We start from the raw sequence: 56,435 nt of genomic DNA, 5'->3' as shown, positions 1-56,435 counted from the left end.
GCACTGCTGCGCCGCCTGCTCATGGACGACAGCTACTTCCGCGGCGAGGTCATCTACACCTTCGACGGTGACGACGCCGGCCGCGCGGCGGCGATGAAGGCGTTCGAGGGGGACCAGAAGACCGCGGCGAAGACGTACGTCGCCATCGCACCCAAGGGCATGGACCCGTGCGAGTTGCGGCAGGAGTCAGGGGACGGCGCGGTGCGCGACCTCGTGGCCCGTCGCACACCGATGTTCGAGTTCGTCGTGAAATCGATTCTTTCCGAACACGATCTGGACACGGTCGAAGGTCGCGTCGAGGCGTTGCGACGATGTGTTCCGGTCGTCGCGCGGATCAAGGACCGGACGATCCGTGACAACTACGCGGTGCAACTCGCGCACTGGACGGGGTGGGACGACATTCCCACCGTCCGCCGGCGCGTGCAGGAAGAAGCGCGCAGGGGAGTCCGGGCGCCGGAAGCGAAGACGCGTGCCACCCCCGCGGAGCCCGTCTCCGCCCTGCGGCGGCCCCGCCCCAACGATCCCGCGCTGTGGCCGCAACGCGACGCGCTCAAGGCCGCACTCCAGTACCCGGGGATCGCCGGGACAGTCTTCGACTCCCTGCCGCCGGAGACCTTCACCGACCCTGCCTACGCGGCGGTGCGGAAGGCGGTCACCGCCGCCGGCGGAACGGCGGCCGGTCTCGGTGGCGCCGAGTGGGTCGACGCCGTGGGGCGAGCAACAACGGATCCTGTCGCCCGGTCTCTCGTGATGGAACTCGCCGTCGAACCGGTCCCGGCAGAGGAGGAACGCCTGCCGCGGTACATCGGTGGTGTTCTGGCCAGACTGCAGGAGGTCTGGGTCGGCGAGCAGGTGGCCGAGCTGAAGTCCAAACTGCAGCGGATCTCACCGGCAACCGAGTCCGAGGAGTTCCACGCGCTGCTCGGCGACCTGATGGCGCTCGAACAGTACCGGCGCAGTCTGCTCGACCAGGCCATCGGCGACGGCCTGGCCGGCTGACGGCTACTTCTTCAACTGATCCCGCGGGATCATGATCGTCGTCGTCTCGTCGATGGGCTTCATCGGTTCGAGCTTCGGTTGAGGACTGAGCGAGTCGGCGAGCTTCTGCCTGCCCACCTCGATCGCCTTCTTCGTGACGGGGCTCGCAGCCACCGCCTTGGCCGTCTTGCTGATCTGTTCGTACCTCGCGCGCCCCGCTCGGGTGCCGAGCACGTACCCCGCAGCGACCCCGACCAACAAACCCATCAATGTGATGTCCTTCCACCCGTGCCTGCGTCGCCACCATCCTGCCCGATCGCCCCGCAGCATGCCCACAAGCAGGCGATTTGGCGCTGCGGCAGGTAGGACGCTATGGTTTTTCACGCACCGGGGGAAACCGCGGAGCACCGCAGGACAATCCCCTGTAGCTCAATTGGCAGAGCATTCGACTGTTAATCGAACGGTTGCTGGTTCGAGTCCAGCCGGGGGAGCGTGAGGGAGTGCCCCCACCGTCATATGACGGTGGGGGCACTTCTTTGTGTCGGGCCCGGCCGAAGAGGTGAGCAGCCCGTCCGCGTTGGTCCCGCTCGGTCGATCTCCATCCGATACCGCGTCCAGCCCGGGGTTGGCGAGTTGCCGCGCGAAAGTGATTTCGATCATCCGAGGGGCCCTGCTGTCCGGGGGGCGTCCGTCCCGGTCGCATGCGCAGGAAGACGAAAGTGGCCCCGGCAATGTCGCTCGGGACCACTTTCTGTAGGGGTATTTCAGCCGATGTTGACAGTCACACCGTTCGAGAATGCCGAATCGTGCAGTTCGAGGGACTTCGGCTGCGCGTCGGCCGGTACGTCGAACACCAAGATCACCGACACCGCGTTGCCCGGATTGATCTCACCGATCGTGTAATTGCCTTCGTTCGCATAGATCTCGGCTTCGGTATCGTCTGCGAACTCGCGGCCCTGCGCGTCGATCAGCTTCTGGTTTCCGCCGAAATAGCTTTGTGGCCGGTCGCCGATGTTCTTCACGTCCACATGTACGAACACGAACTGGCCCTGAGGGACTTTGTTCGCATACGGGTTGGTGCCGGCCTGGGTCTGGCCCGTCTCGACGTTGGTGACCGTGAACGCGAACTTGCCGTCGCGTACTTCGGTACCGATACCGGCCGCGGGAGCATCATCCTGCAGTGCCGACCCGTTGCTGCCCGATCCGCTGCCGTCCGAGCTGCCCTCATCGCCTCCTCCGGACACGGACACGATGACGATGATGAGGAGTACTGCGCCGAGGATCCACGGCCACTTCTTGCGCTTCTTGGGTTGAGGCTGCGGCTGCGCCGGCGGTGGATAGTAGGGCTGCTGGCCGGCGGGCGGCTGCGGGGGCATGGTCATGAGATTCTCCTTGGGCAAAAAGCTTTCGGAGACATATCGAACCGACCGGTACGACTGTTACTGCGGCTTAGTGGGGAGATGCCCGAAACCGGTTGCAGCAGAGAGCGGCGCACGTTTCGAAGGCGGTACCCGTGCCGGCGCGTCGATTGCGCTGCTATCCGTCTGATTGGGATTCGGATCTTGGCCGGCACGGTCTGCTGCATCCGGAGGCTGGGCGTCGCGCGCCCGCCGATCTCTGAATGTGACGTGCGTTACTTCGCACCCGGAAGCGTGTCGGCCGCCGTGTCCGGGTAGCATTCGATCGCGCCGTGCGAGACGTGCGGTGCAGTGCGACGAACGTGTCGTCGCGACGGGGCGGTAGCTCAGTCGGTTAGAGCCGCGGACTCATAATCCGCTGGTCGCGGGTTCGAGCCCCGCCCGCCCCACAGCAGAGGATGTTCTAGGCCGCACGTGCGGACCGAACCACCGCTTCGGCATCGTTCGAGGCTGCGACGCGTCCAGTATCTTCGCCACTTCCGTTCGACTATGGGTCGGGGCACGCTCCGTTTCGCCTCGGTCGGGGAGGGAAACGGGGCGTGACTGCCCCGCGCCGGGAGTCCGGGTCGTCTGCGCTTCCCCCTGCGGGGCGCAGCCAACCCGGCCGTTTCCAGCGTTGCACGCGTACTCGACCTGCAAAAGGTCCGAACGGACTACACGAAGGACCCGCCGGCAGTGCACGTCTGGCACGGGCCCGCGCCGAACCGCTCCGAGAGTGGCCCATCGGTTCGCCGACGTCGAAGACCTCGCTGAAGGCGCGCCGCGTCCCCTCCGACGGGCACGGTAGCGTTCGGTCCCATGAGCACCCTTCGAGAAGTCGGTGAGCGTGAAGCGTGGCGCTGCTGGCTGTGCGACGAGTCGGTGGACCCCGACATGTCGGTCAACGATCCGCGCGGTCCCAGTATCGACAGCATCAACACCGCCAAGAAGGGCGCCAAGGGGAAGGGCGGAGTCGAACGCCTCGCGCACCGCGCCTGCAACACCAAGAAGGGTGCTGTCAAACCGGTCGTGCCGTGGCCCGACCGGCTGTTCGTCGTCGATCCCGCGCCCATCGTGGGAGTGGTCGAGCAACTCACGCGGAAGGGCGGACGCGTCGCCGTCGCCCGATGCCCCGAGAGAACGGACGCGGAGGACGCCGCGAAATGGTTGCTCGACAGGCTGTCGCGGCTGGAACCGGAGGTGCGGTTCGATACGCGGATCGAGCCGGCAGGGGGCGGATTTCTGTTGGTGTTGACGGCCTAGCTCGGCCGCCCCGAGATCCGCATCCGGTCCGCTCCCGAGATGTGGACGGTTCGGGAAATAATCGTCGATGGCCTTGTCGTTGTGAGGATTTGTCGGTGACCTCGGATGTCCGCCTGTCCACCGGCGACGGGTGATTCGGTGCGGGCTGCGGAACGAGGGGCACATGACGATCGACGAGAAACCGACGATGCTCCGTCGCGTGTCCGGACTCCTCGCCGGGATGCGCAGCGACAGGGACGACGACACGCTCGCGGCAGGCGTCGTGCTCGCCGCCACCGTGGTTGCTCTGGTCTGGGCGAATCTGGGTGATTCGTACGAGACGTTCTGGCACACGCCGCTGAGCATCCGCATCGGCGACTACGGCATCGACCTCGATCTGAAGCACTGGGTCAACGACGGGTTGATGACGCTGTTCTTCTTCGTCGTCGGTCTCGAAGTGAAACGTGAACTCACCATCGGTGAGCTCACCGACCGCACACGCGCAGCGGTGCCGCTGGTGGCTGCGATCGCGGGCCTGGCGGTCCCTGCTGCGTTGTTCCTGCTGTTCAATCCCAGTGGGGACGCCGCGAGCGCGTGGGGAGTGGTCGTCTCCACCGATACCGCGTTCGTGCTCGGTGCACTAGCGCTGGTCGGTCCTCGGTGCCCGGCCCGGCTGCGTGTCTTCATCCTCACGCTCGCGGTGGCCGACGACATCGGTGCCCTCGCCATCATCGCCTTCGTCTACACCGACGACCTGCGGCCCGTCTTCCTGATCCCGGCGGCGATCGGGCTGCTGTTGATCGTGCAGTTCCGCCGGCTCGAAGTGTGGCGTGGGGTCGTCTATTTCGTCGTGGCGGCAGGAACCTGGCTGGCCTTCTACGAATCCGGCGTGCACCCGACTCTCGCCGGTGTGCTGATCGCGCTGATCCTTCCCGTCTATCCGCCGCGACGCAACGAAGTGGAACGCGCCGGCGAACTCACACGGGCGTTCCGTCAGTCACCCAATTCCGACTATGCGCGCGCTGCACAACTCGGTGTGCTCCGGGCGGTGTCCGTCAACGAGCGGCTGTTGCGGTTCTACCAGCCGTATACCGCTTTTCTCGTGGTGCCGATCTTCGCCCTCGCCAACGCCGGTGTGGTGCTCTCCGTCGAAACCGTCGGTGTGGCGATGCGGTCACCGATCACGTGGGGCATCGTCGTCGGGTTGGTGGTGGGCAAACTGGTCGGTATCACCGCGGCTACCGCCGTGTTCGCGCGTCTGCGCCCCGGCAGCCTGCCGCCGGGGCTCACGCTCTCGCAGATCAGCGGCGGCGCCGCGCTGGCCGGGATCGGGTTCACGATCTCGTTGTTCATCGTGGATCTGGCGATCGAATCTCCGGAGGCGGCCAACGATGCACGGATCGGCGTGCTCCTGGCAGCAATACTGGCCACGGGACTGGGCTGGCTGTTGTTCCGGCTGTCCGATCGTCGTCATCCGCCCCAGGGGCCGGCAGGACTGGTGTTGCTGCGTCCGATCGACCCGGACCGCGACCACGTGCGTGGACCGATCGACGCCCCGCTCACGCTCGTCGAGTACGGAGATTTCGAGTGCCCGTTCTGCAGCAGGGCGACCGGCAGCATCCGCGACGTGCACAAGCACTTCGGTGACGACCTGCGTTACGTCTTCCGTCATCTGCCGCTCGACGAGGTGCACCCGCACGCACGTTTCGCCGCCGAAGCCGCCGAGGCCGCTGCTGCGCAGGGCCGCTTCTGGGACATGCACGACCACCTGTTCGCCCACAGCGACGCCCTGTCCCGCGACGAGATCTACGACCATGCGATGCAGCTGGGACTCGACATGGACCGGTTCGACGAGGATCTACGTCTGGGCCGGTACCGGCATCGGGTCGAGGACGACGATCTCGACGCGGAGAGCAGCGATGTCCAGGGGACGCCGACCTTCTATCTCGGTGTCACGGATTCGGATCTCGTCCTGCACACCGGGCCGTTCGACGCATCGACCCTGATCCGGAGGCTCGAAGAGGTGCGTGAGGGGTAGGGGAAGGGTTCCGAACGTCAGCGGATCGGCCACGTACGGAGGGCTGCGTCGGCCATCTCCTGGAGTTCTTCGCGATCGACGCCGCTCGCGGCCTGCACGGCGATGCCGAAGGACAGGGTGGTGATGTAACGGGCCAGGAGCGCCGGATCGGTGTCCGGGGGCAGGTCGCCGGTGTCGACGGCTTGCTCGAACCGCTCACGGACACGCGAACATCCGTTGTTGCGCCAGGCGGCGAGAAGTTCACGGACTTCCCGGCCGGCATCGCTCGCACTGAGAGCGCCCTGAACACCCATGCAGCCCGCGGGAGTGGTGGGACAGGTGGTGGTCCGGATGGTGCCCTCGAGGATGGCGGCCGCGACGTCGCGTGCGGTGGGTTCCTCGAGAGCGCGGGTCAGATATGCCCTGGGGCCGTCGGTGTAACGCTCGAGCGCCTTACGGAACAGTTCCTCCTTGTTGCCGAAGGCGGAGTACATGCTCGTGGTGGAGATGCCCATCGCCTCGGTGAGGCAGGACAGGCTCGCGCCCTCGTAGCCGTGTTCCCAGAAGACCCGCATCGCGCGCTCGAGTGCTTCCTCGGCGTCGAATCCTCGCGGTCGGCCGACCGCACCGCCCTGTCTGGTTGCCATGAGGGCGAGTCTACCTATTTTGCAGCGATCGATACAGAAGTGCTAGCGTTCAAATTCCGCATCGATCGATGCGGAATTACAAGGAGGCTGTTCACGTGGGACTACTCGAAGGAAAGACTGCTCTCGTCACCGGCGGCAGTACCGGGATCGGACTTGCCAGTGCCGTGCGGTTGGCAGCCGAAGGGGCGCACGTGTTCATCACCGGGCGACGTAAGACGGAGCTCGACGCGGCCGTCGAGGCGATCGGTCCGGAGGCCACCGCGGTGGTGGGCGACATCTCGAATCTGGACGATCTCGACCGGATCTACGACACGATCCGTCAGCGGGGACGCGGTCTGGACGTGCTGTTCGCGAACGCCGCGGTCGCCGAGTTCGTCACGCTCGAGGACATCACCGAAGAGCACTTCGACACGCTCTTCGGCATCAACGTCCGCGGGATGCTGTTCACCATCCAGAAGTCGCTGCCCGTGCTCAACGACGGCGCCTCGGTGATCCTGAACGGGTCCACCAACGTCGACGTCGGTGCAGAGGCGTTCGGCGTCTACGCCGCGACGAAGGCCGCCACCCGCTCGTTCGCGCGGACCTGGGCCAACGAGCTCAAGGGCCGGGGAATCCGGGTCAACACCGTCACCCCCGGGCCGACCGAGACTCCCGGCTTGTCGGGGCTCATGCCGGACGAGGACCAGGCAGCGAACTTCCGGCAGCAACTGGCTGCCCAGGTGCCGCTCGGCAGGCTCGGGCGGCCGGAGGAAATTGCTTCTGCCGTAGCTTTTCTCGCGTCCGACCAGAGCAGCTTCGTCACGGGTTCGAGCCTGTACGTCGACGGTGGCCTGAATCAGATCTGAGCTTCCTCGGCCGGCCGGGAAGGCGAGTCCCGGCCGGCAGCGCTCTTCTCTCGCCCCCGATCGGATCGAGGTACGGACCCATGACAGTCATCGGCATCATCGGTGCGGGTGAAATCGGCAGCCAGGTGGCCCGGGCTGAGTCTCGAGCGGTTACGAGGTGGTCATCGCCAACTCGCGTGGGCCGCACACCCTGAGTGATCTCATCGACGAACTCGGGCCGTCGGCGCGTGCGGCAACCGCCGCCGAGGCGGCTGCGGCCGGCGACTTCGTGGTCATCGCGGTTCCGCTGAAGCCGGTGAACGACATGCCGGTCGACGAGCTCGCCGGGAAGATCGTGCTCGACACCAACAACTACATGCCCTGGCGCGACGGACGTTATCCGCTCGTCGACGCGGGGGAGAAGACGGTCCACGAGCTGCGTCAGGATCATCTGCCCACCTCCAAGGTGGCCAAGGCGTTCACCCATATCGAGGCTCCCCGCATCACCACGGCGGGGCGGCCCGCCGGAACTCCGGGCCGCATCGCACTGTCCGTCTCGAGCAACTTCCCCGAGGCGGTCGCAGTCGCAACCGAACTCTACGACCGGTTCGGGTTCGACACCGTCGACAACAGTCCGCTCGGTGAGTCCTGGCGCACCGAACCCGGCCAGCCGGCCTGGGACGCTCATGAGCATCAGACCCGCCCCGAGCTGATCGCCAATCTCGCCCGGGCGCGGCGAGAACGATCCGCCTACCGCGTGTAGGAGCCCGAGGGAGAGTCACTTCTCGGTGGGTCGGACGCCGGTGTCCGGGGTTCGATCCATCGAAGTCGCGACGAGGGGCTCGAGACCGTCGAGGACGCGGCGCAGGCCGAATTCCCACGCGTGCTGCGGACTGTAGGCGGCGTTCATCGCGGCCCCGGCAGCAGCGCCGACCCGCTGAGCGAGCGGATGTGCGTCGCCGAGATAGTGGGCCAACCGGTCGTTCCACCGCGCCCAGGTCTCGGCCATGTCCGCGGCGTGGGGATCCGGGCGGCGTGCTCGCGCGGCTCCTCGCACGAAGTCGGCGACGAAGGTCAGTGCCGCGTCGCGATCGACGTCGTCGAGGGACGTTCCGTCGAAGGCGTGCAGGGCGTGGTCGTACTTCGCGATCGTCCCGGGGCCGAGTGCGGTGCGCTGATCGTCGACGTCCAGGAGCCACCAGTGCGCGGCGTAGTGCTCGAGTTCCGCTTCGGCGACCTGCCGTATCCGGTCACGCCAGGACGGGGACTCGAAGGGCGGCAGGGTCTGCCGCGCATGAACTCGGTCCACCATGAGGACGAGAAGGTCGTCGCGTGACCCCACATGGGTGTACAGGGCCATGGCGGAGATCCCGAGTTCGGTCGCGAGGCGGCGGACGGTGAGCGCCTCGAGTCCTTCCGCATCGGCGAGTGCGACAGCGGCGTCCACTGCGGAGGTGGTGGTGACCTTCGCTCGAGGACCACGTGAGCCGCCGGGTGGCGCCTCGGGATGGTCGCGCCAGAGCAGGTCGATGAGTTCGCGTGCCAACTTCTCTCCCGTCGTCCTCGTGTCAGGCGTACTCTATACGATGTACGAGGTTTCCGTCCCTGGGAGGTAGCATGAAGATCGTGTCGACAGCTCTGTCCCTCAATGTCGCCGACACTGCCGCGTCGGCCGAATTCGCAAGCCGGCATTTCGGTTTCACCGAAGAGATGTCGGCGGACGGATTCGTCTCCCTGACCCATCCGGACGCGGGTTTCAACATCGTGTTCCTGCGCACCGGATTGGCAACGTTCGAACCCGCATCCATCGCCGGCCCGGCCGGGCAGGGAATGCTCATCGCCTTCGTCGTCGAGGACGTCGACACGGAGTTCGCCCGCATCGCCGAGTCGGGGGCGAGGGTGGTGACCGAGCCGGAGACCGAGCCCTGGGGGGAACGCTACTGCCAGTTCGCCGACCCCAACGGCATCATCTGGCAGCTCGTGCACTGGGTCGCCGACCCCGCCTGACCGGGGACATCCGAGAGAAGTTCAGTCGAGGCAGAATTCGTTGCCCTCGGGGTCGGCCATCACGATATGGCCGGCCCCGAGAGGGGGAGAGGGTTCGTGTCGCTCCAGGCGTGTGGCTCCCCGCGTGACGAGCCGTTCGGCCTCGGCTTCCAGCGCATCCATGCGCGCGGCACCGTCGAGTCCGGGAGCAGCACGCACGTCCAGATGCACCCGGTTCTTGGCCTGCTTACCCTCGGGCACCTTCTGGAAGAACAACCGGGGTCCCGCCTCGTCCGGATCGACGACCGCGGAAGCGTCGTTGCGCCGGTCGAGCGGCACGCCCATCGCGTCGAGCGCGTCGTCCCACGAGACGAAGTTGCCGGGTGGTTTCTGGATCTCGTAACCGAGGACGTCGGCCCAGAATTCGGCCAGCATCGCAGGGTCTGCGCAGTCGAAGGTGATCTGAACGTCGCGGGCCATGTCAGCTCGCCTCCTGTGGGGTTCGGGTTCGTGAACGGGAATGCAGATGGAGGTCCCGCAGCAGGCAGATCTCCGACAGATGGTGGATGAGTTCGCGGTTGATGTGCAGTACCAGCATCGCCATCGGTTGCTGCGCGTACGGCCCTTCCGCGTCTCCGCACGGACGCGTGAGTCCGTCCTCCCCGAGAGACTCGACACCCGCCGTCCACGTGGCGAATTCGGCATCGAATTGGGCCAGGGCCTCCTCGGCGGTCGGTGCGTACTCGAACGACATGTAGTCGGTGGGCGCACGTCCGAAGTGGCTCGCGTTGCGCATCGCCAGCACGCCGACGACGACGTGCCCGAGCCGCCACGCGATGGTCGTGAACGGGGGCGGATCCGGTTCGGGGAAGGCGAAATCGATCGTCATCGCACCGGCCCCCGCCTGCACGGGAGCGGTGCTCGTGCCGCGGGGCCGCACACTCCAGCAGTCCGGCACCGGCTCGAAGAAGTACTCCTCGTCGGTGAGGCCGTCGAGGCGACGTCGGGTCGGATAGGCGAGTTGTTCTCGCAGTAGGCGGTTCCAGCTGTGCTCGGTCATGGACTCAGGGTCGCGCATATTCCGGACAGTTACGGTCCGTGATCCGTGCGACCATCGTGGGGTGACCGTCGAGTCGACCACCGAGCGGGTCCTGCGGGTGCTGGCGCTGCTGCAGAGCCGGCCGTCCTGGACTGCTGTCGAACTCGCCGGGGAGCTCGGCGTCACCGATCGTTCGGTGCGCCGCGACGTGGACCGGTTGCGCGCCCTCGGCTATCCCGTACGCGCGACACCGGGCGTCGGTGGCGGCTATCAACTCGGAGCCGGCACCCGATTGCCGCCTCTGCTGCTGCACGACGACGAAGCGATCGCCACGGCGGTATCGCTGCGACTGGCGTCGGGCAGCACGATCGCCGGCGCGGCCGAGTCCGCGCTGCGCGCACTCGCGAAACTCGATCAGGTGATGCCGCCGCGGCTGCGCGAGCAGGTGCGGGCTGTCTACGGCGCCACCGAGACCGTCGTGGGAGCGGGTACCGAGATCGATGCGGAGATATTGACGGCGCTGGCGCGCGCCTGCCGCGACGCGACCCGCGTGCGATTCCGGTACACCACGCGGGACGAGACGGACGGCGAGCGCACGGTGGAACCGGTGCGGATGGTGGCCACCGGACAGCACTGGTATCTCATGGCCTGGGACGTCGACCGCGACGACTGGCGCACGTTCCGGCTCGATCGCATGCGGGAGGTGGCACCCACGACCTGGCGGTTCCGCCCCCGCAGCCACCCCGACCCGGTGGCCTACGTGCAGAGATCGGTCACCGAGGCTCCCTATCCGTACATCGCCCGTATCCGTCTGCGGGCGGACGCCGAGCAGGTGCGGGACATGGTGCCGCCGCAGGTCGGACGTGTCGAAGAGGACGACGACGGGTGGTGCGTGCTCGTCGTCGGTGCGCAGGATCCGGACTGGGTCCTGACGCACGTCGCGCGGATGGGTGTGGACGCGGTGTTGCTCGATCCGCCGGAGTTGCGGGAGGCCGCGGAGAGGCTGGCCGGGCGTCTTGCGGCCATGGTCACGCGGACCGGCCGATGACGAGTGCTCGCGCGCGCATCGCCGGGGTGGTTGTGTGGCGGAGGTGACGGCGAAGTGGCTTCGGCTCGGTGCAGATGTTCTCGGGTGGGTGGCGACCGCGGCCGGTGCTGCCGGGATCGCGCTCTATTTCAGTACGTCGTCGGCTCGGCCGCTCGTGCTCGCGGCGTCGGGTGCTCCGTATCTGATGGCCGGTGCGTTCGTCGGCCTGGTGGTCTTCGCGGTCCGACGGCGCGGCATCGGGGTGCTGGTGGCGGCGGCTGTCGCCACCGCGGCGGTCTGGACGCAGGCGCCCCTGCATGTCGGGACCGAGGCGCGGGAGGACGGGCCCGTCGTGACGGTGATGCAGGCGAACATCCTGTACGACGGGGGCGCCGATCCCGATGCGGTGGTCGCGCGGGTGCGCGACCTGGACGTCGATCTGCTCACGGTGAACGAACTCACCCCCGTGGCAGTCGACGCGCTCGCCGAGGCAGAACTCGACGATCTGCTTCCTCACCGTTACGTCGTTCCCGGCTCCCTGGCGGCGGGAACGGGAATCTGGAGTCGTCACCCGCTGTCCGAAACCGTCGAGTACGACGGGTTCGTGTTCCGTCAGATCTCGGCGATCGCCGAGATACCGGGTGCGGGACCGGTCGCGGTCTACGCCTTCCATCCCGTGCCACCGGTCTTCGGCACCGAGGTGTGGGCCACCGAACTGGCGCACCTGAAGGACATTCTCGACAACTCTCCGGCCGATATTCCCGCCGTCGTGGGCGGTGATTTCAACGCGACCTACGGCCATTCGCAGTACCGCGCGTTGCTCTCGGGGCGTTTCGGGGACGCCGCCGAACAGGTGGGCGCCGGGACGGTGCGCACCTTTCCGGCCGACCGGCCGGGTCCGCCGCTCGTGGCGATCGACCACATCCTGGTCGCGGACGGGACGGCGCTGACCCTCGACTCGGTCGACCTGCCCGGAGCGGACCACCTCGCGGTCGTGGCCCGCGTCCGGTTGAGTTCCGATCGATGACGCCCTCGTAGGCTCAGTCCTCGATGTTCATCGCGGCGGCGAGGACCGGCCAGGCCTTGCGCAGATCGTCTTCCCAGTAACCCCACGAATGCGTCCCTGCTGCACCGAGATCGGCTGTGACAGGGATGTCGAGGGCCTCGAGCCGGTCCACCAGCTGCCTGGTGCAGATGCTTGTCGCGGCCTCGATCGCCCCGCCCGCCACGATCTGCGTGGTGAACGACTCGCCGGCCGCGCGTGCCTCGCCGGGAACGTCGTGCGGTCCGGGAAGGCCGTTGCGGCTCGACAGGTACAGCGCTTTGCCGCGCAAGCCTTCCGCATTGAGGTAGACGTCGTGCTCGGCCCAGCGCGGAGCGCCCACCGGTCCCCACATGTTCTCGACGTCGCCCTTGCCGCGCCGTTCGACGACGAGCTTGACGTACTGCCGGCCGACGGGATCGCTGGTCCGCACACAGCCGCTGAAGGAGGCGACACCGGAATACAGATCTCCGCTCTGGATCGCGAGATCCAGGGCGGCACCCGCGCTCATCGACATCCCGATGATCGACCGGGCACCGTCCGTCTCGAGGAGAGCGTCGACGACGGACGGGAGTTCCTCGGTGAGGAAGGTCTGCCACCGGTTGCGGCCGAGAACCGGATCGTCGCTGGTCCAGTCGGTGAAATAGCTGAAATTGCCGGTCGCCGGGATCACCACGTTGACGTCCTTGTCCGAGAAGAACTCGGTGATGTCGCTGCTCTCCATCCAGCCCGTTCCGGGAATGACGCCGACTCCCGCACCTCCCAGGGCGTAGACGACCGGGCGCGGCGCACTCGGATCGGCCGGGCGCAGGACATCGAGCGGTACGACGGTGTCCATCGCGGGTGAATAGACGCCGACCACCCAGTGCTGGTCGGTGATCTCGTCGACGCTGTCGACGTACGCACCTTCCCGGGGGGCGGCCTGCGCGGTGACACTGCCGCACAGGATCGCCGAGGCTGTCGCGACGGCGAGTGCAAGGCTGCGGAATCCACGACGGGGCACGACGGATCGACGCACGGAAGAACTCCTCGACTGGAAATGGTGATGATGATGAGTCGTTCCCCGACAGCCGACCCGCTGTGGTTGGAAGGCTACCGGCGCGCTTTCGGGAGGGGCACCCCGGGGTGCTGTGATACCGGACTCGGCCGCCCCCTGATGCGGATCGGCCGCCACACGTGAGTTACCGTGCGGCGGCCGATCTTTCGGGAAGTTGAGTGATACTCAGAGTGACAGGATCGACGCGGCGGCAGTGCCGGGTGCGCCGTAGACCTGTGCGAGCCCGACCTTGGGCTCGCCGGGGACCTGCCGTTCGCCGGCCTGCCCACGCAATTGCAGGACCAGCTCGTGGACCTGGCGGATACCGGAGGCGCCGATGGGCTCACCGTTGGCGATGAGTCCGCCGTCGGTGTTCACGGGCAGGGATCCACCGATCTCGGTGGCCCCCTCCGCGATCAGCTTCTCCTGATCGCCGTCCGCGCACAGACCCGTCTCGGCCATGTGGATCACCTCCGCACCGGCGTCGGTGTCCTGGAGCTGCGCGACATCGACGTCCTCGGGCCCGATTCCGGCGGCCTCGTATGCGGCCTTGGCGGCGTAGACGGTGGGGGAGACGTCCTCGTCGACCGCGGCCCACGTCGCGTGGACCTCGTAGGCGCCGTAGGTGCGGGTGCGAATCGCAGTGGAGCGCAGGTAGACCGGCTTGTTGGCGGTGTATTTGGAGACCAGGTCGCCGCGGCACATGATGACCGCTGCGGCGCCCTCGTCCGGAGCGCAGAACATCTTCGCGGTGAGCGGGTAGTTGAGCATGGGTGAGGACAGGATCTCCTCGATGCTGAACTCGGTGCGGCGGAAGGCCTTCGGGTTGAGGCCGCCGTTGCGGTAGTTCTTCGCGGCGACCCGTGCGAGTGTCTCGTGCGAGATGCCGTGATCGATCGTGTAGCGGTTGGCTTTCATGCCGAAGAACTTCGTGGTGACGAACTGGCCGTTCTCGGCGTACCAGGCGGGCAGGCCCAGCATGGCGGGATCGGCGGTGAACGCCCCGCGGGGATGCTTGTCGGTGCCCACCGCGATGCCGATGTCGTACTTGCCGGAGCGGATACCGTCGGCCGTCTGCTCGATCGCGCTCGCGGACGTCGCGCAGGCGTTGAACACGTTCGTGAAGGGGATGCCGGTCAGGCCCACCAGGCGGGTGACCGCGTCGGTGTTGTCGACCTCGTAGCTACCGCCGATTCCGAACTGGATGTCCTTCCAGGCGACACCCGAGTCCTCGAGGGCGAGCTGAATTGCGTCGGCGGCCATGTCGATGGCCGACTTGGCGCCGAATCTACCGAACGGGTGAAGGCCCACCCCGATGATGGCAACGTCGTTCATGATGTCGGGAACTCCTCGATGGGATGTGTGCGGATCAGATCGGCGCGAAGGCCCAGGTGACGATGTCGGTGCCGTCGTCGTCCGTGTAGAAGGGGACGAAGGTCAGCTCGAGTTCCGTACCGGGCACGAGCTTGTCCGGGTCGGTCTCGGTGAGGCGGGCCTCGACGCGGACGACGTCGCCGAGCTGGATCAGTCCGAATGCGAACGGGGTGAAGGTCGCGGCCGTTTCGTTCCCCGCATAGGGCTGCTTCGGGACGAAGCCCTGGGTGGTCCAGGCCACGAGCGTGCCGCGGCGGGGCAGCAGCAGTTCCGAGATGTTCGCGCCGCTGCACCGGGGGCAGCGCGGCTGGGTCGGCCAGGTGGTCGCGGAGCAGTCGTCGCAGCGGCTCCCGATGAGCTGCGGGTCGTCTGCCGGCCACGTGGATACGTCGGGCGCGAGCGCCTTCGTCGTCATGGTTCGTCCTCCGTTGTCCGATGCCGATGCGGCGGCCCTCGCCGCGATCGAACATGAGGATCACGTTAGACGGAAATGCCATTCTCTACAATGAGAGGATGAATATCGCGGGAGTTCGTGGGTGAATGAGGTCTGCCTCGGAGACGGCGCCGCCGACTCGAGTCGTTCCCCGGCGAGCCGGGCCGGGCGTGGGCGGCGCCGAGGGCGGCGTCGGTCTCGGTGGATCGGTCGAGCCGCGCGTTGCCCGCGCGGTCGCACCGTCGACGACGCCGGGTTTCGAATTACTCGATACGGGCACAGGTGAGAATCGCGACGTCGACGGATTTCGGAGACAATGCGAATTCCGCGCCGGTCGATTTCTTCGGACTTCGTGAGCCCTGGAGCAATTCGCAGTCCGCCGGGATGCGGGAATCTCCGAACGCGATCGTCGTGTGCGAACCGGTGGCGACCCTCGCCGCCCGCGAAAAGTGATTTCCGGACTTTCGGGCCCGGCGAATCCTCTCGGACGATCGGGTGGTGGTAACTCACGTGACCGCACCTTCCGCTGTCCCGAGGCTGCGCGCACGTCCGCGCCGGGAACTTCCCTAGAACCTGTTCCAATTCTGTGGGATTGTGGCTATCGTCACGTGCACAACCGGCAATGCGATGGAGGACGAGCAGATGAAGACCAAGGGTGCAGTGCTGTGGGGCATCGACGAACCGTGGTCGGTCGAGGAGATCGAACTCGGTGATCCGGTTGCGGGCGAAGTCCAGATCCGGATGGAAGCCGCCGGCATGTGCCACTCCGACCACCACATCGTCACGGGCGCGACCCCGATGCCGTCCTTCCCTGCCATGGGTGGCCACGAGGGCGCGGGCGTGATCACGAAGGTCGGCGAGGGCGTGGTGGGACTCGAGGTGGGCGACCACGTCGTGCTGTCCTTCATCCCTGCCTGCGGCCGCTGTCCCTCCTGTGCATCGGGGCACTCGAACCTGTGCGACCTCGGCGCGGGCCTGCTCAGCGGACAGGCGATCTCCGACGGCACCTACCGCATCCGGGCACGCGGCCAGAACGTGATCGCGATGTGCCTGCTCGGAACGTTCGCCCCCTACATGACGGTCAACCAGAGCCAGGTCGTCAAGATCGACAAGGAAGTACCGTTCGAACTCGCCGCCCTGGTCGGTTGCGGTGTTCCCACGGGCTGGGGCTCGGCGACCAACATCGCCGAGGTCAAGGCCGGCGACTCGGTCGCCGTCATCGGTGTCGGTGGCGTGGGCATGAGCGCCCTGCAGGGAGCCGTCGCCTCGGGCGCGCGGTACGTGTTCGCGATCGACCCGGAGCCGTGGAAGCGCGAGCAGGCGCTCAAGTTCGGTGCCACGCACACCTTTGCCTCCATCGAGGAGGCCATCGTGCCCATCATGGAGATCACCTGGGGCCGCATGTGCCACTCGACGATCATCACCGTGGGGGAGATGAAGGGTGAGCTCGTCGATCCGGCGCTGACGCTCACGGCGAAGGGCGGCCGGTGCGTCGTGACCGCCATGGGCTACATGTCGGACATGGACGTCAAGCTCAATTCCTTCCTGTTCTCGATGCTCCAGAAGGATCTCAAGGGCAACATCTTCGGCGGATGCAACGCGCGGGTGGACATTCCGAACCTGCTCGATCTGTACAAGTCCGGTCAGCTGAACCTGGCCGACATGGTGACCCGCACGTACACCCTCGAGCAGATCAACGACGGTTACCGGGACATGCTCGAAGGCCGCAACATCCGCGGCGTCATCCGGTACACCGAAGCCGACTGGTGAATCACGCCTCCGGTCCGTCTCGTAGGCTCGTCGGGTGCACAGCCTCGATCTGATCAGTGAATGGCCTGTCGACCGTGCCGCCGCCGCGGTGGTGACCCGCGACGGCGGCACGGTCGCGTCCAGGGGAGACCTCGACGAGGTCTTCCCCCTCGCATCCGTGACGAAGCCGCTCGTCGCCTGTGCGGCACTCGTGGCCATCGAAGAGGGTGCGATCGAACTGGATCAACCGGCAGGTCCTCCCGGGGCGACGGTGCGGCATCTGCTCGCCCACGCCTCGGGACTCGCTTTCGGTGACCGTGTCGCGCAGACCGAACCGGGGAAGAAGCGGATCTACTCCAGCGCCGGATTCGAGGTGCTCGCCGAACTGATCGAGGCGGAAACCGGCATCGCCTTCCCCGAGTACCTGGAACAGGCCGTCTTCGAGCCGCTGGATATGCGCTCGTCCTCCCTGCCCGGTCCTGCCGGCCACGGCGCACAGTCCTCGGTGGCCGACCTGACCCTGTTCGCGCGCGAGTTGCTTGCCCCCGAACTGCTCTCGCAGGACACGGTCTCCGAGGCGACCCGCGTGCAGTTCCCCGGCCTGAACGGACTGGTGCCGGGCTACGGAATGTTCAAACCGAACGACTGGGGCCTCGGATTCGAAATCCGGGGCGAGAAGAATCCGCACTGGACCGCATCGCGCAATTCACCCGGAACTTTCGGGCATTTCGGTCAGTCCGGCACCTTCATTTGGGTAGATCCGGAAATTTCCGTCGCGTGTGTGGTACTTACTGATCGTGCCTTCGGTGACTGGGCGAAACCGTTGTGGCCCGCTCTCGGAGATGCGGTCATCTCAGAATTCACATAAACCTCTTTGGTTCGCTGGCGAAACACGGACACCACAGGCACACTTGTACCAGCCTGCATGAAGAAGCCTTGATCGACGAAGGTCGTTGGGGAAGACGTCCTGGTCGAATCGGAGGTGAATGTATGCGCGCATCCAACCAGTTCGCGGATGCCACGGCGGGGGTCATCTATGTCCACTCGTCCCCGGCTGCGGTGTGCCCGCACATCGAGTGGGCCCTGGCGGACCTTCTCGATTGCCGGCCCGACCTGGCCTGGACGGGTCAGCCGGCCGCGCCGGGTCTGCTTCGTACCTGCGCCGACTGGGTGGGTCCCGTCGGCACGGGCGCCCGGCTCGCAGAGGTGCTGCGGTCGTGGCCGATGCTCCGCTTCGAGATCACCGAGAATCCCAGCGAAGGCGTGGACGGCGAGCGCTTCAGCTACGTACCCCGGCTGGGTCTGTGGCGAGGAGTCACCAGTGCGAACGGCGACGTCGTGCTGGGCGAGATGCGGCTGCGCGCCATGCTCTCCTCCTCCGACATCACGAGCGAAATGCACCGGGCTCTCGGGACCGCCTGGGACGAGGAACTCGAGCCGTACCGCAGTGGCGACGAGGGTGCCCAGGTGACGTGGCTCCGCCGGAACGTCGGCTGACCGATCCTCTCCTGCGCCTGCCGCTTCCCGGTCCGCTGCCTCCGCGGGCCCGTGGCCGGGCTGCCCCACCCGCCGATACGAGAACACCGGCACCGCCCCGAAGGAGCGGTGCCGGTGTTCTCGTGTGGGTCAGAGCGGAATGTTCTTGTGCCGGCCGCGAACCGCAGGAGCGGCAGCGAGAGCAGCAGCGAGGGTGCTGCGGGTGGTGGCGGGATCGATCATCTCGTCGACGACACCGATGGCCATCGCCCGCCCGACTCCACCGGCGATCGACTCGTGCTCCGCTGCCAGGCGGTCGTGCAGTGCTTCGCGCTCGTCCTCGGGGGCGGCGGCGAGCGCCTTCTTGTGGAGGATTCCCACAGCGGCCTTCGCGCCCATGACCGCGACCTCGGATTCCGGCCACGCGTAGACGGCGGTCGCACCGAGTGCGCGGGAGTTCATCGCGATGTACGCCCCGCCGTAGATCTTGCGCGTGACGAGCGTGACGCGCGGAACCTTCGCCTCGGCGAAGGCGTGGAGCAGCTTGGCGCCACGTCGCACGACGCCTTCCCATTCCTGGCTCACGCCCGGCAGATAACCCGGCACGTCGACGATGACGACGAGGGGAACACCGAAGGCGTCGCACATCCGCACGAAACGGGCTGCCTTCTCGGCACTTTCGGAATTGAGACATCCGCCGAGGCGGAGCGGGTTGTTGGCGATGACACCGACGGTGCGGCCGCCGAGACGACCGAAACCGGTGACGATGTTCCGTGCCCAGCCGGCCTGGATCTCCTCGAAGGTCGAGTCGCCGTCGACGTTGTCGAGCAACTCGTGGACGATGGGCCGCACGTCGTACGCGCGTCGCGGCGACTCGGGGAGCAGTGCCCGCAGATCCGTGTCGCCGAGTGCTGCGGCCGTGACATCGAATTCGCCTTGTTCGGTGAGCATCGCGACCAGTTTCCGTGCCCGGTGCAGGGCGTCGGCCTCGTCGTGCGCGGCGATGTGGGCGACGCCGGACTTCTTGGTGTGCGTCTCCGGGCCACCCAGTGACTCCATGTCGACCTGCTCACCGGTGACGCTGCGCACGACATCGGGACCGGTGACGAAGACACGGCCCTCGGGAGCCATGATGACGATGTCGGTCAACGCGGGACCGTAGGCGGCGCCGCCGGCCGCAAAGCCGACAACGACGGAGATCTGGGGGATCAGGCCGGACGCGCGCACCATGGCCTCGAAGACCAGGCCGACCGCGTGGAGAGCCTCGACACCCTCGGCGAGGCGGGCGCCACCGGAATGGAAGATGCCCACCACCGGAATCCCGTAGTCGATGGCGTGATCGATCGCGGCGACGATGTGCCTGCATCCTTCGACACCCATGGCGCCACCCATGACGGTGGCGTCCGAGCAGTAGGCGACGGTGCGGATGCCGTCGATGCTTCCGATCGCGGCGAGTACACCGGACTTGTCTCGCGGATGCAGCAACTCCAGGCTGCCCGGATCGAACAGATTCTCGAGACGGGCCGACGGATCTCTCGGGTCCACCGGCGTCTCACGAAGGGTGGCGGGATCCAGGATGGTCATCGGGTACTCCTCGGGCAGACGCGGTGGTGGTGGGCCGCGGTGAAGGCTCCGTGAGGGAGCCTTCACCGCGAGGGGGCGAACAGGCGCGTACGGTCAGGCGCGACCGAATGCGAGCGCCACGTTNCGTGGGGGGCCCCTCCACCGCGAGGGGGCGAACAGGCGCGTACGGTCAGGCGCGACCGAATGCGAGCGCCACGTTGTGCCCACCGAAACCGAACGAATTGTTCAGCGCGAAATCGATCCGGCCGGAACGCGGTTCGCCCTTGACCACGTCGAGATCGATCTCTGGATCCTGGTTCTCGAGATTCAGCGTGGGCGGGATGACCGCGTCACGCAGTGTCAGGACCGTGAGTACTGCTTCGAGTGCACCCACCGCGCCGATCGAATGTCCGAGCGCGGACTTCGGCGCGTAGATCGCGGCGTGGTTGCCCACTGCCGCGTTGATGGCCTTGGCCTCGGCAGTATCGCCGATCGGGGTGGCCGTCGCGTGTGCGTTGACGTGCCCGATGTCGGCCTTGGTGAGCCCGGCGGTCTCGATGGCCCGCCGCATGGCCCGTGCCGCACCCGTGCCCTCGGGATCGGGTGCGACGATGTGGTACCCGTCCGACGTGATGCCGGAGCCGAGGAGCCGAGCATGGATCGTCGCCCCACGCGCCTTGGCGTGTTCCTCGCTCTCGAGAACCATCAGCGCGCCGGCCTCGCCGAAGACGAAGCCGTCGCGGTCCTTGTCGAACGGTCGCGATGCGCCCTGCGGGTCGTCGTTGCGGGTGCTCAGCGCCCGCATCATCGCGAAGCCGGCAGTGGCGACCGCATCCAGCTGACCTTCGACACCGCCGGTCACGACGATGTCGGCGTCGCCGAAAGCGATCATCCGGTGCGCGTTGGCGATCGCCTCGGAACCGGACGAGCATGCCGAGACCGGAGTGACGACCCCGGCGCGGGCGCCGAGTTCGAGCCCGACCGTCGCCGACGGCCCGTTCGGCATGATCATCTGCACGGCGAACGGCGACACCTTGCGGTAGCCGCCCTGGCGGAGCTTGTCGACGGCGTCGATCAGCGACTCACCGCCACCGAGCCCCGTTCCGATGACCACGCCGAGACGATCCTTGTCGACCTCGGGGCTGCCGGCGTTCTGCCAGACCGTGCGCCCGAGAGTCAGCGCGAGTCGCTCGACGAAGCTCATCCGGCGCACCTCGACGCGGGACAGCCCCTCGTCGGGGCTGACCTTGAGAGTTCCGCCGATACGGACGGGCAGGTCGTACTCGTCGACGAACCCGCCCTCGACGGTGCTGATCCCGCTCTCACCGGCCAGGAGCGCCTTCCAGGTGGCGTCCACGTCGCCGGCGATCGACGTCGTAGCCGCGAGGCTGGTGACGACGACGTTGCGGAGGGTCCGAGGAGAAGGGGATGTCACAGCTGAGCTCATTCGTTGTCGTTCGTGGCCTGAACGCCTGCGGCCTCGAGCTTCTGGATGTAGGAGACGGCGTCGCCGACGGTGCGGAGGCTGGCGAGATCCTCGTCGGGGATCTTCACGCCGTACTTGTCCTCGGTCTGGACGGCGATCTCGACCATGGAGAGCGAGTCGATGTCGAGGTCGTCGACGAAGGACTTCTCGACGGTCACCTCGGAGGGCTCGATGCCGGTGACCTCTTCGATGATCTCGGCGAGACCGGCGATGATTTCTTCCTGGGTTGCGGCCACGATGTGGCTCCCTTCTCGATCTGTCGACTATGTCGTACGAAACCGGTCGGATGTTTCCGTCCGGGGGGTCCGGGGAGATCCCGGTGAGGTGCCCGTGCTGTGCGACGGCGCGCGCAGCAACCTAACCGAGTTGAAGACTTTCGGCCAGAGCGGAGATTTCCGCGGGGGTCTTGAGGGCCACGGTGGGCGTGCCGCGCATCTCGCGCTTGGCGATACCCACGAGCGTGCCGGCGGGGGGAAGCTCGACTACCCGGTCGACCTGCGCTTCTCGCAGGTAGGCGGTGCACAGATCCCACCGGACGGGGCGGGTGACCTGGGCTGCGAGACGCTCGAGTGCTTCGGCTCCGGAGGTGACGGGCCTGCCGTCGAAGTTCGACAGCAGGGTGCGCTCGGGAGCGGCCGGTGTGATCTTCGACGCGGCGGCGGCCACGGCGTCCTGGGCGGGCGCCATGAAGCGGGTGTGGAAGGCGCCGGCGACCGGCAGCGGCCGGACCCTGGCCTTCTCCGGCGGATTCGCGGCGAGCTCCTCGAGCGCGGCGATGCGCCCGGCGGCGACGATCTGGCCGGCAGCGTTCATGTTCGCCGGGGTCAGATCCAGCTCGGACAGGCGCGCGAGCACCTCGTCCTCGGCGCCGCCGAGGACGGCGGACATCCCGGTCGGTTCGAGTGCGCAGGCCCGGGCCATCTCGGCGCCGCGGATCGCGGCGAGGGCGACGGCGTCGTCGGCGCTGATGACGCCCGCGATCGCGGCGGCGGCGAGCTCGCCGACGGAGTGCCCGGCGACGATCGTGTCTGCGGGTACGAGGCCGAGACGATCGACCTCCTCGAACGCGAGGAGGGCCGACGCCACCACGAGCGGCTGGGTCACCGCGGTGTCGGTGATCTCGTCGGCGGTGGCAGTGGTGCCCAGACGGACGAGGTCGAGTCCTGCCGTCTGCGACCACTGCTCGAGGCGGTCGCGCGCTCCGGATTGCTCGAGCCACGGGGCGAGCATTCCAGGTGTTTGAGACCCCTGACCGGGGGCAAGCAGCGAAATCACGATGACCAGGGAACACCGGAAAGGCGCCCTCGCGAGATGTCGGTAGCGATGAAAGCTGACGCCTCGATTTGTGGGAACCCTACAAATCTGCACGTCGCTGGTCAGCATCGACGAAAAGGTAGGAGACGTTACGTGTCCGATTCGCGCGTTGTGAACCTGGTGGCTGGTGTTGCAGGGGTTCTCAATTCGTTATGTCTTTGTGCCAGACGGCCTACCGTCGATGCGATCCGGAGCACGTAGCCGTCCCGCGGATTTGTGGGATCCCGACCGGTCACCTCTGTGATCCGCTTCAATCGGTACCGCACGGTATTTGGATGAACAAACAGCTTTCGCGCGCAGGACTCGACAGCGCCGCCGCTGTCGAGGTATGCGTCGAGAGTCTCCGCGAGGGACGGACCGGCGGCCGCGAGCGGGGCGACGATGAAGTCCTCGAGCGCGGCGATCGCACCGGGGTCACCGAGCAGCGCCCGCTCGGGCAGCAACTCGGAGGCGTGCACGGGGCGGGGCGCGCCCGGCCACCCCACGACCGCCTCCATGCCGGCGAGCGCCTCGACCGCGGAGACGTGGGCGGTGGCGAGCGTCGGTGTCGTCGGGCCGATCACCACCGGGTCGTCGGAGAACGCCCGCATCAGCTCGGAGCGGAAGTTCGCCGCATCCGCAGAGCCGTGCAGTTCACCGCTGACCACCATCACCAGCCGTTCGCCCTGCACCACCGCGAGTGCGGCACGACCGTGTTCCTGGGCGACGGTGTGCACCGTGGTGATCACCGACACCCCCTGGTCGGGAGGCGGGGTACCGACGATCACCGTCGCCGGTGCCGTCGCGTCCCAATTGAGGGTCGCGGCCCGCGACTGCATGTCGGGTCCGGTGTCCCCGCGGACCACGGCGTCGACCACCAGCGCCTCGAGGCGGGTGTCCCAGGCACCCCGGGATTCGGCGGCACTCGCATAGACCGCCGCCGCGGCGAACCCGAGTTCCCGGCCGTACCGCAGGATCGCCTCGGTGAGCGCCACGAGCTGTTCCTCGTTGCGGGCGAGGGCGGGGAGCCACTGCTCGAAGAACTCCATCGCCGCCCGGACCATGTCCACGGTCTGACGCAGGGTCAGCCGCCGCGCGAGGTCCTGCGGGATCATCTGGAAGGCGTCGAGGCTGAACTGCAGGTCGCTGTCGGGATTGCGGACCCACTCGAGGAAATCCACCACCGAGGTCTGGATCACCAACTGCACCGTCGACCGCTGCGAGGCGTCGAGATCGGCGAAGAACGGAAGCTGCTCCTGCATCACGTGGACGGCTTCGGTGGACAGCCGTCCCGAGAACTGCTTGACCCGGCGGAGCAGCGCGTCGGGCAAGGGCGCGCGTTCGGGACGCGGAGGGGGTGCGGGGCGTTCCCTGGGAACACCCGGCACCCCCTCGGCGCGCCGGCGGAGTGGGGGCTCGTCGACCATGGATAACGAAACTACCCGCAGGTCGGCGATCCGCCCTCACATCGCTCCGGAGCGTGGACTCGCGCCTCCCGTCAGGCGACGCCCGGATCTGCCAGCGACACCGGAGCGGCCGTCACGTCGTCGATCCGGTAGGTGCGAGCGGCCTCGACCGCCTTCTCACGGTCGATCGTGCCCTCGCGGCCCAGCGCGGCGAGCACCGCGACCACCGTCGACTCGGCGTCGATGTTGAACACGCGACGCGCGGCGGTACGGGTGTCGGAGAATCCGAACCCGTCCGCGCCGAGCACCGTGTAGTCGCCGGGCACCCACTTGCGGATCTGATCGGGAACCGCACGCATCCAGTCCGAGACCGCCACGAACGGCCCGGCCGCGTCGCTGAGCACCGAGGCGACGTACGGCACAGGTGCGTCCTCGCCCGGATTCAGCAGGGCCTGCCGCTCGCACTCGACGCCGTCACGCCGCAGTTCACCCCAGGAGGTGACGGACCAGACGTCCGCGGAGACATCCCACTCGTCGGCGAGCATCCGCTGCGCCCGCAGCGCCTCCGGCATCATCACACCGGAGACCAGGATCTGCGCCTTCGGCCCGGAATCGGCGCCGCGCTTGTAGCGGTAGATGCCGCGGAGCAGACCGTCGACGTCGAGATCCTCGGGTTCCGCCGGCTGCGCGTACGGCTCGTTGTACATGGTGATGTAGTAGAAGACGTCCTCGCCGCCGAATCCGTCCACACCCGGGGTGCCGCCGTACATCCGCCGCAGACCGTCCCGGAAGATGTGTGCGATCTCGTAGGAGAAGGCCGGATCGTACGAGACGACCGCGGGGTTCGTGGATGCCAGCAGGTGGGAATGCCCGTCGGCGTGCTGCAGACCCTCACCCGTGAGCGTCGTGCGACCGGCGGTGGCGCCGAGGACGAATCCGCGGGCCATCTGATCGGCCGCCGCCCACAGGCCGTCGCCGGTGCGCTGGAAACCGAACATCGAGTAGAAGATGTACACCGGGATCATCGGCTCGCCGTGCGTGGCGTAGGACGTGCCGACGGCGGTGAACGACGCCGTCGACCCGGCCTCGTTGATCCCCTCGTGCAGGATCTGGCCTACCGCGCTCTCCTTGTAGGCGAGCATGAGCTCGGCGTCGACCGAGGTGTACAGCTGGCCGTTGCGGTTGTAGATCTTCAGCGAGGGGAACCACGAGTCCATGCCGAAGGTGCGGGCCTCATCCGGGATGATCGGCACGATGCGCTCGCCGATCTCCTTGTCGCGCAGCAATTCCTTGAGCACACGCACCGCCGCCATCGTGGTGGCGACCTCCTGCTTGCCCGATCCCTTGCGGACGACCTCGTAGGCCTTGTCCGAGGGCAGCCGCAGGGGCTTCGCCGCGGTGCGCCGCTCCGGCACGAAGCCGCCCAGCGCCCGGCGCCGCTCGAGCATGTACTGGATCTCCGGAGCGTCCGGGCCGGGGTGGTAGTACGGCGGCATCTTCGGATCCTTCTCGAGCTCGGCGTCCGAGATCGGGATCCGCTGGAGGTCGCGGAAGTACTTGAGGTCCTCGAGAGTCAGCTTCTTCATCTGGTGGGTCGCGTTGCGGCCCTCGAAGTGCTTGCCGAGGGTGTAGCCCTTGATGGTGTGCGCGAGGATCACCGTCGGCTGACCCTTGTGCTCCATCGCCGCCTTGTAGGCCGCGTAGATCTTGCGGTAGTCGTGACCGCCGCGCTTGAGATTCCAGATCTCCTGGTCGGACAGCTCGTTGACCAGTTCCTTCGTCCGGGGGTCACGGCCGAAGAAGTGCTCACGCACGAACGCGCCGTCGTTCGCCTTGTACGTCTGGAAATCTCCGTCGGGAGTGACGTTCATGAGATTGACCAGCGCGCCGTCCTTGTCGGCGTGCAGCAGCGCGTCCCACTCCCGGCCCCACACGACCTTGATGACATTCCAGCCGGCGCCGCGGAAGAACGACTCCAGCTCCTGGATGATCTTGCCGTTGCCGCGCACCGGACCGTCGAGACGCTGCAGGTTGCAGTTGATCACGAAGGTGAGATTGTCGAGGCCCTCGGTGGCCGCGACGTGCGCAAGGCCCCGCGATTCGGGCTCGTCCATCTCGCCGTCGCCGAGGAACGCCCAGACGTGCTGGTCGGAGGTGTCCTTGATGCCACGGTCGTGCAGGTAGTGGTTGAACCGCGCCTGGTAGATCGCGTTCATCGGGCCCAGGCCCATCGACACCGTCGGGTACTCCCAGAAGGTCGGGAGCAGACGCGGGTGCGGATACGAGGGCAGGCCGCCACCGAGCGAGGCGTGGCTGTGTTCCTGGCGGAAGCCGTCGAGCTGCTCCGCTCCGATCCGTCCCTCGAGGAACGCGCGAGCGTAGATGCCGGGGGAGGCGTGACCCTGGATGAACACCTGGTCGCCGCCGCCAGGATGGTCCTTGCCGCGGAAGAAGTGGTTGAAGCCGACCTCGTACAGCGCCGCGGACGAGGCGTAGGTGGAGATGTGACCACCGACCCCGACACCCGGACGCTGCGCGCGCGTGACCATGATCGCCGCATTCCATCTGATGTACGCGCGGTAGCGCCGCTCCACCTCCTCGTCCCCGGGGAACCAGGGCTCGCTCTCGGTGGGGATCGTGTTGACGTAGTCGGTGGACGTCAGGGCCGGAAGGGAGACCTTGCGCTCGTTGGCGCGCTCGAGCATCCGCAGGAGCAGGTAGCGTGCGCGTGTCGGACCGGCAGCGTCGAGCATCCCGTCGAAGGATTCGAGCCACTCGTCGGTCTCGGTCGGGTCGATGTCCGGAAGGTAGGAGGCCACGCCTTCGCGGATCACCCGGACACGATTGTCCTTGGTCGATGCCGGCTTGGCCGAGGAATCCGCGCCCGAGGCGCCTTGTGCGGCGCCTTCCAGGGAGTCGGATCCGTGGATCAGGTCTGTCAACGTCTGCTCCTCATCGTGGTGGGCGCGCAGGTGGAGCGCCCTCTCCGTCGGTCGGCTCTTGTGGGAGCCGACGCAATCGACATCTGAACATGATGCACCCCTCATCTTCCCCCATCGGGGACGAAGGATCACCGTGCGGCCCGGCTATCGGACACACCCGACACTCTGTAAGGGCGAAATAAGGCCCCTCTCCAAAGATTCTCCCGCTTTTCCCAGCGATTCGGGTTGCGTTGAGCCGTTCGACGATGTTCGCTTTGACCTATTGCTCGTCACACCGGTACGCGGAGCCGATTCGCGCGCCACAACCCTTAGGAGGAACCACCGTGGTCGCCGCGGCGGATGCCAAGAATTATGTCTCCAAGCTCGGTATCACTCACGACCACGTGGTGCAGGAACTCGGCTGGGACGAGGATACCGACGACGAGTTGAGGGCGGCCATCGAAGAGGTCACCGGTACCGAACTGCTCGACGAGGACTCCGACGAGGTCGTCGACGTCGTACTGCTGTGGTGGCGCGACAGCGACGGTGATCTGGTGGACACCCTCATGGATGCGATCGGCCCCCTCGCGGACGAAGGCGTCGTGTGGGTTCTGACCCCCAAGACCGGGCGCTCCGACCACGTGGAACCCAGCGAGATCGCCGAGTCGGCGACCACAGCGGGTCTCACCCAGACCACGGCCATGAACCTCGGGGACTGGATCGGCAGCCGCCTCGTCCAGCCCAAGGCCGGCCGTCCCCGCCGCTGACCCGGCTCCACCCTACGAAGGAATTCATACGCATGGCGATCGCCGTGGGCTCCGAAGCCCCCGACTTCACCCTCAAGGACCAGAACAACCAGGAAGTCACGCTGTCGAGCTTCAGGGGGCGTAAGAACGTGCTCCTGGTGTTCTACCCGCTCGCTTTCACCGGTGTGTGCCAGGGCGAGCTGTGCGCCGTTCGCGACGACCTGCCCACCTACGAGAACGACGACACCGCCATCCTCGCGGTCTCCGTCGGCCCCTCGCCGACCCACAAGATCTGGGCGGCCGAACAGGGCTACACCTTCCCGCTGCTGTCCGATTTCTGGCCGCACGGTGAGGTCGCCCAGGCCTACGGTGTGTTCAACGACAAATTCGGATTCGCGAACCGCGGCACCTTCGTCATCGACAAGGACGGCATCGTGCAATTCGCGGAGGAGAACCAGCCCGGAGAGCCCCGTGACCAGGGAGCTTGGGCCAGAGCGCTCGCCGCGCTAAAGTCCTGATGCGAGGTCGGCGGCATCTGCCGCCGGCTTTCGGGCGTGTAGCTCAGTGGTAGAGCTCTGGTTTTACACACCAGCGGTCGGGGGTTCGAAACCCTCCGCGCCCACACTGTCGTCTCGGGACCCCGGTGGATCCGACCCCGCTCAGCGGGGTGGGGTCCCCACGAATCCCTCCACCTGTCAGAAGGTGTCGTTGATCGTGATCCGGTCGTAGCTCGCCGGGACGTCGTCGCCGCTCATGCAGCCGAGCGTGGTCGTCTGGCCCACCGGAATCGGTTCGGTCGTGCAATCGACCAGGGCCACGACCTCGTTTCCCTGCATGAACTTGATCTGGACGATCGCGCTGTCGCTCGACTCGCGAGCGTTGGTGACCTTCAGTCCCTCGACGGTGACGTCCCCGAGAGGGCTCTCCGCGACCGTCCACCCCGAGGCGTACTGGAAGCCGGCCACGTCGAACGCCTGGCCCTCGACGATCGTGAGCGGGTTGTCCGCGCCGCCGGGAAGTGCATCGTCGACCTCGACCGATTCGATGGCCTCGTTCACCTCGTTGGCGGTGAAGGACAACAGTGCGAGGCAGCCACCGGCGAACAGGACGAACACCACCAGGATGGCGAGGAGGATGTTGCGCACAGCATGCGACTTCCGGGCAGGCGGTCCCGGCGGCGGAGGACCACCTTGTACATGCTCGGTCCACGAATTCCCGTCCCACCAGCGCATCGCTCCGGAAGGGTCGGGATAGAAGCCGGGCTGCGGCTTACCGGAACCGGGAGTCTCGGACATGGGGCATTCCCCCTCACGCGAAAAGGCGCCCCAGCGCAACGTTTCTCGTGAAGACGAGCGTAGTGCGCAGGTCGGCGGTGCGCAGGCGATTTCCGGCGCCGGTCCGGACCCGGGGAGGGGTCAGCTGCGAGGGTCGGCCGCGGCGCGGTAGGCCACGTCCAGCAGTGCCACGAAGTGCTCGTCGAGTTCGCCGGGGGAGGAGACACTCAGACGATGCGTCGTGACGGTGCCCTTCTTCGGGAACGCCTCGCGCAGCGTGCGATGGTGGACGCGCCTGGGCAGGTCGAGTGCCACCTCGAGGCGGGAGGCGTACACGAATGCCGCCGCGAAGACGTGCCCGCGCGACCAGGTGATCTCCGAGGCGTGCACCTGCTCGGTGACGTCGTCGCCGAGGGCGAGGATCATCGCGCGCACGCGCTGGAAGGCGTCGACGGCGGCCGGGTCCTTGTCGGCCAGATAGTCGTCGACGGTCGCGTACATCGGGGGCTCCTCGGATCGGGGCAGAGTGGTCGTCTCGGTCACCGCGGCCGGCCGTATCGGTCGGCGAGCTTCTCGCTCGCGGTGCGCGGAGCCACCTCGACCGGAGCCTCGGCGGCATCGCCGCCGCGCTCCGCCGCCTTGGCCTTCCGCCGTTCACGCAACTCCGACCACACGAAATAACCCAGACCCAGCGGGGCCATGATCCCGAACGCCAGCCACTGCAGGCCGTAGGACAGGTACGGGCCGGAATCGAGCTGGGGAAGCGAGATCACACCGAGCCCACCGGGCTGATCGGCGTCGAGCTGGAGGTAGACACTCTCGAGGTCGAGTCCGGTCACCTCCGCGACCTGCGGGGTGTCGATGAAGTACACCTGCTGGTAGCCGGCGTCGAAGAAGGGGTCCTTGCCCTCGACCGTGCCCTCCGACATCCGGATACGGGCGTCGAGTGTGACGTTGCCGGACGGCGCAACGGGGATCTCGGGGATCTCGGTGCCGCGCACCGGACGCACGTAGCCGCGGTTGACGAGGATCGTTCCGCCCGAGTCGAGAGCGAAGGGCGTCAGCACCTCGTAGGCCGGCTTCGATTCGGCACTGCGCAACCGCACGAGCACATCCGAGTCGGGGAGATACGAGCCCTGCGCGAGGACACGGCGCCACTCGTCGTCGATCGTGGCTCCGTCGCCGGCGAGAAGATCGGAGACGGGAACCGGATCCTGAGCCATCGACGCCGCGATGCGTCCGTTCCGATCCTCGGTGCTCGTGTTCTTGCCCAGCTGCCACGGCGCGAGGACGGTGAAGCACGCATATGCGAAGCCGACGACCACCAGCGCCAGTACCAACCAGCCGGGGCGAAGGAGAAATGTCAATCGGCGCACAGAACCACGTTAGCCGGTGAGGTGGATCTCACTGCCGTCGCACCCGCTCGAGCAGGCCGGGAACTGCGGCTTCGATCTGCTCGCGGACCTGCTCGAACTCGGCGAGCGAACCGTAATAGGGGTCGGGCACCGAATCGTCGTCCGCGTCCGGATCGAACGATCGCAGCAGTACACGGCGTTCGGCCGGGACTCCGAGGTGAGCCAGCGCCCGTTCGTGCGTGGTGGTCATCGCCACCACCAGATCGGCGGACAGGTGCTCGGCGCCGAGTTTCGCGGCGCGGTGGCCCGTGGGATAGCCGTGTCGCTGCAACACGGCGTCGGTGCGCGGATCGGCGTCGGATCCGACATGCCAGCCGTGGGTGCCGGCGCTGCTCACCCGGACACGATCGGTGAGTCCTTCGCGCCGCAGATGTTCGGCGAAGATCTTCTCGGCCATCGGCGACCGGCAGATGTTGCCGGTGCAGACGAAGGTCACATGGAAGCGGTCGTCAGCGTCCACCGGTGAGAACCTCACGCAGTTCGTCGACGGAGGTGGTGGTCCGGGCCGCGGCGCGACCCTCGACGTCCGTTCCGTACCCCCACTCCACGAACACCGTGGGGATGCCGAAGCGACCCGCACCGTGGATGTCGTGCTCGCGATCGCCCACCATCACCACGCCGGTCGTGCCTCCGTCCGCGGCATCGCGAGGCTCGATGCCCAGTCCGGCGAGACTGTGGGCGACGACCTCCCACTTGTGGCGGCGGGCCCCGTCGTCGCTCGCCCCGCCGATGAACTCGAAGTATCCGGCCAGACCGAAGTGCTCGAGGATCCGCTCGGCGAAGGTCTGGGACTTCGACGTCGCGACGGCCAGCCGACTGCCCGCCTCACGCACGGCGCCGAGCAGGGATTCGATGCCGTCGAAGACGGCGTTCTCGCTCCATCCGGTGGCCGAGTAGTAGTTCTTGTAGGCAGCCAGTCCCGCGGCGACCCGTGTCTCGTCGAGCCCGAGGCCCTGCAGCGTGTCGCGCATGGGCGGTCCCAGAAGCCATTCGAGGTTACCGGCGGGCACCTCGAAACCGGTGGTCTCGGCGGCGTGGAGGAAGCCGTTGATCACGCCGGTCGCGGAATCGGTGAGGGTCCCGTCGAGATCGAACAGGACGACCGGGGCGGGAAGCACGAGGGGCTGGATGGGGGCGAGAACGGTCACCCGGCCATTGTCCCCGCTCGTCCGCTGCCCTGCCGCGTAGGGTCGTGCCCGTGGGAAGTGCGGACCGGCTGGAGGTGGACGCGTGACGGCGGTGACGCTGCGTGAGGTGATCGACGTTCTGGAGACGGCCTATCCGCCGTCGCTCGCCGAGAGCTGGGACTCGGTCGGGCTGGTCGCGGGTGATCCCGGCGAACCCGTCCACAAGGTGCTCCTGGCAGTGGACGCGACGGCCGCCGTCGTCGACGAGGCCCTCAAGTGGGGTGCGCAACTGCTGCTCGTGCACCATCCGCTGCTGTTGCGCGGTGTCGACACCGTCGGTGCGCACACCCCCAAGGGTGCGTTGATCCACCGTCTCATCCGGGGAGGGTGCGCCCTGTTCACAGCACACACCAACGCCGACCGGGCCAATCCCGGGGTCTCGGACGCACTCGCGGACGCACTCGGGCTGACGGCCCTGCGCCCGCTCGAGGCCAAGCCGGAACCCGCGACCGACAAATGGGTCGTCATGGTGCCCGCCGAGTCCGCCGACGCGGTGCGCGCGGGATTGTTCGCCGCGGGAGCCGGTGCTCTGGGCAACTACCGCGAATGCTGCTGGACCACCTCGGGGACCGGCCAGTTCCGTCCCGTCGAGGGGGCCGACCCCGCCATCGGTTCGATCGGAGACCTCGAACGTGTCGCCGAGGACCGGATCGAGGTCGTCGCGCCGCGCCGGTCGCGTGCGGCGGTGCTCGCCGCCCTGCGCGAGGCGCACCCCTACGAGGAACCGGCCTTCGACATCATCGAACTCGCCGACCTGCCCGGCGACCGAGGTCTGGGCCGGATCGGCGAGTTGCCGCGGACCCGGACGTTGCGTGAGTTCACAGCGGATGTCGCCGCGGCGCTCCCGGTGACCGAATGGGGAGTGCGAGGAGCAGGCGACCCCGACCGGCCGGTCCGGACCGTGGCGGTGTGCGGGGGCTCCGGCGACTCGTTCCTCGGACTCGCCGCCGCGCAGGGCGCGGACGTCTATGTCACCGCCGACCTGCGGCATCATCCCGTCGACGAGCATCTGCGCACAGGAGGCCCCGCCGTGGTCGACGTCGCGCACTGGGCGAGCGAATACCCGTGGTGCGGTCAGGCCCGGGACCTCCTGGACGGTGCGTTCGCCGACCGGGAGGGCTGGCACGCGCGGGTGAGCGAGTTGCGCACCGATCCCTGGACGACCGCGGCTCGCGCGGTACCGTAATCAGCTACGACACGCCCCGAGTGGCAACCGGCTCCCGGACCACCCGAGAAATCCCGATACATCACCGAAAGCAGGAACCACCCGAGTGAACGTCGAACCCACCGTGCAGGCCAAGCTGCTGTCCCTCGCCGCCGTGGACGCCGAGCTGAACCGCCTCGCACATCGCCGTCGGACACTGCCCGAACAGCAGGAGGTGGACCGCCTGCAGACCGAGCGCAACGCGCGCAAGGACGCCGCGGTGGCCGTCGAGATCATCCTCGACGACCTCGACCGGGACATCCGGAAGCTCGAGGGCGAGATCGAAGCCGTACGGATGCGGGCGGATCGCGATCGCTCGATGCTCCAGAGCGGATCGGTGGGATCCAAGCAGCTCACCGAACTGCAGCACGAACTGACCAGCCTCGAACGTCGCCAGGCGGCCCTCGAGGACGACCTGCTCGAGGTCATGGAGCGCCGCGAGGCGTCGAAGGCCGATCACGATCATGCCGGGGCACAGGTCTCGCAGATCGACGACCGGCTCGGCGACGCCACCCGGGCCCGCGACGAAGCCATCGCCGACATCGAGGTCGCCGAGCAGCGGTGCCGCAGCGACCGCGGCGCGCTGCTCGCGGTATTCCCCGACGAGCTGGTCGCGACCTACGAGAAGCAGCGCGAGAAGGCCGGAATCGGAGCGGCCGCGCTGCAGGGCCGCCGGTGCGGGGCGTGCCGGCTCGAACTCGACCGCGGAGAGATCGCCCGGATCACCGCCGCACCCGCCGACCTGCTCGTCCGATGCCCCGAGTGCGACGCGATCCTGGTTCGCACGAAGGACTCCACCCTGTGACGACGGTCGTCGTCGAGGCGGACGGCGGGTCGCGCGGCAATCCCGGACCCGCCGGTTACGGGGCGGTGGTCTTCGACGCCGACCACCGCACCGTTCTCGCGGAACGTCAGGCGAGCATCGGCCGCGCGACGAACAATGTCGCGGAATACAAGGGGCTGCTCGCCGGTCTCGCCGCCGCCGCGGAACTCGGCGCCGACGAAGTGCACGTCCGCATGGATTCCAAGCTCGTCGTCGAGCAGATGAGCGGGCGGTGGCAGGTCAAGCATCCCGACATGATCCCGCTGGCCACGGAGGCCCGCGCCCTGGCCGGCCGGTTCCGCCACGTCGACTTCACGTGGATCCCGCGCGCGGAGAATGCGTACGCCGATCGCCTGGCCAATGCCGCGATGGACGCCGCGGCGAACGTGGAGGAGGGGGAGACCGCCGCGGCCGGTGGTGCCACCGTGCCGCCCGTGCCCGATCCTGCCGTTCCCGTCTCACCGGGCTGGACCGGCGCGATCGGGTCACCGACCAGGTTGTTGCTGTTGCGGCACGGTCAGACCCCACTGTCGGTCGAGCGTCGCTATTCGGGGCGCGGCAATCCGCAACTGACCGAACTCGGCCGCGACCAGGCGGTCGCGGCGGCCCGGCGTCTGGCAGCGCGCGGCGGAGTCTCCGCGGTGCTGTCGTCACCGCTCGGACGCGCCCGTGAAACGGCTGCTGCCGCCGCCGACGCTCTCGACCTGCCCGTGAAGGTGCACGACGGGCTCATCGAGACCGATTTCGGCGACTGGGAGGGGCTCACCTTCGGCGAGGCCGCCCGCCGGGATCCGGACCTGCATCGGCGGTGGCTCGGGGACACCTCCGTGCGACCCCCGAACGGCGAGAGCTTCGACGAGGTGGGCAAGCGCATCGCCGCGGTGCGCGACGACCTGCTGGCCGACCATGCCGGCTCGACCGTGCTGGTGGTCTCGCATGTCACGCCGATCAAGACGTTCCTGCAGATGGCACTCGACGCCGGACCGTCGCTGCTCTACCGGCTGCATCTGGATCTGGCGTCGCTCAGCATCGCGGAGTTCTATCCCGACGGCGGGTCGTCGGTGCGGCTGGTGAACGACACCTCGCATCTGTAGTAGGTGCCGGCCGAAGAAAAAGTGGCCGCGCAGACATGTCGGGGGGTTGCCTGCGCGGCCACTCGCTAGGTGTATCGGGGCCCCGGGACGTGCGTTACACGTCCGCCGAGAATTTTCAGACCGGATCCGAGACGACGCAGCCGTCGCCCGCATCCTCGCCGGAGAACCGGTTGCCCATCCAGTCGAGCCCTTCCACCAGAGCCGGGAACATACCCATCAGATGGCTCGTCCCGGTCTTCGTGAACACGGGCGGCAGGTCGTAGCGTCGATAAGTGACATCGGCGCCGCCCGAGCACCACTTGTCCACCATCGTGTCGACTCCGTCGACGAGGACGAAGTCGTCGCCGGCGCTCTGGGCGACGAAGACCGGCACCGACGGAATCCGGTTGCCGAGTTGCTGCTCGGCGACCAGCGACGCCCATGGTTCCTCGCCGAGATGCGCAGCGATCGGACGGCCGTCGACCGTGTACGTCGAGGTCTGACCGAACGGATTCAGCGACAGCGCGTCGTAGACGCAGGCGGTCTCGGCGCGACGCAGGATGTCGAGCCCGGCGGGATCGAACGCGGCCAGCAGAGTCGGCGCGTGCTCGGGATAGGCCGCGACGAAACCGTTGACCACCCAGCCGATCCCGCCGGAGAGCAACGATCCGTCGCCGACCACGGCGAGGTCGGCGAGGTCGGCGGGGGGTGATCCGGCGACGGCGCCGACCACCGGTAGTTCGGGGGCGTAGGACGCGGCCAGTTCCGCCGCGGAGGCCGAGGCCATCCCGCCTTGCGAGTATCCCCAGAACGCGATCGGGCCGTCCGGAGCGAGACCGAGATGCTCCGCCGAGCGGGTGGCGCGCGCGAGATCGAGCATCGCCCGTCCCTGCGACTCGCGGTTGAGATAGGGGTGGACGCCGGGGGTGCCGAGCCCTTCGTAGTCGGTGACCGCGACGGCGTAACCGCGCGCGAGCATCGGGGCGATGTGGATGTACTCGTATTCCTGCCCGAAGGTCATGAGCTTCGACGGGGCGCACTGATCGCCCATGCCCTGCGTCCCCGGGCCGAGAACGACGGTGGGCCGGGCTCCGGGACCCGTCCACGCCTGCGTGGGGACGAGCACGGTGCCGACGACGGCGACGGGACCGCCCGTCGCCTTCGTGCTGCGGTACATCACCCGGGTGACCGTCGCGTCGAGCGCGGCCGGGGTGTGCGGGACGATCGCGGCGACCGAGGGTGCGGTGCGCAGGACCTCGCCCGGGCTCGCCGTCTCGAACGACGCAGGCGGCACGTAGAAGTCGGCGACGGGATCGGCCGCGGCACCGGATGGCGCTGTCGCGAGGAGAGCGACCGTTGCGACTGCAGCACACAGCCCTGGACCGATTCGCATTCCGCAGACCCCCTGCACCGCCGCCCTGTACGACCCCCGGAAGCTACCTGCACGGTGTGTGCGTGCGCAAGATCACGAACCGTTCGTGCCGCCGCGTCGTGTCACTGCCCGAGCAGCTTCCGGAGCGTCCTGGTGTTCCGTGTGGTCGTGACCGCCTTGTACTTCGCCGAGCCGGCCCGCCTGCCCACGGCGCTGTCGATCGTGCCGCCCTTCTCGACCTGCCAGTACAGGACTCCGTCACCGGTAGCGAGACATTCGACCTCCGGATCGAGCTCGCCGGGTGGCGCCGACAGGCTTTCGAGGGCTGCGGGGTCGGAGACGAAGACGACGTACGAGTGCCGGTCGTCCCGGTCCTCGAAGGGATACGCCTCCACGACACGTGCGAGACGGAACTGGTCGAGGACGAAAACGTAGGCCTCGTAACCGAACCGCGCGGTCAGGGCCGATTCGATCATCGGTTTCAGGGCGGTTGCGTCCTCCCCGGAATCGAACAGCACGTTGCCGGACGCGAGCACGGTGCGGACACCGCCGAAGCCCAGACCGTCGAAGACGTCCTTCAGATCGGCCATGCGGATGCGGATACCACCGACGTTGATTCCACGCAGCAGGGCTGCATAGCGGGTCATGGGAGCACCGTAGTTGGCGGCGGCGACATGCCGCGGGATAGTCTGATCGAGCGAACGAGTCGGCCGGGCGGCCGCGGAGCGGGGAACCGGCACCACACGGTGTCAGGCCCCGAATCGAGGAAAGTCCGGACTCCACAGAGCAGGGCGGTTGCTAACGGCAACCCGAGGTGACTCGCGGGACAGTGCCACAGAAAGCAGACCGCCTGCCGTCACACGGCAGGTAAGGGTGAAACGGTGCGGTAAGAGCGCACCAGCGCCCCGGGTGACCGGGGCGGCTAGGTAAACCCCGCCCGGAGCAAGGTTGAAGGTCGCATCGCGTGCGGTGCGGCTGCGCAGGTGTTCGAGGGCTGCTCGCCCGAGCCTGCGGGTGAACCGCTCGAGGTACCCGGCGACGGTGTGCCCAGATGGATGGTCGCCACCCCGCTTCGGCGGGGGACAGGATCCGGCTTACAGGCCGGCTCGTTCGCCTGCCGTATCCCGATCCCACCGCTGCGGTGGCTCCCCGGATGTCAGATCGGGTCGATGACCAGCAGATGCGCCCAGTACGAGGCCGCTTCCGGACCCAGCCAGGGCAGCAACGCGTCGTAGAGGATGTAGGACATTGCATGCTCCTTCGTTCGGACGTCGCGCACGTGTGTGCGGCCCGACAGTACCGCGCCACGCCCGCTTGCGGGATGCCCGCACACACGGGCGTTGTTCGGGCACACTGAGACCATGAGCGACGACGGCTGGTACTACGACGTGCGAACGGGAAAGGTCTCCCAGGGCAAGGATCCCCACGCCCTCAACCGCATGGGTCCCTATCCGGATCGGGAGACCGCGCAGCGGGCTCTGGACATCGCGGCGGAACGCAACAAGGCCGCCGACGCTGCCGACGACGAGTGGCGGAACGGCTGAGGCGGCCGTTCGCTGCCGTCCTCGCGGCCGCGGCGGCACTGGCCGTGGTCGTCGCCGTACTCGTGTGGTGGATCCTCCCGAGTCGCCTGTTCCCCTGGGACAGCGCGTCGTTCCCCGAGATCGACACCACCGCGTTGTCGCCGACGCAAGTGCGGATCGTCGAGCTGCTCGAGCAGCAGCACGAGGCACAGCATCCCGGAACGTACTACTCGGAAGGTGTCCGCGAACCGTGGTGCGCGGACTTCGTCAGCTGGATCATGCGCGAAGCCGGTGTGCCACTGGCGAATCCGCATTCGGGTCATTGGCGGATCCCGGGCGTGTACACGCTGCAGGAGTACTACGAGCAGGTCGGCCGGCACGAGCCCGCCGGGTCGGGATACCGCCCCGCCATCGGCGACGTGGTGCTCTACCACAACAGGATGGGTCTCGGTCAGCGCGAGCACACCAACATCGTCGTTGCGGTCGACGGCGACTCCGCGATCACTGTGGGCGGCAACGAGATGGGCAGGATCCGGGTGCACGAACTCGACCTGTCCGGTGACGACGCGGTAGTCGGTTTCGGGCGGCTGCCCGGCTGATCTCCGTCAGCGGAATCCGTCGGTCGCCTCGACGAGGTGATGGACGATTCCCGGTTCGCTCGCCGCGTGTCCCGCATCGTCCACGATGTGCAAGCGGGCAGTCGGCCACGCCCGATGCAGGTCGTAGGCGCTGCGCGCGGGGCACACCACGTCGTAGCGGCCCTGCACGATCACGCCGGGGATGTCGCGCAGACGATGGGCGTTGCTCAGCAACTCACCGTCCTCGAAGAATCCGCGGTGATGGAAGTAGTGGTTCTCGATGCGCGCGAAGGCCAGCGCGAAGCGGGGTTCGGCGGTCTCCGCGAGGCGCTCCGGGTCCGGCCGCAGCGCGCTCGTGGCACCCTCCCAGGTCGACCAGGCGATCGCCGCGGCCAGTGCGACATCCGGATCGGGGGAGTGCAGCAGGCGGTGATAGACGTCGACGGGATGCTCGCCCGGATCCGCCTCGGCGAGCGGCGCCCGGAATCGTGCCCAGGCCTCGGGGAACAGCTGACCGGCCCCGCCGTTGTAGTACCAGTCGATCTCGCTGCGCCGGAGCAGGAAGATCCCGCGCAGCACGAGTTCGGTGACGCTGTCGGGGTGCCGCTGTGCATATGCGAGTGCGAGGGTCGAGCCCCACGACCCACCGAAGACCATCCACCGCTCTACGCCGAGAAAGGTCCGGAGTCGCTCGATGTCGTCGACGAGGCGATCGGTGGTGTTGACCGACAGGTCCGCGCCGTCGGCCACGTGCGGTCGCGACCTGCCGCATCCACGCTGGTCGAACAACACGATCCGGTAGGCGGCCGGATCGAAGAAGCGCCGGTGCAGCGGCGCCGTGCCACCTCCGGGACCACCGTGGAGGAACACCACGGGCTTGCCGTCGGGATTGCCGCTGACCTCCCAGTACAGGTGCTGGCCGTCACCGACGTCGAGCATGCCCGTCTCACTGCATTCGATCGGCGGATACAGTTCGCGGTACGTCATGGCTGTCAGAACCCGACGAGACCCGACGCGAGATCCGGGATGTCGAGTCCGCGCACGGCTTCGTCCCGAACCTCGGGGCAGTGCGCGGACGTCGCCGCGTCGATCCGGTTCCGGTCGCCGGCGAGGGCGACGAGATCGACTCCGTTCGCGGCACCCCATTCGCCGACGAGGATGTTGAAGCCGCCGCGTCCGACCGAGGGGGTATAGGTGCGCCAGTTCGACAACTGGCTCTCCATCCGCGCGCACAGATCGGCGGTCTGCGCCTCGGTGAAGCCGCCGGCCCCGAGTTCCGGCGAGGAGGGTGCCGCCGCCGAGGTCGATTCCGTTGTCACCTGGGACTCGGTGGACGTGCCGGTCGGTGCCGGGTCCTGAGCCGGTGCGCACCCCACCAGGACGCCGGCGAGTGCGGCGACGACGGCGGTGGGGACGGGACTGAAGCGGATCTGCATGGACACCTCATGGGTTCGTACGTTCGGGTCGCGGTCGAGTCTGCCACCGATTCGGCGGGGGCCGGAGAAATGCGACGGGCACCACCGGACTCGCCGGTGGTGCCCGCCTCGGGAATGCTCGGGTGGGGGACCGCTCAGAAGGAGTGCTCGGGCCCCGGGAAGGTGCCCTGCGCGACCTCTGCCGCGTACTGCTCGGCTGCGCGGCGCAATTCGTCGCCGACCTGCCCGAACTTCTTGACGAACTTCGCGGTCTTGCCGCTGGTGTATCCGGCCATGTCCTGCCACACGAGCACCTGGGCGTCGCACTCGTTGCCCGCGCCGATGCCGACGGTGGGGATGCTCAGCTTGCGGGTGACCTGCCCGGCGAGCTCGGCCGGGACCATCTCCATCACGACGGAGAAGGCGCCTGCCTCCTGGACCGCGATCGCGTCCGCGACGAGTTGCTCGGCCCCGTCACCGCGGCCCTGCACGCGGAACCCGCCGAGGGTGTTCACGGACTGGGGTGTGAAACCGATGTGCGCCTGCACGGGAATGCCGGCAGCGGTGATCGCGGCGATCTGCGGCGCCATGCGTTCGCCGCCCTCGAGTTTGACCGCGTGCGCGCCGCCCTCCTTCATGAAGCGCACGGCGGTCGCGAGGGCCTGCTCCGGCGACGCCTCGTAGCTGCCGAACGGAAGGTCGGCGACGACCAGCGCGTGCGGGGCACCGCGCACGACGCCACGGACGAGGGGAAGGAGTTCGTCGACGGTCACCGGCACGGTGGTGTCGTAGCCGTAGACGACGTTCGCTGCGGAATCGCCCACCAGCAGGACGGGGATACCGGCCTCTTCGAAGATGCGGGCGGACGAGTAGTCGTACGCGGTCAACTCCGCCCAGCGACGGCCCTCGGCCTTCATCGCCTGCAGGTGGTGGACTCGCGTCTTGCGCTTGGGGGTGTCTGCGGGGGCCGCAGCGGACGCTGCGCCACCGTATACGGACGTCACGTTGTCGGACATCACTGTCCCTTTCTTCCTCGAGGCCCTCTGGGTCCCCGGGTCGGGTGATGACCGTCTCAGTCTGCCACCCGTTGCCGGGGGCACGAGCACCGGAGAGCGGTGCAATTGGTCACACCACCGGCCGGTTTCCGCTCCGTGGCAGGATCGGATGGTGCCCCGCCCCGCTCGCCTGCATGCCCGTCGTCTTCCGCTCCTGACACTCGTGGCGGCCGTCGTACTCACCGCGTGTGGTGACTCCACCGGCGACGAGCAGCACCATTCGACCGCTGGGGTGGTCCCGGGTCTCGAGCGGTTCTACGAACAGGACGTCGCGTGGGAGCCGTGCGACGACTACGGCGCGGACGGCGCGTATCTGGCTCGGCAGGACGTGGAGTGCGGGTACGTGGAGGTTCCACTCGACTACGCGGATCCGGAGGGTGAGCCGATCCGCCTGGCGGTCTCGCGACTGCCGGCGAGCGGTGAGCGCATCGGTTCGCTGCTGGTGAATCCCGGTGGACCCGGCGCCTCGGGGCTGTCCACCGCACTCGCGGCCGACGGGACCGCACTCGGCGAGCGCTTCGACGTGGTCGGTTTCGATCCGCGCGGGGTGGGAGCATCCGAACCGGCGGTGCGGTGCCGCACCGACGCCGAGTTCGACGACGACCGGGCACAGGACGACGGGGACACCAGTCCCGAAGGCATCGCCGCGACCGAGAAACGCAATCGTGAGTACGCGCAACTGTGCGCCGACCGCACCGGCACGGACCTGCTGGCCCACATCGGCTCCCGGGAGGTCGTGCAGGACATGGACATCCTGCGTGGTGTTCTCGGTGACGACGCCCTGACCTATCTCGGGTACTCCTACGGCACCCGGCTGGGCACTCTCTATGCCGAGGAGTTCCCCGGCCGGGTGCGGGCGATGGTGCTCGACGGTGCCATCGACCCCGAGCAGGATCCGGTCGAGGAGATCGTGCGGCAGGCGGAGGGCTTCCAGAAGGCGTTCGACGAGTTCGCGGCGTACTGCACCCGATATGCCGGGTGTCCGCTCGGAGACGATCCCGCGCAGGCCGCCGACCGGTTCCGGGACCTCGTCGATCCCCTGCTCGAGGCACCCGCCCCCACCACGGATCCGCGGGGATTGAGCCACCGGGACGCGATCACCGGCGTGCAGCAGGGGCTGTACTCGCCGACCCTGTGGGGCTCCCTGCGGGGTGGTCTGGATTCTCTGGCCCGCAGCGATACGGGCGACACGCTGCTGCAACTCGCCGATCTGTACGAAGGTCGCGGCGAGGACGGTGCGTACACCAACATCACCGACGCCTTCAACGCGATCCGCTGCGTCGACGACCCGCCGCTGACGGATCGTGCACTCGCCGGCGAACTCGACACCCGATTCCGTGCGGTGGCGCCCTTCCTGGACGACGGTCGTGGCACGGGAGCGGCAGCCCTGGACGTGTGCGCGTTCTGGCCGGTACCGGCCACCGGTGAGCCGCACGCTCCCGACGTCCGGGATCTGCCGCCCGTACTCGTCGTCTCGACGACCGGGGATCCGGCGACGCCCTACGCCGCCGGGGTCGAACTCGCCGACCGTCTCGGCGGTGTCCTGCTGACCTTCGAGGGGACTCAGCACACCGTGGCCCTGGACGGCAACGACTGCGTGGACAGCGCTGTGACCAGCTATCTTGTGGATCTGGCGGTACCCGCGAGCGACCCTCACTGCTGATCTGCGGCCGGTGTGAGCGACACGCCACGCGGATGGGTCCCCGGATGTAACACGGAATTAACGGATTGTGCCTAGTCTCGCGGGTATGGATCGCCAGAAGGAGTTCGTGCTCCGCACCCTCGAAGAGCGCGACATTCGGTTCGTGCGTCTGTGGTTCACCGACGTGGTCGGCACCCTCAAGTCGGTGGCGATCGCGCCCGCCGAACTCGAAGGCGCCTTCGAGGAGGGCATCGGCTTCGACGGCTCGGCCATCGAGGGATTCTCCCGCATCTCCGAGGCCGACATGGTCGCGCGACCCGACGCCACGACCTTCCAGGTTCTGCCCTGGGTCGACGACCGCGGTCACCAGTACTCCGCGCGGATGTTCTGCGACATCACGATGCCCGGCGGCACCCCGAGCTGGGCCGATCCCCGCCACGTGCTGCGCCGTCAGCTCAACAAGGCCTCCGATCTCGGCTTCAGCTGCTACGTGCATCCCGAGATCGAGTTCTTCCTCGTCGAGGACGGTCCGGAAGGGGCGGGTCCGGTGCCCGCCGACATGGGCGGCTATTTCGACCAGTCGGTGCACCGCTCGGCGCCGCACTTCCGCCGGCACGCCATCGACGCGCTCGAATCGATGGGCATCTCCGTCGAGTTCAGCCACCACGAGACCGCGCCCGGTCAGCAGGAGATCGACCTGCGCTACGCCGATGCGCTGTCCATGGCCGACAACGTGATGACCTTCCGCTACGTCGTCAAGGAGATCGCGATGCAGGAGGGTGTGCGGGCGACCTTCATGCCCAAGCCCTTCCGCGACCACGCCGGTTCGGCCATGCACACCCACATGTCGCTGTTCGAAGGCGAGACCAACGCCTTCCACGATCCGGACGATCCGCTGCAGCTCTCGACGACCGGCAAGGCGTTCATCGCCGGCATTCTCGAGCATGCCAACGAGATCAGCGCCGTCACCAACCAGTGGGTCAACTCCTACAAGCGTCTGGTGCACGGGGGAGAGGCACCGACCGCCGCGTGCTGGGGGCCGTCGAACCGGTCCGCGCTGGTCCGCGTCCCGATGTACACCCCGAACAAGGCGTCCTCTCGGCGCGTGGAGATCCGCACCCCCGATTCCGCGTGCAACCCCTATCTGACCTTCGCGCTGCTGCTCGCCGCGGGGCTGCGGGGCATCGAGAAGGGATACGAGCTCGCACCCGAGGCGGAGGACGACGTCTGGTCGCTGACATCGGCGGAGCGCCGCGCCATGGGCTACCGCGAACTGCCCACCGATCTCGATATCGCCCTGCGCGAGATGGAGAAATCCGAACTCGTGGCGGAAACTCTCGGCGAGCACGTCTTCGACTACTTCCTGCGCAACAAGTGGCGGGAATGGGAGAACTACCGCAGTCAGGTCACACCGTTCGAACTCGAACAGTATCTGGGGCTGTAAGCAACGAGGACCACGTAGTGAGACCGCCAAGCGCACGCTCGGTGATACCCGGGCCGGGCCGGCTCGGGCTCGTCGAGCCGACCGCGCCCGCCGAACTCGCTCAACTGGGATGGAACGACGCCGACAGCGTGGAACTGCTGTGGGCGTTGTCCCGTGCCCCGAATGCGGACCTGGCGTTGCGCACCCTTGCGCGACTGTCCGAATCTCTCGGTGAGGACTGGGCCGAACTGGACTCCGCCCTCCGCTCCGACACCGGGCTCCGAGGACGGCTGTTCGGCCTGTTCGGGGCGTCGGCTGCCTTCGGCGACCACGTCGTGGCCCATCCCGACCGCTGGAAGATGCTCGCGGGCACGGTCGTGCTGCCCGACAAGCACACCTTCACCGCCCGCATGCTCGACTGCGTCGACGCCGAGCCCGAGCCGGGTGGGCGCCCCGGCCGGCTGGTCCACCGGGCCGGACTCGTCGGTCCGCACGCGGTGGCCGCGCTGCGGACCACCTATCGCGATCAGCTCATGCTGATCGCCGCCGCGGATCTCGCCGCCGTGGTCGAGAACGAACCGGTCCTTCCGTATCTCGAGGTCGGTGCGTTGCTCGCGGATCTCGCCGACGCGGCCCTGACCGCGGCGCTCGCGGTGGCGGTGTCCACGGTCGTCCCCGAGGGGCCGTGCCCGGTCGACCTCGCAGTCGTCGCCATGGGTAAATGCGGTGCGCGCGAACTGAACTACGTCAGCGACGTCGACGTCGTGTTCGTCGCCGAACCCGCGGACGCCCGTGCCGCCCGGATCGCGGCCGAGATGATGCGCATCGGGTCGTCGGCGTTCTTCGACGTCGACGCCGCGTTGCGTCCGGAGGGTAAGCGCGGCGAACTCGTCCGCACCCTCGAATCCCATGTGGCGTACTACAACCGGTGGGCCAAGACCTGGGAGTTCCAGGCGCTGCTCAAGGCCCGGCCGATGACCGGCGATCTCGAACTCGGCCGGCGTTACGTCGATGCCCTGAGCCCGCTGGTGTGGACGGCCTCCGAACGCGAGGACTTCGTCCCGGACGTGCAGGCGATGCGCCGGCGGGTCGAGGAGATGGTGCCCCCGGAACTGCGTGAGCGCGAACTCAAACTCGGTCGCGGTAGTCTTCGTGACGTCGAATTCGCCGTGCAGTTGCTGCAACTCGTGCACGGACGCGTCGACGAATCGCTCCGCGTGCCCAACACCGTGGAAGCCCTGGGTGCTCTCGCGGACGGTGGCTATGTGGGACGCGACGACGCCGCGAACATGCGCGCGTCCTACGAGTTCCTCCGCCTCCTCGAACACCGCCTGCAACTACAGCGGCTCAAGCGGACCCACACCCTGCCGCCACCCGAGGACCGGGAGGCACTGCGGTGGCTCGCCCGCGCCGCGCACATTCGGCCGGACGGACGCAAGGACGCGCTCGGTGTCCTCGAATCGGAGATCAAACGCAACGCGTCGCGGATCCGCAAGTTGCATGCGCGCCTGTTCTATCGGCCGCTGCTCGACTCGGTCACCAAGCTCGACAAGGAAGCGCTGCGTCTGTCGCCGGACGCGGCCGTCCGTCAGCTCGCCGCTCTCGGGTACAACGCGCCGCAACACGCGATGGAACACCTCGCGGCGTTGTCGGGAGGCGCCTCCCGCAAGGCGCGGATCCAGGCGTTGCTGCTCCCGCAGTTGCTCGAATATCTGGGTGAGACAACGGACCCCGATGCGGGTCTGCTCGCCTACCGGCGCCTGTCCGAGGCGCTCTACGACACCGACTGGTTCCTGCGCGTCCTGCGCGACGAGCCGGCGGTGGCCGAACGCCTGATGACGGTACTCGGCTCGTCCGCCTACGTCGCCGACCTGCTCGTGAAATCACCCGAGGTCATCCGGCTGTACGCGGATGCGTCGACCGGTCCCCGGTTGCTCGAGGCGAACCCACCCGAGGTGGCGGGCGCGCTCGTCGCATCGTCGGCGCGCTACAGCGATCCCGCGCGGGCGATCGCTGCGGCACGCTCGCTCCGGCGAGCCGAGCTGGCGCGGGTCGCGAGCGCCGACATCCTCGGGATGCTCGACGTGCCCCAGGTGTGCCGGGCACTGTCCACGGTGTGGGCGGGTGTGCTCGAAGCCGCTCTCGATGCGGTGATCCGCGCATCCGAACAGTCGCGCGGGCCGGCCCCCGCCCGCATCGCCGTGATCGGGATGGGCCGGCTCGGGGGAGGCGAACTCGGATACGGCTCGGATGCGGACGTGCTGTTCGTGTGCGACCCGCTGCCGGATGCCGACGAGACCCAGGCCGTCAAGTGGGCGACGAGCATCGCCGAACAGGTGCGACGGTTGCTGGGCGCGCCGAGTACCGACCCGCCGCTCGAAGTCGATCTCGACCTGCGTCCGGAAGGCCGCAGCGGACCGCTGGTCCGCACATTCGCGTCCTACCGGGCCTACTACACGCAGTGGGCCGAGGTGTGGGAGGTGCAGGCCTTGCTCCGGGCGCACGCCGTCGCCGGAGATCCCGAGCTCGGCACGCGCTTTCTCCGGATGATCGATCCCGTGCGCTATCCCGAGGGAGGGGTGTCGCAGGAGGCCGTCCGGGAGATCCGGCGGATCAAGGCGCGCGTCGACTCGGAGAGACTGCCCCGCGGCGCCGATCCGGCCACCCATACGAAGCTCGGACGCGGCGGCCTCGCCGACATCGAGTGGACGGTGCAGCTGCTCCAGTTGCAGCACGCCCACGGCATCGGGTCGCTGCGCACCACCTCCACTCTGGAGGCGCTCGACGCCATCGGCGCCGCGGAACTGCTCAGCGCGACCGATGTCGAACTCCTGCGCGCCGCCTGGATCACCGCCACCGATGCGCGGAACTGTCTCGTGCTCGTGCGCGGCAAGCGAACCGATCAGCTCCCGGGGCCGGGCAGGTTGCTCGAAGCAGTGGCACGGGTGACGGGCTGGCGCGGTGAGGACGCGTCGGAGTTCCTCGACTACTACCTGCGAGTGACGCGCCGGGCACGGGCGGTTGTCGAGAGGGTCTTCTGGGATTAGCGGACCGGGGTCGCGGGTCGGTCAGTCGCAGAAGACCACGAGAGCGACTCCGCGCCAGACCTCCGTCTCCGTCTTGGTCCACTCGCTGTTCCCGGAGTCCCATTCCCATTCGTCCTCGACCTTGTATCCGCGGTCGCGTTGTTCGGTGACCCGGCAGTTCTTCAGCTTGTTGCCGGCACGATTGAGGATGACGTAGGGAATATCCGCCTCGGAGAGGGCGGTTTCGGCCTGTTCCTGGGACATACCGACGACCGAGAAGTCGCCGATTTCCGCTGCCGCGCTGCCGGCCAGCGCGATGCTCACGGGGACGGGGGAAAGCAGAGCGACGGCACAGGCCGCCGCAACGAGGGATCTACGCATGGTGGGCCTCCCGAGGAGACGAGTCGTCGAATACGGACTTCGCCGCATCTGTGCCCCCGAACGCAGATGTGACACATATCACCAACGCTGCGCCTTCACGGTACACCCGTGTGTAGTAAGGCTGTCCAGTCCGTTTCTCCCTCCTGCCGCGGCCTGCACGACGAAGCCACCCGCCGATCACGACGGGTGGCTCCGGTAAGGGATGTCCGGTGGCCCTCGCGAGCCACCGACGCACTCACTTCTTCAGGTCGAAGCGATCCAGGTTCATCACCTTCGTCCACGCTGCGACGAAGTCGCGGGCGAACTTCGGACCGGCATCGGCGGCCGCGTAGACCTCGGCGAGTGCCCGCAACTGCGAGTTCGCGCCGAACACGAGATCCACGGCGGTCGCGGTGTACTTGACCTGGTCCGTTCCGCGGGCCCGCCCCTCGTAGACACCCTCGCTCGACTCGGACACCTTCCACTCGGTCCCCATGTCGAGCAGATTGACGAAGAAATCGTTCGTCAGCGTCTCCGGCCGGTCGGTGAACACACCGTGCGTGCTGCCACCGTGGTTCGCTCCGAGGGCGCGGAGACCACCGACGAGCACCGTCATCTCGGGGGCCGTCAGCGTCAGCAGATTCGCACGTTCGAGGAACAGCTTCTCGGGCGGCAGCTTCTCGCCACCGCGCAGGTAGTTGCGGAACCCGTCGTGATGCTGCTCGAGCACCGCGAACGACTCGGTGTCGGTCCACTCCTGCGAGGCATCCGTGCGACCCGGCGCGAACGGAACGGTGACGTCGTACCCGGCATCCCTGGCGGCCTTCTCCACCGCCGCGCTACCGGCGAGCACGATCAGATCCGCCAGCGAGATCTTCTTGTTCCCACCGGCCGAGCTGTTGAACTGCTCCTGAATGCCTTCGAGGGTCTGCAGCACCTGCGCGAGCTGCTCGGGTTCGTTGACCTCCCAGTTCTTCTGCGGCTCGAGCCGTATCCGCGCGCCGTTCGCCCCGCCGCGCTTGTCGGTACCGCGGAAACTTGCGGCTGCCGCCCATGCCGTCGCGACGAGTTGTGGAACGGTCACCCCCGACTCGAGGATCGTGTTCTTGAGCGAGGCGATGTCGCTGTCGTCGACCAGTTCGTGATCGACGTCCGGGACCGGGTCCTGCCAGATCTGGGGTTCCGGTATCCACGGACCGCGATACCGGGAGATCGGACCCATGTCGCGGTGCAGCAGCTTGAACCACGCCTTGGCGAACTCCTGCTCGAGCTCCTCGGGGTGATCGAGCCACCGTCGAGTGATCTCCCCGTAGATCGGGTCGTAGCGCAGGGCGAGGTCGCTCGTGAGCATCGCGGGAGAGTGCTTCTTCGAGGGATCCTGCGCATCGGGAACGGTGCCGGCTCCGCCGTTGTCCTTCGGCGTCCACTGCCACGCTCCGGCCGGGCTCTTGGTCTTCTCCCACTCGAAGGCGTAGAGCGTTTCGAGGAAGGTGTTGTCCCACTTCGTCGGAGTCGGCGTCCACGTGACCTCGAGGCCACTGGTGATGGTGTCGGAACCGACACCCGTGCCGTACGAGTTCTTCCAGCCGAGCCCCTGCTGTTCGAGCGGTGCGGCCTCGGGCTCGGGGCCGAGATTGTCGGCCGGCGCGGCACCGTGCGTCTTGCCGACGGTGTGTCCGCCGACGATCAGGGCAGCGGTCTCGATGTCGTTCATCGCCATCCGCTTGAACGTCTCGCGGATGTCGCGGCCGGAGGCGAGAATCTCCGGGTTCCCGTTGGGGCCTTCGGGATTGACGTAGATCAGGCCCATCTGCACAGCGCCGAGCGGCCCCTCGAGTTCGCGCTCGCCGGCATACCGCTCGTCGCCGAGCCAGGTGTCCTCCGGGCCCCAGAAGACCTCGTCGGGCTCCCAGATGTCCTCGCGGCCGAAGGCGAAGCCCATGGTCTTGAAACCCATGGACTCGTAGGCACAGTTGCCGGCGAAGACCAGCAGATCGGCCCACGACAGGGCGCGACCGTACTTCTGCTTGATCGGCCAGAGCAGACGACGGGCCTTGTCGAGGCTCACGTTGTCAGGCCAGCTGTTGAGCGGAGCGAAACGCTGCGCGCCCTTGCCACCACCGCCGCGGCCGTCCGCGATGCGGTAGGTGCCGGCGGAATGCCAGCTCATCCGGATGAACAGCCCGCCGTAATGACCGAAGTCTGCCGGCCACCAATCCTGCGAGTCCGTCATCAGGTCGAAGAGATCCTGACGGAGCGCTTCGACGTCGAGTTTCTCGAACTCCTTCGAGTAGTCGAAGCCGGGTTCCATCGGATTGGCCAACGGTGAATGCGTATGCAGCACCGTCAGATCCAGCTGATCCGGCCACCAGTCCTGGTTGGTCCTGGGTCGATGTGGGGAGGCCGTGGGGGAGGGGACTGCCGGGTTTTCGCTTTCGGACACTGCGCTTTTCCTTCCGGATCAGTGGATCGGACCGATTCTGGGCTGTGGTCGTAGGTCTTCTGTCGAGCAGTCGCGACACAGACCCCAGAAGACGACATCCGCCTCGTCGAGGTCGAAGCCTGCATCGTCGGGCGGCGAGAGGCAGCGCGTGTCGCCGAGGGTGTGCTCGACGTCCGAGATGGTGGCGCAGGACCGGCAGACGAGATGGTGATGGCTGTCGCCGACACGCACTTCGTATCGTGCGTGGAAACCCGCGGGTTCGATTCGACGGAGAAGCCCACCTGCTGTCAGTGCGTGGAGGACGTCGTACACGGTGTGCCGGGCGATGCCGGGAAGGACGGTTCCGACCGCTCCGAAGATGCGATCGGCGTCGGCGTGCGGGTGCTCGAGCGCTGCTTCGAGCACCGCCAGACGCTGTCGGGTCACGCGAAGACCGGCTGCGCGTAACCGCTCGGGGAAATCCCGCGTCGAGGGCACGTGCCCACTATGGACTACTTTTCTGGAGTCGGTCGCGATTTCGACGGATCAGCCGGTGAACGAACGGTTTTCGCATGTCGACAGGGCTCACCGGTGCTGTGGCGGCCGTGAATCACGGTGCCGCGTACCGTGTGGTGCGACCGGGGGTGAAACGACATCGGTCCGTTCGCCCCGACCGGGCGAACGGACCGATGTTCCGAAGGTCGACGACCTACGCGACTACGCGACTCAGCAGTCGAAGTACAGCTGGAACTCGTAGGGGTGCGGACGCAGGTTGACCGGTGCGATCTCCTGCTCGCGCTTCAGCGAGATCCAGGTCTCGATGAGGTCGCTGGTGAAGACGCCACCCTCGGTCAGGTACTCGTGGTCGCGCTCGAGGTTGTCGATGACAGCCGACAGGCTCGTGGGGGCCTGCGGGATGTTCTTCGCCTCCTCCGGCGGAAGCTCGTAGAGGTCCTTGTCGACCGGAGCGAGCGGCTCGATCTTGTTCTTGATGCCGTCGAGGCCGGCCATCATCTGCGCGGCGAAGTTCAGGTAGGGGTTACCCGAGGAGTCCGGTGCGCGGAACTCGAGGCGCTTGGCCTTCGGGTTGTTGCCCGTGATCGGGATACGCACGGCGGCCGAACGGTTGCGCTGGCTGTAGACCAGGTTGATCGGAGCCTCGTAGCCCGGCACCAGACGGTGGTACGAGTTGATCGTCGGGTTGGTGAAGGCGAGCAGCGACGGTGCGTGATGCAGGATGCCGCCGATGTACCAGCGTGCGACGTCGGACAGGCCTGCGTAGCCGGACTCGTCGTGGAACAGCGGCTTGCCGTCCTTCCACAGCGACTGGTGGACGTGCATGCCCGAACCGTTGTCGCCGAACAGCGGCTTCGGCATGAAGGTGACGGTCTTGCCGGCCTTCCACGCCGTGTTCTTGACGATGTACTTGAACAGCTGCAGGTCGTCGGCTGCGGCGAGCAGGGTGTTGAACTTGTAGTTGATCTCGGCCTGACCGCCGGTGCCCACCTCGTGGTGGCCGCGCTCGAGCTCGAAGCCTGCGTTCTGCAGGTTGGTGGCGATCTCGTCGCGGAGGTCGACGTAGTGGTCGTACGGCGCGACCGGGAAGTAGCCACCCTTCGCGCGAACCTTGTAGCCGCGGTTCGGGGTGCCGTCGGGGTTGTACTCCGCGCCGGTGTTCCACGAGCCCGAGATCGCGTCGATCTCGTAGAAGGCGCCGTTCATCTTCGAGTCGTATGCGATGGAGTCGAAGATGTAGAACTCGGCCTCGGCACCGAAGAAGGCGGTGTCGGCGATACCGGTGCTGATCAGGTATTCCTCGGCCTTACGGGCGACATTGCGGGGGTCGCGCGAGTAGGACTCACGGGTGAAGGGGTCGTGGACGAAGAAGTTGACGTTCAGCGTCTTGGCAGCACGGAAGGGATCGACGCGGGCGGTGGTGACGTCGGGCAGCAGCAGCATGTCCGACTCGTGGATCGACTGGAATCCCCGCACGGAGGACCCGTCGAACGCCAGGCCGTCGTCGAAGACATCCTGGGTGAACGCCTTCGCAGGGATCGAGAAGTGCTGCTCGATGCCGGGCAGGTCCGTAAAGCGGATATCGACGTATTCGATGTTCTCGTCCGCGATGTACTTGATGACCTCTTCGGCCGTGGTGAACGCCACGCTAGTGCTCCTTCAGTCGGTGCGCGCCATGGTGTGCTGGGCGCCTGCGTCGGATCAGACGTTATGGATCTGGTGTTGCCCGTCCATCAAGCCTATGTTTCGCGGGTGTTACACATGCCTTCGCCCTGCTGTGAGGTCGAAAAGGTGGTATAAGTCACCGCGGAGACACGGGTCGGCGCTGGTCCGCACGAGAGAGCTTATCCTGGTCGTATGGCACGAATGACGGGCAGTTGGCTTTCCGGACCCGCTGCGGCGCTCCCCAAGGGACTCGAGCAGGAACAGGACTATCCGGGCCAGCTGCTCGGTCTCCCGGAGCACGGCCCCGGATCCCTCCCGGCCACGACCCGCCGCGCGTTCGCCCTCGCGATCGACTGGCTGATGTCGATGGCCATCGCGGCCGGCATCGTGGGGAACAACCCGCTCGAGAGTCCGCTCCTGTCCGCCTACACCCTCATCGTCTGGTCCGTGGTGGGCATCGGCTGCGTGACCCTGTTCTCGTTCACCCCCGGACAGTTCGTCGCCGGACTGCAGGTGATCCGCGTGGATGCCCCGGTGCGAGTGGGTATCGTGCGCGCTCTGGCACGGCAGGCGCTGCTGGTGTTCATCGCGCCCGCCCTCGTCACCGATATCGACGGACGGGGCCTGCAGGACCGTGTCACCGGCACCGCGGTCGTCCGGTCGCGCTGACCCCGCCGGTAACCGGGCTGCACCGAAGGCCGCGTTTCTCTTCCGAGGAACGCGGCCTTCGACGTGCTACCGGAAGTTCAGCGGCGGCGGATGGTCCGCTGGACGCTGCGCATCTTCGCGCCGGCGGGAAGCGGGCCCTTGGGCACGGCGGGACCCGACTTCTTCGAACTCAGAGCCGACAGCCGTCCCTCGATGGTGTCCATCCGCTTGGTGTCGATGTTGCGGGGCAGCTTGTTCAGGCGCTTCTGCAGCTGCGACAGAGGAACCTGACCCTCGTCGTTGCCCACGACGAACTCGTAGATCGGGGTGTCGCCGACGAGACGCGCGACCCGCTTCTTCTCCTGCGCCATCAGGCCTCGCACACGACCGGGGTTGCCCTCGCCGATGAGAATGACACCGGGGCGGCCGATCACGCGGTGCACCGCGTCGAGCTGGGTGGTGCCGGCGACCGCCTGGGTCACGCGCCACGCGCCCTGCAGATTGTCCAGTGCCCACGCCGCCGCGCCGGCTTGCCCGTCGGCCTTGGCGTACACACTCTTCTGCACGCGGCGACCGAAGATGATGAAGGCCGCGAGGACACCCACGAGAATGCCGATGGGCAACAGGAACCACTCGATGCCGAAGATCAGGCCGACGACGAAGAACACCACGATCGAAGCGACGAGGGCGCCGATCATCCACGGCAGGAGAAGCTTGTCCTCCTTGCGCTGGATCTGGAACGCCTGCCACAGCTGAGTGCGACGCTCCTTCGACGCCTGCTTCCGCGCGGCCTTGGCCGCTGCCTTCGCTTCCTTGTCGTTCTTACTGCCCTTCGCCATGCACTCAAGGATACGGCCCCGGTGACGGCGCACTTACCACCACCGGGGCCGTGACGACCTGCCGCGACGAGCGGCCGAAAGGTCAGTTGCCGAAGCGCGCGAGCACCGCACCCGCTTCCTGGGAGGCGGTGCCTTCCTCGGCGAGATGTGCTTGATCGGCGGGAAGCTCACGACCGTGGTGGGCCATCGCCTGGGCGTAGAGGCGACCGGCACGGTACGACGAACGCACCAGCGGTCCGGCCATCACACCGGCGAACCCGATCTCGCGGGCCGCCTCCGAATGGTCGACGAACTCCTGCGGCTTGACCCACCGCTCGACCGGATGGTGCAGCGGCGACGGACGCAGATACTGGGTGATCGTGATGATGTCGCATCCGGCGTCGTGCAGGTCGTGCAGCGCGGCGGTGACCTCCTCGGGCGTCTCACCCATACCGAGGATGAGATTCGACTTGGTGACCAGACCGAAATCGCGGGCCTGCCGGATCACGTCGAGGGAGCGCTCGTAGCGGAAGGCCGGGCGGATGCGCTTGAAGATGCGCGGCACGGTCTCGACGTTGTGCGCGAGCACCTCCGGACGCGACTCGAAGACCTCCTGCAGGAGGTCGGGCTTGCCGTTGAAGTCGGGGATGAGGTTCTCGACGCCCGTGCCGGGATTGAGGGCGTGGATCTGCTTCACCGTCTCGGCGTACAGCCACGCACCACCGTCGGGCAGGTCGTCGCGGGCGACACCGGTGATGGTGGAATACCGCAGACCCATCGAACGAACGGATTCGGCGACCCGGCGCGGCTCGTCGCGGTCGAGCGCGGCCGGCTTACCCGTGTCGATCTGGCAGAAGTCGCAGCGCCGCGTGCACTGCTCGCCACCGATGAGGAAGGTCGCTTCCCGGTCTTCCCAGCACTCGTAGATGTTGGGGCAGCCGGCCTCCTCGCACACCGTGTGCAGACCTTCGCGTCGCACCAGGCCTTTGAGGTCGGTGTACTCCGGGCCCATCTTCGCCCGGGTCCTGATCCAGTTGGGTTTGCGTTCGATCGGCGTCTGCGCGTTTCGGGTCTCGATCCGCAGCAGCTTGCGTCCTTCTGGGGCCACAGTCACGTACCCGATCGTACGCCGCCGGTCCGGCCCGGATCCGGCCGGTGCGGCCGACGCTCAGAACCGGTGCGTCGTGAATTCGGGAGCGGAGGAGGGAATTCCGGATGCACCGACCGCCTGCTCGAAGGTCACGCGGTCGATATCGCACTCCGTCACGGGGATTCGACCGTCGAGGGCATCGATCACCGCGTCCACGACCGCGGGCGTCACCTCGTCGACGGTGACCTCGCGTCCGAGTTCGCCGGTCAGCGATGCGACTCCGGCGTCCCGGATGCCGCACGGGACGATCGCGTCGAAGGCATCCAGAGCCGAATTGCAGTTGAGTGAGAAGCCGTGCATCGCGACCCCGCGCTGCACGCGGATACCGATCGCGGCGATCTTCCGCTCGGGCAGCCACTGCCCGTCGCGGAGCTCGGCGGGAAGCCAGACGCCGGAACGTCCCTCCACACGGCCGCACACGAGACCCATGTCGGTGCAGACCCGGATCAGGGCCTGCTCGATGCGGCGCACGTATCCGACGACGTCGATGGGCTCGGCGAGCTTGACGATGGGGTATCCGACGAGCTGACCCGGTCCGTGCCAGGTGATCTTGCCGCCGCGGTCGACGTCGATGACCGGGGTGCCGTCGGTGGGGCGGTCGCCCTCCTCCGTCCGGCGTCCGGCCGTGTACACGGCCGGATGCTCGAGCAGCAGCAGGGTGTCGGTACCGATGCCGTCGGCGCGCTCGTTCGCGAGCTCTCGTTGCTTCTCCCAGGCCTCGAGATATCCGATCGTTCCGAGACGTGCGACGGCGACGGGAGCCGAATCGGAACGGGCGGAAGACGAGGGATTACTCATGTTTCAGAACTCTACGCCGCAGCCTCGAGGCGGGCAGCAGGGTAGTGCGCGAACGCCGGCGGGGGCACCACCTGACCGGTGATGCCCCCGCGCGGATGTCCGGATCGGTGCCGGTGTTCCGGAACTACAGTCCCAGCTCGGCCTCGAAGGCACCCTCCTCGAGACGATGCTTGATCGTCTTGAGGAAGCGACCCGCGTCGGCACCGTCGATCAGCCGGTGATCGTAGGTGAGCGGCAGGTAGCACATCGACCGCACACCGATCGACTCGTTACCGGTCTCGTCGTTCACCACGACGGGGCGCTTGACGATCGCACCGGTACCGAGCATCGCAGCCTGCGGCGGCACGAGGATCGGGGTGTCGAACAACGCGCCCTGGCTGCCGATGTTGGTGATGGTGAAGGTGCCACCGGCCAGCTCGTCCGGCTTGAGGCCGCCCTTGCGGGCACGCTCGGCGATGTCGGCGATCGCGCGGGCGAGTTCGGCCAGCGAGAGATCGCCGGCGTTGTGGATCACCGGGGAGAGCAGACCCTGCTCGGTGTCCACGGCGATACCGAGATGCTCGGCCGCGTGGTAGGTGATCTCCTTCTTGCTGTCGTCGTAGGAGGCGTTGACGTTCGGGTGCACACGCAGTGCTTCGACGACGGCCTTCGCGAAGAACGGCAGGAAGGTGAGATTGACGCCCTCTCGCTCGGAGAACGACTTCTTCGCCTGTGCGCGGAGCTGGGCGATCTTGGTGACGTCGACCTCGAAGGTCTGGGTGAGCTGCGCGGTGGTCTGCAGCGACTCGAGGGTCTTCTTCGCCGTGATCTGACGGATGCGGTTGACCTTCTGGGTCGTTCCGCGCAGCTTGGCGAGCTCGGGACGGACACCCGGAGCCGGACCGGCAGGAGCCGCGGTCTTCTGCTCGGCAGCGACGGCGGGCTTGTCACCCTCGGCGGCAGCGAGGACGTCCTGCTTGCGGATACGGCCACCGACACCGGTGCCCTTCACCGTGGACAGGTCGACGCCGTGCTGCGAGGCGAGCTTCCGGACGAGCGGGGTGACGTACGGCGTCGAACCGCTCGGCTGGGTCTGCTGTGCGGCAGGCTTCGGTGCGGGCGCCGGAGCGGACTGCTCGACCTTCGGTGCGGACTGCTGCGCCTGCGGCTTCGGTGCGGACTGCGGCGCCTGCGGCTTCGGTGCGGACTGCGGCGCCTGCGGCTTCGGTGCGGACTGCGGCGCCTGCGGCTTCGGTGCGGACTGCTGCGCCTGCGGCTTCGGTGCAGGCTTCTCCTCCGCAGCGGGCTTCGGTGCAGGCTTCTCCTCCGCAGCGGGCTTCGGAGCCGGTGCCTCCTGCTGAGCGGGCTGCTCGGCGGGTGCTTCGCT

At 67.6% G+C, this 56,435-nt stretch carries 54 protein-coding genes, 3 tRNA genes, 1 other RNA gene and 1 pseudogene (1 of these 59 running past the window's edge); 26 read left to right on the top strand and 33 right to left on the bottom strand.

Annotated elements, in window-relative coordinates; genetic code table 11:
• Positions 1-999, top strand: the 3' portion of a protein-coding gene (gene dnaG, locus MOM01_RS19020) for a DNA primase (protein ID WP_241387003.1). Its footprint begins 891 nt before the window's first position; 999 of the gene's 1,890 nt are visible here — the last part of the coding sequence; its start codon lies off the left edge, out of view; the stop codon is at positions 997-999.
• 3 nt (positions 1,000-1,002) lie between these two features.
• On the opposite strand, the gene MOM01_RS19015 is transcribed toward dnaG, so the two are convergent.
• A complete protein-coding gene (locus MOM01_RS19015; protein ID WP_024101344.1) occupies positions 1,003-1,248 on the bottom strand; it encodes a hypothetical protein in 246 nt (81 codons plus the stop codon).
• 148 nt (positions 1,249-1,396) lie between these two features.
• On the opposite strand from MOM01_RS19015, the gene MOM01_RS19010 reads away from it, so the two are divergent.
• A tRNA-Asn gene (locus MOM01_RS19010) sits at positions 1,397-1,469 on the top strand.
• Positions 1,470-1,742: 273 nt separating this feature from the next.
• Here MOM01_RS19010 and MOM01_RS19005 read toward each other — a convergent pair.
• Entirely contained in the window at positions 1,743-2,360 is a 618-nt protein-coding gene (locus MOM01_RS19005) for a DUF4352 domain-containing protein (RefSeq protein WP_241387002.1), read from the bottom strand.
• 351 nt (positions 2,361-2,711) lie between these two features.
• Here MOM01_RS19005 and MOM01_RS19000 point away from each other — a divergent pair.
• The 3 genes from MOM01_RS19000 (at position 2,712) to nhaA (ending at position 5,655) form a co-directional block, all read left to right on the top strand.
• Positions 2,712-2,785 (top strand) — tRNA-Ile (locus MOM01_RS19000).
• 472 nt (positions 2,786-3,257) lie between these two features.
• The gene (locus tag MOM01_RS18995) at positions 3,258-3,638 is read left to right on the top strand and encodes a hypothetical protein (RefSeq protein ID WP_308197016.1); all 381 of its coding nucleotides are present in this window, start codon (positions 3,258-3,260) and stop codon (positions 3,636-3,638) included.
• Between the two features lie 163 nt (positions 3,639-3,801).
• A complete protein-coding gene (gene nhaA / locus MOM01_RS18990; RefSeq protein ID WP_241387000.1) occupies positions 3,802-5,655 on the top strand; it encodes a Na+/H+ antiporter NhaA in 1,854 nt (617 codons plus the stop codon).
• Positions 5,656-5,672: 17 nt separating this feature from the next.
• Here nhaA and MOM01_RS18985 read toward each other — a convergent pair whose 3' ends face one another.
• A complete protein-coding gene (locus MOM01_RS18985; protein WP_241386999.1) occupies positions 5,673-6,281 on the bottom strand; it encodes a TetR/AcrR family transcriptional regulator in 609 nt (202 codons plus the stop codon).
• Between the two features lie 95 nt (positions 6,282-6,376).
• Here MOM01_RS18985 and MOM01_RS18980 point away from each other — a divergent pair, with 95 nt between their 5' ends.
• Both MOM01_RS18980 and MOM01_RS18975 read left to right on the top strand, forming a co-directional pair.
• Entirely contained in the window at positions 6,377-7,126 is a 750-nt protein-coding gene (locus MOM01_RS18980; protein WP_241386998.1) for an SDR family oxidoreductase, read from the top strand.
• Between the two features lie 154 nt (positions 7,127-7,280).
• Positions 7,281-7,868, top strand: a pseudogene (locus MOM01_RS18975) (NADPH-dependent F420 reductase); the annotation flags it as partial.
• Positions 7,869-7,883: 15 nt separating this feature from the next.
• Here MOM01_RS18975 and MOM01_RS18970 read toward each other — a convergent pair.
• On the bottom strand, positions 7,884-8,651 hold the full coding sequence (locus MOM01_RS18970) for a TetR/AcrR family transcriptional regulator (RefSeq protein ID WP_241386996.1): 768 nt from the start codon (positions 8,649-8,651) through the stop codon (positions 7,884-7,886).
• 71 nt (positions 8,652-8,722) lie between these two features.
• Between MOM01_RS18970 and MOM01_RS18965 the strand changes: the two genes are divergently transcribed.
• Positions 8,723-9,112: a VOC family protein gene (locus MOM01_RS18965; protein ID WP_241386995.1), complete on the top strand. Its 390-nt coding sequence runs from the start codon at positions 8,723-8,725 to the stop codon at positions 9,110-9,112.
• Between the two features lie 21 nt (positions 9,113-9,133).
• Here MOM01_RS18965 and MOM01_RS18960 read toward each other — a convergent pair whose 3' ends face one another.
• Both MOM01_RS18960 and MOM01_RS18955 read right to left on the bottom strand, forming a co-directional pair.
• On the bottom strand, positions 9,134-9,571 hold the full coding sequence (locus MOM01_RS18960; protein WP_241386994.1) for a VOC family protein: 438 nt from the start codon (positions 9,569-9,571) through the stop codon (positions 9,134-9,136).
• 1 nt (position 9,572) lies between these two features.
• Complete coding sequence (locus tag MOM01_RS18955; RefSeq protein ID WP_241386993.1) at positions 9,573-10,151, bottom strand: DinB family protein; 579 nt, start codon at positions 10,149-10,151, stop codon at positions 9,573-9,575.
• A 61-nt stretch (positions 10,152-10,212) separates the two neighbouring features.
• Here MOM01_RS18955 and MOM01_RS18950 point away from each other — a divergent pair, with 61 nt between their 5' ends.
• Complete coding sequence (locus tag MOM01_RS18950) at positions 10,213-11,178, top strand: helix-turn-helix transcriptional regulator (RefSeq protein WP_241386992.1); 966 nt, start codon at positions 10,213-10,215, stop codon at positions 11,176-11,178.
• Between the two features lie 34 nt (positions 11,179-11,212).
• Positions 11,213-12,184: an endonuclease/exonuclease/phosphatase family protein gene (locus MOM01_RS18945; RefSeq protein WP_241386991.1), complete on the top strand. Its 972-nt coding sequence runs from the start codon at positions 11,213-11,215 to the stop codon at positions 12,182-12,184.
• 13 nt (positions 12,185-12,197) lie between these two features.
• Here MOM01_RS18945 and MOM01_RS18940 read toward each other — a convergent pair whose 3' ends face one another.
• The 3 genes from MOM01_RS18940 to MOM01_RS18930 form a co-directional block, all read right to left on the bottom strand.
• Entirely contained in the window at positions 12,198-13,217 is a 1,020-nt protein-coding gene (locus MOM01_RS18940; protein ID WP_241386990.1) for an alpha/beta hydrolase, read from the bottom strand.
• 204 nt (positions 13,218-13,421) lie between these two features.
• A complete protein-coding gene (locus tag MOM01_RS18935) occupies positions 13,422-14,570 on the bottom strand; it encodes a thiolase family protein (RefSeq protein WP_241386989.1) in 1,149 nt (382 codons plus the stop codon).
• 34 nt (positions 14,571-14,604) lie between these two features.
• Positions 14,605-15,024, bottom strand: coding sequence for a Zn-ribbon domain-containing OB-fold protein (locus MOM01_RS18930; RefSeq protein WP_241386988.1), 420 nt, complete (start codon positions 15,022-15,024; stop codon positions 14,605-14,607).
• A gap of 660 nt (positions 15,025-15,684) precedes the next feature.
• Between MOM01_RS18930 and MOM01_RS18925 the strand changes: the two genes are divergently transcribed.
• The 3 genes from MOM01_RS18925 (at position 15,685) to MOM01_RS18915 (ending at position 18,288) form a co-directional block, all read left to right on the top strand.
• A complete protein-coding gene (locus tag MOM01_RS18925; protein ID WP_241387104.1) occupies positions 15,685-16,812 on the top strand; it encodes an NDMA-dependent alcohol dehydrogenase in 1,128 nt (375 codons plus the stop codon).
• Between the two features lie 34 nt (positions 16,813-16,846).
• Positions 16,847-17,659 (top strand): serine hydrolase domain-containing protein, encoded by an 813-nt coding sequence (locus tag MOM01_RS18920; protein WP_241386987.1) that lies wholly within the window; start codon positions 16,847-16,849, stop codon positions 17,657-17,659.
• A 122-nt stretch (positions 17,660-17,781) separates the two neighbouring features.
• Positions 17,782-18,288, top strand: a complete 507-nt coding sequence (locus tag MOM01_RS18915; RefSeq protein WP_241386986.1) for a DUF3145 domain-containing protein — start codon at positions 17,782-17,784, stop codon at positions 18,286-18,288.
• 129 nt (positions 18,289-18,417) lie between these two features.
• Here the strand turns inward: MOM01_RS18915 and MOM01_RS18910 are convergent, their stop codons facing one another.
• From MOM01_RS18910 to aceE, 6 genes are all read right to left on the bottom strand, one after another.
• On the bottom strand, positions 18,418-19,851 hold the full coding sequence (locus MOM01_RS18910) for an acyl-CoA carboxylase subunit beta (RefSeq protein WP_241386985.1): 1,434 nt from the start codon (positions 19,849-19,851) through the stop codon (positions 18,418-18,420).
• A gap of 169 nt (positions 19,852-20,020) precedes the next feature.
• The gene (locus MOM01_RS18905; RefSeq protein ID WP_241386984.1) at positions 20,021-21,277 is read right to left on the bottom strand and encodes a KasA/KasB family beta-ketoacyl-ACP synthase; all 1,257 of its coding nucleotides are present in this window, start codon (positions 21,275-21,277) and stop codon (positions 20,021-20,023) included.
• A complete protein-coding gene (acpM, locus tag MOM01_RS18900; RefSeq protein WP_241386983.1) occupies positions 21,274-21,552 on the bottom strand; it encodes a meromycolate extension acyl carrier protein AcpM in 279 nt (92 codons plus the stop codon). The genes MOM01_RS18905 and acpM overlap by 4 nt, the downstream gene beginning before the upstream one ends.
• A 121-nt stretch (positions 21,553-21,673) precedes the next feature.
• Positions 21,674-22,591, bottom strand: coding sequence for an ACP S-malonyltransferase (locus MOM01_RS18895; RefSeq protein WP_241386982.1), 918 nt, complete (start codon positions 22,589-22,591; stop codon positions 21,674-21,676).
• Positions 22,592-22,719: 128 nt separating this feature from the next.
• Positions 22,720-24,036 carry a PucR family transcriptional regulator gene (locus MOM01_RS18890; protein ID WP_241386981.1) on the bottom strand — a complete coding sequence of 439 codons (1,317 nt, stop codon included), beginning with the start codon at positions 24,034-24,036 and terminating at the stop codon, positions 22,720-22,722.
• A gap of 71 nt (positions 24,037-24,107) precedes the next feature.
• Positions 24,108-26,957, bottom strand: a complete 2,850-nt coding sequence (aceE, locus tag MOM01_RS18885; protein WP_241386980.1) for a pyruvate dehydrogenase (acetyl-transferring), homodimeric type — start codon at positions 26,955-26,957, stop codon at positions 24,108-24,110.
• A 323-nt stretch (positions 26,958-27,280) separates the two neighbouring features.
• On the opposite strand from aceE, the gene MOM01_RS18880 reads away from it, so the two are divergent.
• From MOM01_RS18880 to MOM01_RS18870, 3 genes are all read left to right on the top strand, one after another.
• Complete coding sequence (locus tag MOM01_RS18880) at positions 27,281-27,703, top strand: DUF3052 domain-containing protein (protein WP_241386979.1); 423 nt, start codon at positions 27,281-27,283, stop codon at positions 27,701-27,703.
• Positions 27,704-27,735: 32 nt separating this feature from the next.
• Entirely contained in the window at positions 27,736-28,200 is a 465-nt protein-coding gene (locus MOM01_RS18875) for a peroxiredoxin (protein WP_241386978.1), read from the top strand.
• A gap of 32 nt (positions 28,201-28,232) precedes the next feature.
• Positions 28,233-28,304 (top strand) — tRNA-Val (locus MOM01_RS18870).
• A gap of 73 nt (positions 28,305-28,377) precedes the next feature.
• Here the strand turns inward: MOM01_RS18870 and MOM01_RS18865 are convergent.
• The 5 genes from MOM01_RS18865 to MOM01_RS18845 form a co-directional block, all read right to left on the bottom strand.
• Entirely contained in the window at positions 28,378-28,977 is a 600-nt protein-coding gene (locus MOM01_RS18865) for a DUF2510 domain-containing protein (protein WP_241386977.1), read from the bottom strand.
• 120 nt (positions 28,978-29,097) lie between these two features.
• On the bottom strand, positions 29,098-29,457 hold the full coding sequence (locus MOM01_RS18860; RefSeq protein WP_241386976.1) for a DUF5655 domain-containing protein: 360 nt from the start codon (positions 29,455-29,457) through the stop codon (positions 29,098-29,100).
• Positions 29,458-29,495: 38 nt separating this feature from the next.
• On the bottom strand, positions 29,496-30,332 hold the full coding sequence (locus tag MOM01_RS18855) for an SURF1 family cytochrome oxidase biogenesis protein (protein WP_241386975.1): 837 nt from the start codon (positions 30,330-30,332) through the stop codon (positions 29,496-29,498).
• Between the two features lie 28 nt (positions 30,333-30,360).
• On the bottom strand, positions 30,361-30,831 hold the full coding sequence (locus MOM01_RS18850; RefSeq protein WP_308197010.1) for a low molecular weight protein-tyrosine-phosphatase: 471 nt from the start codon (positions 30,829-30,831) through the stop codon (positions 30,361-30,363).
• The gene (locus MOM01_RS18845; protein ID WP_241386974.1) at positions 30,821-31,519 is read right to left on the bottom strand and encodes an HAD hydrolase-like protein; all 699 of its coding nucleotides are present in this window, start codon (positions 31,517-31,519) and stop codon (positions 30,821-30,823) included. Before MOM01_RS18845 ends, MOM01_RS18850 begins: the two co-directional genes overlap by 11 nt.
• Positions 31,520-31,601: 82 nt before the next feature.
• Between MOM01_RS18845 and MOM01_RS18840 the strand changes: the two genes are divergently transcribed.
• The 3 genes from MOM01_RS18840 (at position 31,602) to MOM01_RS18830 (ending at position 34,679) form a co-directional block, all read left to right on the top strand.
• Positions 31,602-32,744, top strand: a complete 1,143-nt coding sequence (locus tag MOM01_RS18840; protein WP_241386973.1) for a Nif3-like dinuclear metal center hexameric protein — start codon at positions 31,602-31,604, stop codon at positions 32,742-32,744.
• A gap of 85 nt (positions 32,745-32,829) precedes the next feature.
• Entirely contained in the window at positions 32,830-33,567 is a 738-nt protein-coding gene (locus tag MOM01_RS18835; protein WP_241386972.1) for a zinc ribbon domain-containing protein, read from the top strand.
• The gene (locus MOM01_RS18830) at positions 33,516-34,679 is read left to right on the top strand and encodes a bifunctional RNase H/acid phosphatase (RefSeq protein ID WP_277609971.1); all 1,164 of its coding nucleotides are present in this window, start codon (positions 33,516-33,518) and stop codon (positions 34,677-34,679) included. Before MOM01_RS18835 ends, MOM01_RS18830 begins: the two co-directional genes overlap by 52 nt.
• Before the next feature lie 115 nt (positions 34,680-34,794).
• On the opposite strand, the gene MOM01_RS18825 is transcribed toward MOM01_RS18830, so the two are convergent.
• Together MOM01_RS18825 and MOM01_RS18820 are read right to left on the bottom strand one after the other, a co-directional pair.
• Entirely contained in the window at positions 34,795-36,051 is a 1,257-nt protein-coding gene (locus MOM01_RS18825) for a lipase family protein (RefSeq protein ID WP_241386970.1), read from the bottom strand.
• Positions 36,052-36,152: 101 nt separating this feature from the next.
• The gene (locus MOM01_RS18820; RefSeq protein WP_241386969.1) at positions 36,153-36,677 is read right to left on the bottom strand and encodes a DUF1697 domain-containing protein; all 525 of its coding nucleotides are present in this window, start codon (positions 36,675-36,677) and stop codon (positions 36,153-36,155) included.
• A gap of 55 nt (positions 36,678-36,732) precedes the next feature.
• On the opposite strand from MOM01_RS18820, the gene rnpB reads away from it, so the two are divergent.
• From rnpB to MOM01_RS18805, 3 genes are all read left to right on the top strand, one after another.
• Positions 36,733-37,143, top strand: an RNA gene (gene rnpB / locus MOM01_RS18815) — RNase P RNA component class A.
• Between the two features lie 248 nt (positions 37,144-37,391).
• Positions 37,392-37,574, top strand: coding sequence for a hypothetical protein (locus MOM01_RS18810; RefSeq protein WP_241386968.1), 183 nt, complete (start codon positions 37,392-37,394; stop codon positions 37,572-37,574).
• Positions 37,559-38,152, top strand: coding sequence for a CHAP domain-containing protein (locus MOM01_RS18805; protein WP_241386967.1), 594 nt, complete (start codon positions 37,559-37,561; stop codon positions 38,150-38,152). Before MOM01_RS18810 ends, MOM01_RS18805 begins: the two co-directional genes overlap by 16 nt.
• Before the next feature lie 6 nt (positions 38,153-38,158).
• Here MOM01_RS18805 and pip read toward each other — a convergent pair whose 3' ends face one another.
• The 3 genes from pip to panB form a co-directional block, all read right to left on the bottom strand.
• Entirely contained in the window at positions 38,159-39,118 is a 960-nt protein-coding gene (gene pip / locus MOM01_RS18800; protein ID WP_241386966.1) for a prolyl aminopeptidase, read from the bottom strand.
• Between the two features lie 5 nt (positions 39,119-39,123).
• Positions 39,124-39,567 (bottom strand): hypothetical protein, encoded by a 444-nt coding sequence (locus MOM01_RS18795; protein ID WP_241387102.1) that lies wholly within the window; start codon positions 39,565-39,567, stop codon positions 39,124-39,126.
• Positions 39,568-39,701: 134 nt separating this feature from the next.
• Positions 39,702-40,562: a 3-methyl-2-oxobutanoate hydroxymethyltransferase gene (panB, locus tag MOM01_RS18790; RefSeq protein ID WP_241386965.1), complete on the bottom strand. Its 861-nt coding sequence runs from the start codon at positions 40,560-40,562 to the stop codon at positions 39,702-39,704.
• Between the two features lie 148 nt (positions 40,563-40,710).
• On the opposite strand from panB, the gene MOM01_RS18785 reads away from it, so the two are divergent.
• From MOM01_RS18785 to MOM01_RS18775, 3 genes are all read left to right on the top strand, one after another.
• Positions 40,711-42,264: an alpha/beta hydrolase gene (locus MOM01_RS18785; RefSeq protein WP_241386964.1), complete on the top strand. Its 1,554-nt coding sequence runs from the start codon at positions 40,711-40,713 to the stop codon at positions 42,262-42,264.
• An 85-nt stretch (positions 42,265-42,349) separates the two neighbouring features.
• Positions 42,350-43,687 (top strand): type I glutamate--ammonia ligase, encoded by a 1,338-nt coding sequence (gene glnA, locus MOM01_RS18780; RefSeq protein WP_241386963.1) that lies wholly within the window; start codon positions 42,350-42,352, stop codon positions 43,685-43,687.
• 17 nt (positions 43,688-43,704) lie between these two features.
• Positions 43,705-46,713, top strand: a complete 3,009-nt coding sequence (locus tag MOM01_RS18775; protein ID WP_241386962.1) for a bifunctional [glutamine synthetase] adenylyltransferase/[glutamine synthetase]-adenylyl-L-tyrosine phosphorylase — start codon at positions 43,705-43,707, stop codon at positions 46,711-46,713.
• A gap of 21 nt (positions 46,714-46,734) precedes the next feature.
• Here the strand turns inward: MOM01_RS18775 and MOM01_RS18770 are convergent, their stop codons facing one another.
• From MOM01_RS18770 to glnA (MOM01_RS18755), 4 genes are all read right to left on the bottom strand, one after another.
• A complete protein-coding gene (locus tag MOM01_RS18770; protein WP_241386961.1) occupies positions 46,735-47,073 on the bottom strand; it encodes a hypothetical protein in 339 nt (112 codons plus the stop codon).
• A 235-nt stretch (positions 47,074-47,308) separates the two neighbouring features.
• Entirely contained in the window at positions 47,309-49,495 is a 2,187-nt protein-coding gene (gene katG / locus MOM01_RS18765) for a catalase/peroxidase HPI (RefSeq protein WP_241386960.1), read from the bottom strand.
• A gap of 18 nt (positions 49,496-49,513) precedes the next feature.
• Positions 49,514-49,972, bottom strand: coding sequence for a Fur family transcriptional regulator (locus tag MOM01_RS18760; RefSeq protein WP_241386959.1), 459 nt, complete (start codon positions 49,970-49,972; stop codon positions 49,514-49,516).
• Positions 49,973-50,200: 228 nt separating this feature from the next.
• Positions 50,201-51,637: a type I glutamate--ammonia ligase gene (glnA, locus tag MOM01_RS18755; protein ID WP_241386958.1), complete on the bottom strand. Its 1,437-nt coding sequence runs from the start codon at positions 51,635-51,637 to the stop codon at positions 50,201-50,203.
• Positions 51,638-51,847: 210 nt separating this feature from the next.
• Between glnA (MOM01_RS18755) and MOM01_RS18750 the strand changes: the two genes are divergently transcribed.
• Positions 51,848-52,324: an RDD family protein gene (locus MOM01_RS18750; RefSeq protein ID WP_241386957.1), complete on the top strand. Its 477-nt coding sequence runs from the start codon at positions 51,848-51,850 to the stop codon at positions 52,322-52,324.
• Positions 52,325-52,401: 77 nt separating this feature from the next.
• Here MOM01_RS18750 and MOM01_RS18745 read toward each other — a convergent pair whose 3' ends face one another.
• From MOM01_RS18745 to sucB, 4 genes are all read right to left on the bottom strand, one after another.
• Complete coding sequence (locus MOM01_RS18745) at positions 52,402-53,142, bottom strand: DUF4191 domain-containing protein (protein ID WP_241386956.1); 741 nt, start codon at positions 53,140-53,142, stop codon at positions 52,402-52,404.
• An 82-nt stretch (positions 53,143-53,224) separates the two neighbouring features.
• Complete coding sequence (gene lipA, locus MOM01_RS18740; RefSeq protein ID WP_241386955.1) at positions 53,225-54,235, bottom strand: lipoyl synthase; 1,011 nt, start codon at positions 54,233-54,235, stop codon at positions 53,225-53,227.
• Between the two features lie 54 nt (positions 54,236-54,289).
• Complete coding sequence (gene lipB, locus MOM01_RS18735) at positions 54,290-55,069, bottom strand: lipoyl(octanoyl) transferase LipB (RefSeq protein ID WP_241386954.1); 780 nt, start codon at positions 55,067-55,069, stop codon at positions 54,290-54,292.
• Positions 55,070-55,193: 124 nt separating this feature from the next.
• Positions 55,194-56,435, bottom strand: a 1,242-nt coding sequence (gene sucB / locus MOM01_RS18730; protein ID WP_241386953.1) for a 2-oxoglutarate dehydrogenase, E2 component, dihydrolipoamide succinyltransferase, incomplete at its 5' end; no start/stop codon positions are given.

This window comes from Rhodococcus sp. CH91, from assembly GCF_022554085.1.
In the GTDB taxonomy this organism is placed as follows: domain Bacteria; phylum Actinomycetota; class Actinomycetes; order Mycobacteriales; family Mycobacteriaceae; genus Rhodococcus.
The sequence above is the reverse complement of the archived record's forward strand: the minus strand, read 5'-3'. Positions and strand labels throughout refer to the sequence as shown.

What these genes read in the sequence shown, in the direction of transcription:
- MOM01_RS18825 (WP_241386970.1), bottom strand. Translation starts at nt 36,051, where the DNA reads ATGCGAATCGGTCCAGGGCTGTGTGCTGCAGTCGCAACGGTCGCTCTC.
- nhaA (WP_241387000.1), top strand. Translation starts at nt 3,802, where the DNA reads ATGACGATCGACGAGAAACCGACGATGCTCCGTCGCGTGTCCGGACTC.
- MOM01_RS18930 (WP_241386988.1), bottom strand. Translation starts at nt 15,024, where the DNA reads ATGACGACGAAGGCGCTCGCGCCCGACGTATCCACGTGGCCGGCAGAC.
- MOM01_RS18795 (WP_241387102.1), bottom strand. Translation starts at nt 39,567, where the DNA reads ATGCAGATCCGCTTCAGTCCCGTCCCCACCGCCGTCGTCGCCGCACTC.
- MOM01_RS18785 (WP_241386964.1), top strand. Translation starts at nt 40,711, where the DNA reads ATGGTGCCCCGCCCCGCTCGCCTGCATGCCCGTCGTCTTCCGCTCCTG.
- MOM01_RS18810 (WP_241386968.1), top strand. Translation starts at nt 37,392, where the DNA reads ATGAGCGACGACGGCTGGTACTACGACGTGCGAACGGGAAAGGTCTCC.
- MOM01_RS18965 (WP_241386995.1), top strand. Translation starts at nt 8,723, where the DNA reads ATGAAGATCGTGTCGACAGCTCTGTCCCTCAATGTCGCCGACACTGCC.
- MOM01_RS18745 (WP_241386956.1), bottom strand. Translation starts at nt 53,142, where the DNA reads ATGGCGAAGGGCAGTAAGAACGACAAGGAAGCGAAGGCAGCGGCCAAG.
- MOM01_RS18770 (WP_241386961.1), bottom strand. Translation starts at nt 47,073, where the DNA reads ATGCGTAGATCCCTCGTTGCGGCGGCCTGTGCCGTCGCTCTGCTTTCC.
- MOM01_RS18955 (WP_241386993.1), bottom strand. Translation starts at nt 10,151, where the DNA reads ATGACCGAGCACAGCTGGAACCGCCTACTGCGAGAACAACTCGCCTAT.
- lipB (WP_241386954.1), bottom strand. Translation starts at nt 55,069, where the DNA reads ATGAGTAATCCCTCGTCTTCCGCCCGTTCCGATTCGGCTCCCGTCGCC.
- MOM01_RS18820 (WP_241386969.1), bottom strand. Translation starts at nt 36,677, where the DNA reads ATGACCCGCTATGCAGCCCTGCTGCGTGGAATCAACGTCGGTGGTATC.
- MOM01_RS18915 (WP_241386986.1), top strand. Translation starts at nt 17,782, where the DNA reads ATGCGCGCATCCAACCAGTTCGCGGATGCCACGGCGGGGGTCATCTAT.
- MOM01_RS18905 (WP_241386984.1), bottom strand. Translation starts at nt 21,277, where the DNA reads ATGAGCTCAGCTGTGACATCCCCTTCTCCTCGGACCCTCCGCAACGTC.
- MOM01_RS18910 (WP_241386985.1), bottom strand. Translation starts at nt 19,851, where the DNA reads ATGACCATCCTGGATCCCGCCACCCTTCGTGAGACGCCGGTGGACCCG.
- MOM01_RS18750 (WP_241386957.1), top strand. Translation starts at nt 51,848, where the DNA reads ATGGCACGAATGACGGGCAGTTGGCTTTCCGGACCCGCTGCGGCGCTC.
- MOM01_RS19005 (WP_241387002.1), bottom strand. Translation starts at nt 2,360, where the DNA reads ATGACCATGCCCCCGCAGCCGCCCGCCGGCCAGCAGCCCTACTATCCA.
- MOM01_RS18960 (WP_241386994.1), bottom strand. Translation starts at nt 9,571, where the DNA reads ATGGCCCGCGACGTTCAGATCACCTTCGACTGCGCAGACCCTGCGATG.
- MOM01_RS18830 (WP_277609971.1), top strand. Translation starts at nt 33,516, where the DNA reads ATGCCCCGAGTGCGACGCGATCCTGGTTCGCACGAAGGACTCCACCCT.
- MOM01_RS18865 (WP_241386977.1), bottom strand. Translation starts at nt 28,977, where the DNA reads ATGTCCGAGACTCCCGGTTCCGGTAAGCCGCAGCCCGGCTTCTATCCC.
- pip (WP_241386966.1), bottom strand. Translation starts at nt 39,118, where the DNA reads ATGACGTACCGCGAACTGTATCCGCCGATCGAATGCAGTGAGACGGGC.
- MOM01_RS18925 (WP_241387104.1), top strand. Translation starts at nt 15,685, where the DNA reads ATGAAGACCAAGGGTGCAGTGCTGTGGGGCATCGACGAACCGTGGTCG.
- MOM01_RS18860 (WP_241386976.1), bottom strand. Translation starts at nt 29,457, where the DNA reads ATGTACGCGACCGTCGACGACTATCTGGCCGACAAGGACCCGGCCGCC.
- MOM01_RS18935 (WP_241386989.1), bottom strand. Translation starts at nt 14,570, where the DNA reads ATGAACGACGTTGCCATCATCGGGGTGGGCCTTCACCCGTTCGGTAGA.
- glnA (WP_241386963.1), top strand. Translation starts at nt 42,350, where the DNA reads ATGGATCGCCAGAAGGAGTTCGTGCTCCGCACCCTCGAAGAGCGCGAC.
- MOM01_RS18890 (WP_241386981.1), bottom strand. Translation starts at nt 24,036, where the DNA reads ATGGTCGACGAGCCCCCACTCCGCCGGCGCGCCGAGGGGGTGCCGGGT.
- MOM01_RS18875 (WP_241386978.1), top strand. Translation starts at nt 27,736, where the DNA reads ATGGCGATCGCCGTGGGCTCCGAAGCCCCCGACTTCACCCTCAAGGAC.
- MOM01_RS18985 (WP_241386999.1), bottom strand. Translation starts at nt 6,281, where the DNA reads ATGGCAACCAGACAGGGCGGTGCGGTCGGCCGACCGCGAGGATTCGAC.
- panB (WP_241386965.1), bottom strand. Translation starts at nt 40,562, where the DNA reads ATGTCCGACAACGTGACGTCCGTATACGGTGGCGCAGCGTCCGCTGCG.